At 38.3% G+C, this 47,775-nt stretch carries 39 protein-coding genes and 1 pseudogene; 31 read left to right on the forward strand and 9 right to left on the reverse strand.

What is annotated here, in order from left to right; all coding sequences use genetic code 11:
• On the reverse strand, positions 1-2,475 hold a 2,475-nt coding region (gene rne, locus H4J52_RS08925), incomplete at its 3' end, for a ribonuclease E (protein WP_182224543.1).
• 620 nt (positions 2,476-3,095) lie between these two features.
• On the opposite strand from rne, the gene rluC reads away from it, so the two are divergent.
• A complete protein-coding gene (rluC, locus tag H4J52_RS08930; RefSeq protein WP_182179723.1) occupies positions 3,096-4,043 on the forward strand; it encodes a 23S rRNA pseudouridine(955/2504/2580) synthase RluC in 948 nt (315 codons plus the stop codon).
• A 126-nt stretch (positions 4,044-4,169) separates the two neighbouring features.
• The gene (locus H4J52_RS08935; protein WP_182179725.1) at positions 4,170-4,835 is read left to right on the forward strand and encodes an HAD-IA family hydrolase; all 666 of its coding nucleotides are present in this window, start codon (positions 4,170-4,172) and stop codon (positions 4,833-4,835) included.
• A gap of 94 nt (positions 4,836-4,929) precedes the next feature.
• Here H4J52_RS08935 and H4J52_RS08940 read toward each other — a convergent pair whose 3' ends face one another.
• Positions 4,930-5,517, reverse strand: coding sequence for a nucleoside triphosphate pyrophosphatase (locus H4J52_RS08940; protein ID WP_182224544.1), 588 nt, complete (start codon positions 5,515-5,517; stop codon positions 4,930-4,932).
• 209 nt (positions 5,518-5,726) lie between these two features.
• On the opposite strand from H4J52_RS08940, the gene H4J52_RS08945 reads away from it, so the two are divergent.
• From H4J52_RS08945 to prpF, 19 genes are all read left to right on the forward strand, one after another.
• The gene (locus H4J52_RS08945) at positions 5,727-6,149 is read left to right on the forward strand and encodes a YceD family protein (RefSeq protein ID WP_259367843.1); all 423 of its coding nucleotides are present in this window, start codon (positions 5,727-5,729) and stop codon (positions 6,147-6,149) included.
• A gap of 46 nt (positions 6,150-6,195) precedes the next feature.
• Positions 6,196-6,366 (forward strand): 50S ribosomal protein L32, encoded by a 171-nt coding sequence (gene rpmF / locus H4J52_RS08950; protein WP_070376498.1) that lies wholly within the window; start codon positions 6,196-6,198, stop codon positions 6,364-6,366.
• A 40-nt stretch (positions 6,367-6,406) separates the two neighbouring features.
• On the forward strand, positions 6,407-7,408 hold the full coding sequence (plsX, locus tag H4J52_RS08955) for a phosphate acyltransferase PlsX (RefSeq protein WP_404851847.1): 1,002 nt from the start codon (positions 6,407-6,409) through the stop codon (positions 7,406-7,408).
• A gap of 122 nt (positions 7,409-7,530) precedes the next feature.
• The gene (gene fabD, locus H4J52_RS08960) at positions 7,531-8,466 is read left to right on the forward strand and encodes an ACP S-malonyltransferase (protein WP_182179732.1); all 936 of its coding nucleotides are present in this window, start codon (positions 7,531-7,533) and stop codon (positions 8,464-8,466) included.
• An 8-nt stretch (positions 8,467-8,474) separates the two neighbouring features.
• The gene (fabG, locus tag H4J52_RS08965) at positions 8,475-9,209 is read left to right on the forward strand and encodes a 3-oxoacyl-ACP reductase FabG (RefSeq protein WP_182179734.1); all 735 of its coding nucleotides are present in this window, start codon (positions 8,475-8,477) and stop codon (positions 9,207-9,209) included.
• Positions 9,210-9,369: 160 nt separating this feature from the next.
• Entirely contained in the window at positions 9,370-9,603 is a 234-nt protein-coding gene (gene acpP, locus H4J52_RS08970; protein WP_182179736.1) for an acyl carrier protein, read from the forward strand.
• A gap of 168 nt (positions 9,604-9,771) precedes the next feature.
• A complete protein-coding gene (gene fabF / locus H4J52_RS08975) occupies positions 9,772-11,010 on the forward strand; it encodes a beta-ketoacyl-ACP synthase II (protein ID WP_182224554.1) in 1,239 nt (412 codons plus the stop codon).
• Between the two features lie 93 nt (positions 11,011-11,103).
• Complete coding sequence (pabC, locus tag H4J52_RS08980) at positions 11,104-11,925, forward strand: aminodeoxychorismate lyase (protein ID WP_259367844.1); 822 nt, start codon at positions 11,104-11,106, stop codon at positions 11,923-11,925.
• A 3-nt stretch (positions 11,926-11,928) separates the two neighbouring features.
• Complete coding sequence (mltG, locus tag H4J52_RS08985) at positions 11,929-12,927, forward strand: endolytic transglycosylase MltG (protein WP_182224546.1); 999 nt, start codon at positions 11,929-11,931, stop codon at positions 12,925-12,927.
• A gap of 21 nt (positions 12,928-12,948) precedes the next feature.
• A complete protein-coding gene (tmk, locus tag H4J52_RS08990; RefSeq protein WP_182179740.1) occupies positions 12,949-13,581 on the forward strand; it encodes a dTMP kinase in 633 nt (210 codons plus the stop codon).
• Positions 13,582-13,606: 25 nt separating this feature from the next.
• The gene (locus H4J52_RS08995) at positions 13,607-14,518 is read left to right on the forward strand and encodes a DNA polymerase III subunit delta' (protein WP_182179742.1); all 912 of its coding nucleotides are present in this window, start codon (positions 13,607-13,609) and stop codon (positions 14,516-14,518) included.
• Positions 14,519-14,556: 38 nt separating this feature from the next.
• Entirely contained in the window at positions 14,557-14,883 is a 327-nt protein-coding gene (locus tag H4J52_RS09000) for a PilZ domain-containing protein (protein ID WP_182179744.1), read from the forward strand.
• A gap of 39 nt (positions 14,884-14,922) precedes the next feature.
• Positions 14,923-15,693 (forward strand): TatD family hydrolase, encoded by a 771-nt coding sequence (locus H4J52_RS09005; RefSeq protein WP_182179746.1) that lies wholly within the window; start codon positions 14,923-14,925, stop codon positions 15,691-15,693.
• A 402-nt stretch (positions 15,694-16,095) separates the two neighbouring features.
• On the forward strand, positions 16,096-17,325 hold the full coding sequence (locus tag H4J52_RS09010; protein ID WP_182224547.1) for a nucleoside recognition domain-containing protein: 1,230 nt from the start codon (positions 16,096-16,098) through the stop codon (positions 17,323-17,325).
• 187 nt (positions 17,326-17,512) lie between these two features.
• Positions 17,513-18,205: a GntR family transcriptional regulator gene (locus tag H4J52_RS09015; protein ID WP_182179750.1), complete on the forward strand. Its 693-nt coding sequence runs from the start codon at positions 17,513-17,515 to the stop codon at positions 18,203-18,205.
• A 109-nt stretch (positions 18,206-18,314) separates the two neighbouring features.
• Complete coding sequence (gene prpB, locus H4J52_RS09020; RefSeq protein ID WP_182224548.1) at positions 18,315-19,205, forward strand: methylisocitrate lyase; 891 nt, start codon at positions 18,315-18,317, stop codon at positions 19,203-19,205.
• A gap of 78 nt (positions 19,206-19,283) precedes the next feature.
• The gene (gene prpC / locus H4J52_RS09025; protein WP_182224549.1) at positions 19,284-20,423 is read left to right on the forward strand and encodes a 2-methylcitrate synthase; all 1,140 of its coding nucleotides are present in this window, start codon (positions 19,284-19,286) and stop codon (positions 20,421-20,423) included.
• A 5-nt stretch (positions 20,424-20,428) separates the two neighbouring features.
• A complete protein-coding gene (gene acnD, locus H4J52_RS09030) occupies positions 20,429-23,053 on the forward strand; it encodes a Fe/S-dependent 2-methylisocitrate dehydratase AcnD (protein ID WP_182179756.1) in 2,625 nt (874 codons plus the stop codon).
• 207 nt (positions 23,054-23,260) lie between these two features.
• Positions 23,261-24,463 (forward strand): 2-methylaconitate cis-trans isomerase PrpF, encoded by a 1,203-nt coding sequence (prpF, locus tag H4J52_RS09035; RefSeq protein ID WP_182179758.1) that lies wholly within the window; start codon positions 23,261-23,263, stop codon positions 24,461-24,463.
• 100 nt (positions 24,464-24,563) lie between these two features.
• Here prpF and sbcB read toward each other — a convergent pair whose 3' ends face one another.
• Positions 24,564-26,042, reverse strand: a complete 1,479-nt coding sequence (gene sbcB / locus H4J52_RS09040; RefSeq protein WP_182179760.1) for an exodeoxyribonuclease I — start codon at positions 26,040-26,042, stop codon at positions 24,564-24,566.
• A gap of 214 nt (positions 26,043-26,256) precedes the next feature.
• Here sbcB and H4J52_RS09045 point away from each other — a divergent pair, with 214 nt between their 5' ends.
• The 4 genes and pseudogenes from H4J52_RS09045 to H4J52_RS09060 all read left to right on the forward strand — a co-directional run bounded on the left by H4J52_RS09045 (position 26,257) and on the right by H4J52_RS09060 (position 28,861).
• Positions 26,257-26,658: an Arm DNA-binding domain-containing protein gene (locus tag H4J52_RS09045; RefSeq protein WP_339379709.1), complete on the forward strand. Its 402-nt coding sequence runs from the start codon at positions 26,257-26,259 to the stop codon at positions 26,656-26,658.
• A gap of 57 nt (positions 26,659-26,715) precedes the next feature.
• Positions 26,716-27,639: pseudogene (locus H4J52_RS09050) on the forward strand (IS3 family transposase).
• Positions 27,640-27,807: 168 nt separating this feature from the next.
• Positions 27,808-28,548: a hypothetical protein gene (locus H4J52_RS09055; protein ID WP_182179764.1), complete on the forward strand. Its 741-nt coding sequence runs from the start codon at positions 27,808-27,810 to the stop codon at positions 28,546-28,548.
• 52 nt (positions 28,549-28,600) lie between these two features.
• On the forward strand, positions 28,601-28,861 hold the full coding sequence (locus H4J52_RS09060) for a hypothetical protein (RefSeq protein ID WP_182179766.1): 261 nt from the start codon (positions 28,601-28,603) through the stop codon (positions 28,859-28,861).
• 1,274 nt (positions 28,862-30,135) lie between these two features.
• Here the strand turns inward: H4J52_RS09060 and H4J52_RS09065 are convergent.
• The 3 genes from H4J52_RS09065 to H4J52_RS09075 form a co-directional block, all read right to left on the reverse strand.
• The gene (locus tag H4J52_RS09065; RefSeq protein ID WP_182224550.1) at positions 30,136-32,427 is read right to left on the reverse strand and encodes an FdhF/YdeP family oxidoreductase; all 2,292 of its coding nucleotides are present in this window, start codon (positions 32,425-32,427) and stop codon (positions 30,136-30,138) included.
• Positions 32,428-32,439: 12 nt separating this feature from the next.
• A complete protein-coding gene (fdhD, locus tag H4J52_RS09070) occupies positions 32,440-33,231 on the reverse strand; it encodes a formate dehydrogenase accessory sulfurtransferase FdhD (RefSeq protein WP_182224551.1) in 792 nt (263 codons plus the stop codon).
• A gap of 507 nt (positions 33,232-33,738) precedes the next feature.
• On the reverse strand, positions 33,739-34,713 hold the full coding sequence (locus H4J52_RS09075) for a transposase (protein ID WP_182179771.1): 975 nt from the start codon (positions 34,711-34,713) through the stop codon (positions 33,739-33,741).
• 331 nt (positions 34,714-35,044) lie between these two features.
• On the opposite strand from H4J52_RS09075, the gene H4J52_RS09080 reads away from it, so the two are divergent.
• From H4J52_RS09080 to H4J52_RS20460, 5 genes are all read left to right on the forward strand, one after another.
• A complete protein-coding gene (locus H4J52_RS09080) occupies positions 35,045-37,960 on the forward strand; it encodes a UvrD-helicase domain-containing protein (protein WP_182224552.1) in 2,916 nt (971 codons plus the stop codon).
• Positions 37,961-38,155: 195 nt separating this feature from the next.
• Positions 38,156-38,761 carry a DUF1294 domain-containing protein gene (locus H4J52_RS09085; protein WP_182224553.1) on the forward strand — a complete coding sequence of 202 codons (606 nt, stop codon included), beginning with the start codon at positions 38,156-38,158 and terminating at the stop codon, positions 38,759-38,761.
• Positions 38,762-39,329: 568 nt separating this feature from the next.
• Positions 39,330-39,533: a hypothetical protein gene (locus tag H4J52_RS20450; RefSeq protein ID WP_404851977.1), complete on the forward strand. Its 204-nt coding sequence runs from the start codon at positions 39,330-39,332 to the stop codon at positions 39,531-39,533.
• A 36-nt stretch (positions 39,534-39,569) separates the two neighbouring features.
• A complete protein-coding gene (locus tag H4J52_RS20455) occupies positions 39,570-39,761 on the forward strand; it encodes a hypothetical protein (RefSeq protein ID WP_404851978.1) in 192 nt (63 codons plus the stop codon).
• A gap of 314 nt (positions 39,762-40,075) precedes the next feature.
• Positions 40,076-40,513: an HNH endonuclease domain-containing protein gene (locus H4J52_RS20460; RefSeq protein ID WP_404851979.1), complete on the forward strand. Its 438-nt coding sequence runs from the start codon at positions 40,076-40,078 to the stop codon at positions 40,511-40,513.
• Between the two features lie 379 nt (positions 40,514-40,892).
• Here the strand turns inward: H4J52_RS20460 and radA are convergent, their stop codons facing one another.
• On the reverse strand, positions 40,893-42,269 hold the full coding sequence (radA, locus tag H4J52_RS09095) for a DNA repair protein RadA (RefSeq protein ID WP_182179777.1): 1,377 nt from the start codon (positions 42,267-42,269) through the stop codon (positions 40,893-40,895).
• A 396-nt stretch (positions 42,270-42,665) separates the two neighbouring features.
• Between radA and H4J52_RS09100 the strand changes: the two genes are divergently transcribed.
• Positions 42,666-43,217: a regulatory protein RecX gene (locus H4J52_RS09100; RefSeq protein ID WP_259367845.1), complete on the forward strand. Its 552-nt coding sequence runs from the start codon at positions 42,666-42,668 to the stop codon at positions 43,215-43,217.
• Positions 43,218-43,496: 279 nt separating this feature from the next.
• On the opposite strand, the gene H4J52_RS09105 is transcribed toward H4J52_RS09100, so the two are convergent.
• Both H4J52_RS09105 and H4J52_RS09110 read right to left on the reverse strand, forming a co-directional pair.
• Entirely contained in the window at positions 43,497-44,696 is a 1,200-nt protein-coding gene (locus H4J52_RS09105; RefSeq protein WP_310649981.1) for an IS4 family transposase, read from the reverse strand.
• Between the two features lie 416 nt (positions 44,697-45,112).
• Positions 45,113-46,585, reverse strand: coding sequence for an RICIN domain-containing protein (locus H4J52_RS09110; RefSeq protein WP_182179779.1), 1,473 nt, complete (start codon positions 46,583-46,585; stop codon positions 45,113-45,115).
• Between the last annotated feature and the right edge of the window lie 1,190 nt (positions 46,586-47,775).

A 47,775-nucleotide genomic window follows, 5' to 3' on the forward strand; every position in this document is an offset into this window, starting at 1 on the left:
CTCAACTACCGGCGTTTCAACTACAGGCGTTTCAACCACAGGTGTCTCAACCACAGGCGTTTCAACAACAGGTGTTTCAACTACAGGCGTTTCAGGGTATCTTGATTGAACAGGGTCTTCACTTACTTCTATATTTGAAACAACTGCAGGGTTTTCAGTTGCAGCGTTATCTGAAGATTGGCGACGACGTTGTCCATTAGAACGTAAATGTCTAGGTGAACGACGGTTTCTAGGACGTTGTTCATCAGTTGATTTAGTCTCACTAAGCTCTGGCTGTGTCGTATCAGGTTGAGCAACCACTGTCTCAACTGTTAACGCTTCATCAACTTTAGCAGCTACTTGAGTATTTTCTTCTGCGGCTATTTTGCTTAACGCGGCATTATTAACAACCGTTGAGTTTTCGTCAACAATACGTATTTTCTTCGTATTAGTGCGACGCTGACGGCGTACCGTCGTTTTTTCTTCTTTAGGCTTAATATTACGCTCTACTGACGCTTTACGAGGCTGTTTATTTTGCTTGTTATCTTTATTTTCATTAATGTTGTCTTTATTGTCATTAATGTTAGTTTTTAATTCAGCGCGTTCTTCATTTTGAGCATCATTGCGCTTGTCGTTACGATTTACATTTCTAGTGTCGTTACGATTTTCATTGCGATTATTGTTACGACGTTGTCCTTGACGACTACGCTGAGGACGACGCTCATTACTACTCGTTTCTGGCTTCTTAACTGGCTCAACAACCTCAGGTGCAACTTCTTCAGTAACAAATAGTGCTTTAGCCCATTTCACTAAACCATCAAATAATCCTGCAGATTCTTTTGTAACCGCAGTTGTTGGAGCTATTGGTTTAACGATGGTTGAAGGTGCTGATTGCTTAGGGGAAGACATACCCTGTAATGCAGGCTCGTCGCGTTTAGCGGCTTGCTTGTCAAATTTTGGCATTACTGCTTCTTCAACTGAAGCTTCAGTAATGGTTCTTTCGTAACTGGCTTCTTCAACACTTTCGTCTGTTCTTACTCTAAGTACTTCATATTGCGGTGTGTCCATATGAGGATTAGGAATAATAAGAATATTAACGCTGTGATGTTTTTCAATATGAAATACTGAACGACGTTTCTCATTCAAAAGGTAAGTCGCTACGGGTACAGGAACTTGAGCTTGTACATGTTGCGTATTTTCTTTAATGGCTTCTTCTTCCATTAAACGCAAAATAGACAAAGCTAATGATTCAACACTACGTACGTGCCCTGTACCGTTACAACGAGGACAAACGCCTTGACTGGTTTCACCGATAGAAGGGCGTAAACGTTGACGTGACATTTCTAATAAGCCAAAACGAGAAATACGGCCTAATTGAATGCGAGCTCTGTCTTGTTTTACAGCGTCACGCATACGATTTTCAACTTCACGTTGATGACGCACTGGTGTCATATCAATAAAGTCAATAACGACTAAACCGCCTAAATCACGTAAACGTAATTGACGAGCAACTTCTTCAGCAGCCTCTAAGTTAGTATTGAATGCCGTTTCTTCTATGTCACTACCTTTTGTTGCACGGGCAGAGTTAACATCAATTGATGTCATTGCTTCAGTTGGGTCAATAACGATTGAACCACCTGAAGGAAGTCTTACTTCACGTTGAAAGGCTGATTCAATTTGTGTTTCAATTTGGTAATGGGTAAAGAGAGGGACATCGTTGGTGTAGAGTTTAATTTTACTTAAAAAGTCTGGACGAACCACTTCAATATGTTTTTTTACGCTTTCGAATGTTTTCGGGCGATCAATTAGCACTTCACCGATATCACGACGTAAATAATCACGAATAGCACGTAAAATAACGTTAGTTTCTTGATGAATTAAAAAAGGAGCAGGTTTTGTTTCAGCCGCTTCTGAAATAGCTTTCCAGTGATGTAATAAAACATTTAAATCCCAGTCTAGCTCTTCGTAGTCTTTACCAACACCAGCAGTGCGAACAATTAATCCCATGCCTTTTGGTAAATCTAGTTTGTTTAGAGAGGTCTTTAAGTCAGTACGCTCATCACCTTCAATGCGACGAGAGATACCACCAGCACGAGGATTGTTAGGCATTAATACTAAATAGCTGCCCGCTAAACTAATAAAAGTCGTTAATGCTGCGCCTTTTTGGCCGCGTTCTTCTTTATCAATTTGAACAATAACTTCTTGGCCTTCGCGCAAGACTTCTTTGATATTTGGACGACCCTGGAAGGTATAACCTTTAGGGAAGTATTCGCGTGCGATTTCTTTCATCGGTAGGAAACCATGACGCTCTGCGCCATAGTCAACAAATGCAGCTTCTAGAGAGGGCTCTATACGCGTAATTTTTGCTTTGTAAATATTTGATTTTTTTTGTTGATGACCAGGACTTTCGATATCTAAATCATAAAGTTGTTGACCATCGACAAGTGCTACACGTAACTCTTCCGATTGTGTAGCGTTAATTAACATACGTTTCATAGTTTTAGTGACTCGGTTTAGTCACAACACTATAAGCTTCGAACACAAAGCAATTTATCGCTATGGTAACAGCAAGTTGTCAACCTCTCGGGTGTCATATTACAGCGCCATATTACGCTGTAAGCTGTTATTTAATCTGATTGTACCCTCAGGTGACCTTCACCCAAGAAAAATTGTTTCTTCATGCGCGCAGCAAATCGTGCTGTGCTCGATATTATCAAATTGATATTTGTTGAGCAGTTTGAAGTTCGGCGATTTGGCTTACTATTCGGGTTGTTGCTCGATGGAAACTTATCTAATTTGGTTTATATCATTATAAATACAAAATAGCTTTCGTTGCGCGGGACTAAAATGTTTATGCCGTTTTTTGACTTGTTATTCAGGTCAATACTTGCAACAGGCCGTTCGGTTAATGTGTCGGCGATAATAATTTATCGAGATAACGCACATTAATGTGGCCGCATTTTGCCTCTTACGTTTCGCTAAAAGCTTCTATTTTTAACCTTATTGTCTTAAATAAACAATAACGCTAAGATTATCCCACTTAATTGAGGCAAAAGGCAATTAAATCGCTGAGTTAATTACTCAAAAATGAAAATATATATGTTAAACTGACTTTTATGAATGAAAATACAAAACCCCAAGTTCGATTTTATACAATCGATAGCGAAGACGCTGGTCAAAGAATAGATAACTTTTTATTAAAAACCTTAAAAGGCGTGCCGAAAAGCATGATTTATCGCCTGTTAAGAAAAGGTGAAATTAGGGCTAATAAAAAACGGACTAAACCAGAATACAAAATTCAAGATGAGGATCTGATTCGTGTAGCACCCATTCGTATTTCTGAAAATACCAATGAAGTTTCAACAAAATTAAATGTTGTTGCCAATTTAGAGAAGCAAATATTATTTGAAGATGACCGTTTAATTGTTATTAATAAACCTTCTGGCATGGCAGTACATGGTGGCAGTGGTTTAAGTTTTGGCTTAATTGAAGCTATGCGAGCTCTACGTCCTGACGCAAGAATGCTTGAACTTGTTCATCGACTTGATAGAGATACTTCGGGTTGCTTAGTTATTGCTAAAAAACGTTCAGCTTTACGTCACTTGCATGAGCAGTTACGCAGCAAAACCGTGCAAAAATATTATCATGCACTGGTTAAGGGACAATGGTCGACTAAATTAACGCGTGTCACCGAAGGTTTGAAAAAGAATGATTTGAAATCCGGCGAACGTGTTGTTGTTGTTGATAATATTAATGGTAAAGAAGCTGAAACACGTTTTAAAGTGCTGAAAAACTTTGAAAATGCCACACTGATTCGCGCTTTCCCCGTAACTGGGCGAACGCATCAAATTCGTGTTCATTGCCAAATTAAAGGCCATCCTATAGCGTGTGATTCAAAATATGGCTATGAAAACTTTGATGAAGACATGAGAAAACTTGGTTTAAAACGGTTGTTTTTGCACGCGGCGAGTATTGAGTTTACTCATCCTAACACGGGCGAAAAAATGAAAGTAGAAGCGCCTTTAGAACATTCATTACAAAATTTACTGACAAAGCTTAAGTAATTTTCTCCAGCGTGATGCAGAAACGATTTCAGTATCACGCTTCTCCTTCCTATATTATACCTATGTAAAGCCAAGTACTGATCAGTAAATTAAGTCGATAATAAATTAATTATTAAAAGAGAATGTATGCACCATTATAAATTGGTTATTTTTGATTGGGACGGTACTTTGATGGACTCTGTCGATCGTATTGTTTTCTCAATGCAAGCGAGTGCTATTGCACTAGCACTTGAACCTCCTTGCTATCAGCAAGCTAAACAAATTATCGGTTTAAGTTTACCGAAAGCGATTAAAACTTTATTTCCAAGTTTACATGAAGCACAGATACAACAATTTACAGAACAATATAAGCATCAGTATGTTGAAGTTAATACCACGCCAACGCCTTTGTTTAACTATGCACTTGAATTACTGGTTAATTTAAAAAAAGAAAAAAAATTATTAGCGGTTGCTACAGGTAAAGCGCGGGCAGGTTTACAACGAGTATGGCAAGCGAGTGATACCGAGCACTTCTTCCATGCCTCTCGCTGTGCCGATGAAAGCATTTCAAAACCAGACCCTGATATGATCAACAGTTTGTTAAAAGAATTACATATCCAAAAACATGAAGCCGTGATGATAGGCGATACATCCTTCGACCTTGAAATGGCGCAAAGGGCAGGGGTTGATAGCATAGGTGTGACTTATGGCGTGCATGATGATGAGGTACTGTCAAAGTTCCAGCCAAAAGCTATTGTTGACTCGTTGGCTGAATTACATCAACTCTTGTTAAATACCGCAGTAAAGCTATAAAATAAGTCGGCTTTTGCTATTACCTTTTGATATTCTTATTTATTGACCAAAGGATAATTGTTGGGGCTGTTTTATTTTACTTTTTATTATTGATCTATTGTTCTTCCAAAACATCTAAACCTTGGGCCTTGAGCAAGCTAATAAGTTTAATTAAGGGTAAGCCTATTAGGGTGTTAGGATCGTCACCCTCAAGTTTCTTAAATAAACAAATGCCTAGCCCTTCACTTTTAAAACTTCCAGCACAGTTATAGGGTTGTTCAATATTTAGATAAGCGGTAATTTCTTGTGTTGATAATTTTTTAAAATGTACAGTGAACAATTCAACTAAAGACAGTGACTTTCCTGTTGAACTGTCGAATACACATAAGCCAGTATGAAACTCTACCGCTTTACCACTGAAACTAGCGAGTTGTTTAAAGCCATTTTCAAAATTGTGAGGTTTACCTAATATCTTCCCTTCAGATAAAGCCACTTGATCTGAGCCGATGATCAGTGCATTTGGAAATTCACGAGCAACAGCTTTTGCTTTTTCTATGGCTAAACGTTCAACAAGCTCGATGGCTGTTTCATCAGCTAATGCTGTTTCATCAATATTCGGTTTTGCACACTTGAAGGCTAAATTTAATTTTTCTAAAATAATCTTTCGAAAAGGCGATGTTGAAGCTAAAATTAAGGTTTTCACAGGAATTACTCAAAATATAAACAGTTAAGTAATAATATGTGGGCTTTCTTTAGTTTTTAAACAAAATTTGTTATTTTTCTTTTGACAGAAGAGGGCAAGCACATTAACATGCGCGCCTTATGCAAAATCTTAAACTCCCGATAATGATAAACCCCCGAAAGAGCGCCCAACGTAGGTTGGTGTGTGACGGCTTCTTTGAAGTGTCGGGGATGACTAGATTGCTTGATGTGTGTACTCCATGCAATGAGCATATGCAGGTTAATGTTAAATTTGATGTAGATGATCTAGGCTTGAATGTAATCTCAGGCTCAGGAGTCTTATCAGTAGCATTAATTTGTCAGCGTTGTACTGAATCATTAATTTTTGATTTGGATATAGAGTTTACTCTTAGTCCAGCCAAGAATGATGAAGCCGCTGAAGCATTGCCGTCATATTATGACGCAATAGAATTAGATGAAAATGGTGAAGTTAACCTGCTAGAATTAGTGGAAGAAGAGTTATTACTCGCAATTCCATTAATAGCAAAGCATGAGCCTAGTCAGTGTCAGGCACCAGTTGACAGTGTATGGGGCGAATTGCCTGAAGAGCTAGAAAAACCAAACCCTTTTGATGTATTACAGAAATTTAAATAAACAATTTATTTAATTATTAACGATTAACCGATTTTAGGAGTAGCTAATGGCAGTTCAAAAGAGCAAAAAGTCTCGTTCAAGACGTGGCATGCGCCGTTCACATGACGCAGTAACAACAGAAAATTTATCAGTAGATCCAGTATCTGGTGAAACACACCGTCGCCATCATGTAACAGCTGATGGCTTTTACAAAGGTGTTCAAGTAATCAATAAGTAAGCTGATTGCTTTGAATAGTCTAACCATAGCGTTAGATGTTATGGGGGGCGATAAAGGCCCCCTTATAACAATACCTGCTGCTATTTTAGCAGTTAGAAAAATTCCTGAACTTCATCTCATTCTTTGTGGTGATGCCGATATTATCAACGCTGAATTATCAAAAAAACAGTGTCTTGAACATCCTCAATTATCAATTTTTCCAACCACTCAAGTCGTGGCTATGGACGATAAACCTATTGTTGCACTGCGCAGCAAAAAGAATTCTTCAATGCGTAAAGCACTTGATCTTGTGCATGAGAAAAAAGCGCAAGCGTGTGTAAGTGCGGGTAATACCGGTGCGCTGTTTTCAATGGCTCATTTTGTCTTAAAAACATTAACGGGTGTCGAACGGCCTGCATTAATTTCTTCTCTACCCACTCATGATGAAAATAAACATGTCTTTATGCTCGACTTAGGCGCAAATGTTTTTTGTGACTCTAATATTTTGTATCAGTTTGCGGTTATGGGCTCTGTCATGGCTGAGCAAGTCGATGGTATTAAAGCGCCACGCATCGCATTATTGAATATGGGCGAAGAAGAAATGAAAGGTAGTGACCACATAAAGCTAACCGCTGCGATGCTAGCACAAAATAATGAAATTAATTATATTGGCTTTGTTGAAGGTAATGACATTTTTACGAATAAAGCAGATGTGATTGTTTGTGATGGCTTTGTGGGTAATGTTGCCTTGAAAACCTGTGAAGGTGTTGCTCGCTTAGTCTATCAAAAAATGAATACGGTGTTGTCACGCAACCTTTTTACCCGAATTGTTGGTCGATTATTGTCCTCAACGTTAAAAAAACTCTTCAAACCCCTGAACCCCGACCAGTATAACGGCGCAAGTCTGATAGGATTACGCGGCATTGTAGTCAAGAGTCACGGCGATGCGAGTTCAAAGGCTTTTTATATGGCTATATTAGAAGCGATAAAAGAAGTTGAACGCCAAGTACCGGATCGAATTAAAGACAAGCTTGAAAATGGTTTTGCTTGTGGTCGTAAATAAGTTATGAGTATTTATCTAAGGTAAAATGTATTTAAAAAATTGTTTTTTTTCAACAAGAAAACAATTCATTAAGTATCATTGATGCATACTTAATTAAAAACCAATAAACATTAGGTAATAAAATGCAAAATAATTTAGCGTTTGTTTTTCCCGGCCAAGGTTCTCAAACCGTTGGTATGTTAGCTGATTTTGCTGACAATGAAGTTGTACAAAATACGTTTTCAGAAGCTTCAGCTGCTTTAGGTTATAACCTTTGGCAATTAATTGCTGAAGGTCCTGTTGAAAAATTAAACCAAACAAACTTCACACAACCCGCTCTATTAACAGCCAGTGTCGCATTATGGCGTTTATGGGCATCTCAGTCTGATTGTAAGCCTGCAATGTTAGCAGGTCATAGTTTAGGTGAGTATTCAGCGTTAGTTTGTGCCGGTGTTATTTCTTTAACGGAAGGTGTTAAGCTAGTAGAAAAACGTGGCGAATTCATGCAAGCCTCGGTGCCTGAAGGTGTTGGCGCTATGGCTGCTATTATTGGTCTTGATGATCAAGCGATTATCGATGCCTGTGAAAAAGCACAAGGTGATGATGTCGTTGCGGCGGTAAATTTTAATTCACCCGGGCAAGTCGTTATTGCGGGGCATAAAGATGCTGTAGAGCGCGCTGGAGTGTTATGTAAAGAAGCGGGCGCAAAACGTGTATTACCTTTACCTGTGAGCGTTCCGTCGCATTGTGCATTAATGAAAGATGCCGCGGATAAGCTTGCTGAAGAATTTAGCCAAATTACCTTTAATACGCCACTGATCCCTATGGTAAATAATGTTGACGTAGTGGCAGAAACTGATGTTGCTGCGATTAAATTAGCCTTAATTAAACAATTATATAGTCCGGTACGTTGGACAGAAACGATTGAAAAACTAGCAAGTAATGGTATTTCATTGGTTGTAGAAGCTGGCCCAGGCAAAGTATTACAAGGGTTAATTAAGCGTATCGATAAATCAATTATCAGTGTTTCAGTTAATGATCAAGTATCATTGACTAAAGCATTAGAAACAATTAAATAGGATAAAATATGTTTTCTTTAGAAGGAAAAGTCGCCTTAGTGACTGGCGCAAGTCGTGGTATAGGCAAAGCGATTGCTACGCAACTTAAAGCCTTGGGAGCAACGGTTTTAGGTACAGCAACATCAGCACACGGCGCTGAAAAAATTAGCGAATATTTAGGTGAAGGGCATGGTTTAGTGCTTAATGTCACCGACAATGATTCAATTGCAGCATTGTTCGCTTCTATTAAAGAAAACCATGGTGGCATTGATATTTTAGTCAATAATGCTGGTATTACGCGCGATAATTTATTTATGCGAATGAAAGATGATGAATGGCAAGATATTATTGATACCAATCTTTCATCCGTGTTTAAAATCAGTAAAGCGGTTATTCGCGGTATGATGAAAAAACGCAATGGTCGCATTATTAATATTGGCTCAGTAGTAGGGACGATGGGTAATGCAGGGCAAGTAAATTATGCAACAGCCAAAGCAGGACTGATTGGTTTTACAAAATCATTGGCACGCGAGGTTGCATCTCGTGGCATAACTGTTAATACTGTATCGCCGGGGTTTATCGATACAGATATGACACAAACATTAACTGATGAGCAAAAAGAAGGTATTTTTTCTCAAGTTCCTGCCAATCGCTTAGGTAAACCTGAAGAAATTGCAAACGCAGTTGCTTTTCTAGCTTCTGATGGCGCAGCATATATTACCGGTGAAACATTGCATGTAAACGGCGGTATGTATATGGTTTAATTTGTTTGCTGAGTTTTAACAAGGCAATAAATTGAACAATTTTAGAGCAGTCAACAGGTTAGACCAGACGAAAATTAAAATTAGAAGCTTGCAAGCTAGGCTGTTGACGAATAAACTACACACAATTATGAAAAATTATATTTTCTAGAAAGGAAAAAAAATGAGTACTATTGAAGAACGCGTAAGAAAAATTACTATTGAACAATTAGGTGTAAGTGAAGAAGAAGTTAAAATTAGCTCTTCTTTTGTTGACGACCTAGGTGCTGACTCTTTAGACACTGTTGAATTAGTAATGGCGTTAGAAGAAGAATTTGATACTGAAATTCCAGACGAAGAAGCTGAAAAAATCACTACTGTTCAAGCAGCTGTTGATTACGTAACTGCTAACCAATAATTACAACGTAATTATTGGCTTTCAAGTAAAGCTTTTTAAATGAGAATTTAAAGTACATATTCAGGCGGTTTTTACCGCCTGTTTTTTTATCTACGATTTCAGTTTGTTACTTTCTCTAAATGAGAATGTAATGACTTCCTATCCCTTATAAACTCTTAGCGGAGGCACATAGCCATGAGACGCGTTGTTGTTACCGGTCTTGGTATGTTAAGCCCTTTGGGCAATTGTCCTAAATCTACTTGGCAAAATTTATTGCTGGGTAAAAGTGGTATTAGTAACATTGAACATTTTGATACGTCTGCATACACGACCAAGTTTGCCGGTTTAATCAAAAACTTTAATGCAGAAGACTATATTGCACGAAAAGATGCTAAAAAAATGGATCTTTTTATTCAATACGGTGTTGCTGCAGGTGCACAGGCTTTCAAAGACTCTGGTCTTGAAGTTAATGATGTAAACACCCATAGAATTGGCGTTGCTGTTGGCGCGGGTATTGGCGGTCTAGGGCTTATTGAAGAAAACGTCGAAAAAATGTTAAATGCGGGGCCTCGCAAGTTGTCACCATTTTTTGTGCCCTCAACCATCATTAATATGATTTCTGGTCATTTATCTATGATGCATAGTTTAAGAGGCCCTAATATTTCTATAGCTACCGCTTGTACGAGTGGGGTTCATAATATTGGACATGCGGCCCGTATGATAGCCTATGGCGATGCTGACGCTATGTTAGCGGGTGGGGCTGAAAAGGCATCAACACGTACCGGTATTGGTGGCTTTGGCGCTGCACGTGCATTATCAACACGAAATGATGCACCAGAGCAAGCTTCGCGCCCATGGGACAAAGACCGTGATGGTTTTGTACTTGGCGATGGTGCCGGTGTTCTAGTGCTTGAAGAGTATGAACATGCAAAAGCTCGTGGCGCAAAAATTTACTCAGAGCTTGTTGGCTTTGGAATGAGTGCTGATGCTTATCATATGACATCACCACCAGCGAATGGTGAAGGTGGCGCGCGTGCGATGATTAACGCGATTAATGATGCTAAAGTTGATATAAGTAACATTGGTTATATTAATGCCCACGGCACATCAACACCAGCAGGTGATATTGCTGAGACAAATGCGGTAAAATCGGTGTTTGGCGACCATGCTTATAAAGTGATGATGGGTTCCACAAAGTCAATGACAGGTCATTTGTTGGGTGCTGCAGGTGCGGTTGAAACTATTTTTACTGTGCAAGCCTTGATGAATAATATGGTACCACCGACAATAAACTTAGATAACCCAAGCGAAGGCTGTGATTTAGATTACATTGCTCATACGGCACGTGATGTGAATTTAGAATATGCCTTATGTAACTCCTTTGGTTTTGGCGGTACGAACGGTTCATTAATCTTTAAAAAAGTTTAAGCGTCATAACCGATAGATATCATCAACTAAACCTTGCAGTTAATTGTTTAAGCCTGAATACTAGTCATCAGTATTCAGGCTTTTCTATTTCTAATGAAACCCAATATGTATTATCAAAGTATTAATGGCCAAGCAGAACAACACTTATCAATCAATAACCGTGGGTTAGCTTATGGCGACGGCGTGTTTACCACTGCGAAAGTGGTTAACGGCCATGTCGCGTTATTATCGGCCCATATCGAACGATTAACACGAAGTTGCGAAACACTCAATATTCCCTTGCCAGACATGGATGACGTTACTTGTGAATTAATTGCTGTAGCCCAGCGTTACGCTTTGTCGGTGGCGAAAATCATTATAACGATGGGGGATGGCGGACGAGGTTATTCTCGACAAGGTTGCTTAACAAGTAACGTTATTATCACCTTCCATGATTTCCCTAAACATTATGCCGATATGCAACAACAGGGTATTCACTTAGGTGTATCTTCATTGAAGTTAGGTGTAAACCCATTACTCTCAGGGATAAAACACCTAAATCGACTTGAGCAAGTGCTTATTCGCCAAGAAGTTGATAACCGAGAGGAGGATGATCTATTAGTACTGAATTACTTTGATGATATTATTGAAGCGAGTGCGGCAAATGTTTTTTGGCTAAAGGATAATTGTTGGTATACGCCACAATTAAATGAATCAGGTGTTGAGGGGCTAATGCGTAATCATATTTTACAGTGTTGTAATAATGATCGTAAAATAATGGTCGTCAAAGAAAAGCTTTTAGGGCTTAAATATATTGACGCAATGTTCATTTGTAACAGTGTTATGGGGATTATGCCGATTAGACAATTTCAAAATCAACCATTAGCACTAATACCATGCCATGAGATGATTAAATTTATACAGGATGTTAAGTAGAGCATGAAAAAATTTAAGATATTATTATCCGTTTCATTTATAGCGCTGCTCATATTAAGTGCTTCATTGGTTGCTTATACCTTCTATCAGATTAAACAACCACTTAATATTTCAACCACTCAATTATTAACGATTAAAGAGGGCACCTCGTTTAGTCGGTTTTCTCAGCAATTGATCAATGAAGGCTGGCTTGCAAGTCGTTTTTGGGTACGTAATTATGTTCGGCTAAAACCTGAGTATGCCAATATAAAAGCGGGTACTTATCAAGTTAATAAGGGTAGCTCTATCGAGCGTTTATTAGTGCAATTAGTTGTAGGTAAAGAGTATCAATTTAGCGTCACTTTTATTGAAGGAACAACCTTTAAACAATGGCTAATACAGCTAAGTGAAATGGATAACCTAGTGCAGACCCTGCAGCAAAGTTCGGTGGCTGATATTGTTAGCGAACTCAATATTGAGCAAACAAACCCAGAAGGGCTTTTTTACCCTGAAACATATGCTTTTACTGCAGGTACAACAGATATAGAATTATTAAAACGTGCCCAACAAAAAATGACAGTTGAACTAAATTTAGCTTGGGGAAGTCGTGCACATCCTTTGCCTTATGAAAATAAGTATCAAGCGTTGATTATGGCGTCAATTATTGAAAAGGAAAGTGGTGAAAATGCAGAACATGGCATCATTTCATCGGTGTTTATTAACCGTTTAAATAAAAAAATGCGTTTGCAAACCGACCCAACGGTTATTTATGGTTTAGGTGAACGTTATCATGGAGACATCAAATATCGTCACTTGCGCGAGAAAACACCGTATAATACTTACCGAATTAATGGCTTGCCGCCAACACCTATTGCTATGCCAGGTAAAAGTGCATTACATGCCGCGTTAAACCCATTAGCAACTGATTATTTTTATTTTGTCAGTAATGGGAACGGGCAGCATATCTTTTCTACTAACTTAAAAGATCATAATGCAGCAGTAGCAAAATATCAGTTAAAATAAAAACTTAAAAAGAAGTGAAAAATGAATAAAGGTCAATTTATTGTCATCGAAGGTATTGAAGGTGCAGGAAAATCTTCAGCTATTTCGGTGGTAAAAAAAATATTAGCTGAGCACGGGATTGATTTTATTACTACCCGAGAGCCAGGAGGAACCCCTTTAGCCGAATCGTTGCGTAACATTGTAAAATCTGCCGATCACGATGAAGTATTAACACAAGAAACTGAGTTATTACTGATGTACGCTAGCCGAAGCCAACTACTCGCCAATAGAATTCTTCCGGCGTTAGAAAAAGGTCAATGGGTTATTGGCGATCGCCATGATTTAAGCTCGAGAGCTTATCAAGGTGGTGGTCGAGAATTTAACGATGAACTTATGGATACTATCGCTCAAGTTACCTTAAAAGGTTTCAAGCCGCAGTTAACACTCTATTTAGATATATCCCCTGAGTTAGGTTTAGCAAGAGCACAAGCACGCGGTGCGTTAGATCGTATCGAGCTAGAAAAAATAGAGTTTTTTCATCGAGTGCGCAATAAATACCTTGAAATTGCTTTAGCAGATGAGACAATTAAAATTATTGATGCGAGTGCTCCTATGCCTGTCGTGCATAATAATATTCGCTTGACAGTTAACGCTTTTTTGAAAAATCATCAATAGCCATAACCGCTTTTAGGAAACACTAATGCACAGTTGGTTAGATCAGCAGCAGCTTTTATTATCAAAGCAAATAGCGCAAATAAAACTGCCTCATGCCATTTTAATTAATGGTGTTGAAGGGGCAGGTAAAAGTGATCTTTCTCAATGGCTCATTCAGGTTTTGTCATGCGCAAACCCTGTAAATAATCAACAAGTGCTATTACCCTGTAAAATATGTAAATCGTGCTTACTGCATAAAAGTCATACTTATCCTGATCATTTACTGATTGAAAGTGAAGGAAAAAGCATCGGTGTTGATCAAGTTCGACAAGCGAGTCGTTTTTTTGAAAAAAAAGCGCAAATAGGTCACTGTAAAACAACCTTAATTACCGCAGCGCATCAAATGACGGTATCAGCGGCAAATGCCTTATTGAAAACGCTCGAAGAACCCAATGCGGATAATTTTATTGTATTGCTGACCTCTGAACTTGAAACGTTATTACCAACCATTATTAGTCGCTGTTATGTTATAGATATCAGGCCGCCTGTAGGCGAGAAATTATTAGCAGAACTTAAGCAGTCAGGTACTGACCCATTTGTTAATTTGAGCCATTTAAAAGAGCTCTCTGACACTTTTGTTAAGGACCAATACCAACATTTTGAAAGTTGTTTCTTTACTTTTTTGCAAAATAAACCCATAAATCGTAGCGAAATATTGAGTTTACTGGCTGAAAATACTAACAGTGTACGCTGGTTAGAAAAAGTGATGGTTAAATTGATGCGTCAACAATATGCCTGGCTAAAAACCGAAATATTACTGAGTGAACAGGTAATATGGTCGATATATCAATTAGTGTTGTCTGCCGTTAAACAACTCAAGTTACTCATGCAAGCTAATAAGCAGTTTGTCTTTGAAAAGCTCCTCGTCGATATAACAGCGGTTATCGATGAGAAATAAGCTAAAAGTCTCGCGATATTAATTTTTGAGGAATAACTATGCACCAATTTAGCTTAGAGTTTTTATCTGACAGAGAGTTGTACCAATACTATATGCCTTTTGTAAAAAATGGTGGGTTATTTGTTCGAACCCCCGAACATTATAGTTTAGGCGATGATATTAAACTAGAAGTGACCTTACCTGACGCCTTAGAAGCATCAATTGTTATCGGTAAAGTTTGCTGGTTAACCCCTATAGGTGCCCAAAATGGTACACCAGCAGGCATAGGGGTAAGTTTTGATGAAGATAAGGATAATGTGTGTAACCAAATAGAGCAGTTGATAGGGCGCTTACTCAGCTCTTCAGAACCTACCTTATCGATGTAAATACGTTGTAGTTAACTAAAAATTATAGGAGAAAATTGTTTGTTTATAGATTCACATTGCCACTTAGATAGGCTCGATTTAACTGAATTTGATGGTAACCTAGATAATGTCCTCGCGGCAGCGGCAGCAGCTAAAGTTAGCGAAATTTTATGTGTTAGCGTTACATTAGCTGAATTTCCTAGCATGGTAGAAAAAACCGCTAAATACGATAATGTTTGGTTGTCGTGTGGTGCTCATCCATTAAATCAAGATGATTTAATTGACCAAGAAGAGCTTGCTCGTTTGTCGCAAACAGACAACGTTATCGCGATTGGTGAAACCGGTTTAGACTATTTTTATGCCCCTGAAACGAAAGCGGTGCAACTTGATTCTTTTCGCAAGCATGTTCGCGTTGCTAACCAATTAAATAAACCCTTGATTATTCATACGCGGGATGCACAACAGGATACCTTGGATATGCTTCGTGAAGAAAATGCAGAGAATGTTGGCGGAATTTTACACTGTTTTACTGAATCTTGGGACATGGCTAAACAAGCGATTGATCTTGGCTTTTATATTTCATTTTCTGGCATTGTTACCTTTAAAAACGCCAGTGAATTACGTGAAGTTGCCAAACAAGTACCCGATGACCGATTTTTAATTGAAACAGATGCGCCTTATTTAGCGCCTGTTCCGCATCGAGGTAAACAAAATCAACCCGCTTATGTTGTTGATGTTGCTAAATTTTTAGCTAGTGTTCGAGGGCAATCAATTGAAGAAATAGCGGCGCTTTCAACCGCAAACTTTAAACGCCTTTTCAAATTAGATTAACACCTATACCACACGCAAAAAAGTGCCCGAAACTATTACTAGTTCGGGCTCAAGGGAATGGCTCATATGGAAGTGAGCCTTGCGCTAATAAACTTTATTTGCAGTAATAAAATGCAGTAAAATAAAAATGAAACGTTGCGAGCAATTGATTAATATTTAAACTGTAAAATCAATTGTAGTGTAATCTTTTTTAAAAGCTAATTTAATTTCGATTAATTGTCAGTTATTAATAATTAAGTTATAAAATTATTTTTTGAATTGCTTTTTATTTTTGTGGTTGAATTTTGTATACCTGCTGTGCACTTGTTCTTCACACCTTCTCCACAAGCGCTTTTGCCTGTAATAACGACTCGTTTTATGTCATGATAATTTCATTACCTCGTGACTAATAAGATTATATTTGTGCTAAATCGTTTATGGATCAGTTTCTTTTTTATTGCTTTTGGCTCAGCGATTTATCAATGGCTATTTCTTGACAATCTTTTAATCTTTGAACAACTCGTGCAGGCAATTTTTTCAATGTCAAAAGTGACTGTCGATATTGCCATAGGCTTAATTGGTATTTTAAGTTTTTGGCTAGGGATGATGAAAATAGCTGAAAACGCGGGTTTGATGGACAAACTTGCGCGCGCTATTTCTCCGTTATTTACTCGCTTAATGCCAGAAGTGCCTAAAGGCCACCCGGCTGTTGCTTCTATGACGATGAATTTATCGGCTAACTTTTTGGGGTTAGACAACGCAGCAACACCGCTTGGTTTAAAAGCCATGCAAGATCTTCAGCAATTAAACCCAAAGAAAGATACCGCGACAAATGCGCAAATACTGTTTCTTGTTTTAAATACCTCATCGGTAACACTTTTTCCCGTTGCTGTTTTTGTTTATCGTGCTCAGCAGGGAGCTGCTAGCCCTACCGATGTTTTTGTCCCTATTATACTGGCAACGTTTGCTTCAACCTTTGCTGGTTTATTAGCAGTGGCAAGTGTTCAAAAAATTAAGCTGTATAACTCAATTGTTTTACTTTATTTGTCTGCTGCCATTGCCTTAGTAGGTGGTTTAGTGGTTTATTTTTCGATGCTCACCTCGCAGGCCCTTGCTGAACAATCGTCATTTTTGGGTAACTTTTTAATTTTTTCGACTTTAATTCTATTTATTTGGGCAGCGGTGCGTAAAAAGGTCGATGTTTACGACAGTTTTATAGAAGGTGCTAAAGAAGGCTTTGAAACAAGCATTAAACTGATCCCCTATTTACTGGCGATGCTAGTGGCTATTGGGGTGTTTCGTGCCAGTGGTGCTTTGACACTAATTGTCGACAGCTTTAGGCAGTTAGTGATGTTTCTAGGTTTTGATACCCGCTTTGTTGATGCGATGCCAACGGCGTTAATGCAACCGTTAAGTGGCTCTGGTGCGAGAGCGATGATGATTGAAACCATGAAAACCCACGGTGCCGATTCTTTTGCTGGCCGTTTAGCGTCGATTTTTCAAGGGTCAACAGAAACCACCTTTTACGTCTTGGCTGTTTATTTTGGCTCAGTGGGTATTCGATATAGTCGACATGCTATCGCCTGTGGCCTATTTGCTGACTTAGCAGGGATCACCGCAGCAATAGCGGTTTGCTACTGGTTTTTTGGTTAAACCCCTCAGCGCCTACACCTAATTTAACGATTGAATTGTCGACAATTATACTTTGGTCTACTTGACTTTTACTCTGTGTGCTTTATTATAATTTCTAAAATCAGTAAATGTCGACAATTGTATTGCTAAAACACTTTTGGTGTTAAGACAGTTATACGGTTAAGGCAATTATGGCGTTAGGACACTTATGGCATTAGACAATCCAACCTTACAAAAACCAGTGACTACTGCGGATAAAGTTTTTGATGCAATACTTCACGCTATCGTTGACGGAAAAATAGCGGCAGGCAGTAAAATTAGTGAGCCAGGTTTAGCTAAGCAGTATGAAATTAGTCGTTCAACCCTGCGTGAAGCCCTCAATCGTTTAGAAAAATGTCATTTAATTGAACGTAAAGCCAATGTTGGCTCTAGAGTTGTCGATTGCACTATTGAAGGCTTATTAGAAATATATGTTGTGCGCGAAGCACTTGAAGGTATGGCTTGTCGAGAAGCCGCAATCAACATGAGCGACGATGAAATAGCCGAAATGCAAGATATGCTTGCTCAACATGCCAACTCACAAGCCCTTATCGATGGTATCTCTTACTATCAAGAAGAGGGCGACTTAGACTTTCACTATAAAGTTATTTTAGGTAGTCACAACCAGCAACTGATTAATATTCTCTGCGGACAGCTTTATCATTTAGTGCGTATGTACCGTATTCAATTTGGTATGCACAGCCCACGCGCAACTCGTGCTTTTCAAGAGCATTCAAATATTATTCAAGCGATTTGTGACCGAGATGGTGAACTTGCTGAAATTTTGATGAGGCGTCATATTGCCGCATCAAGAAAAAATATTGAAAAGAAAATAGCGCTGCAAAACAGCACTGCAGCTTAACGACAGTACGGATAAATAAATATTAATAATGTGAATTATTATTTGATGACTATTGTTTAATAACAAATATTTAACGACTATTATTCAACGACAACTAAGAGGAAACCCGATGTCTACGCAACTTTCACCTGGCGCAAAATTCCGCCAAGCATTAGTAAACAACAAACCTTTACAAGTAGTGGGTACTATCAACGCTTATTGCGCGATGATGGCAGAGCAATTAGGTCACCAAGCGATTTACCTTTCTGGTGGCGGTGTTGCCAATGCTTCGTATGGTTTACCCGATTTAGGTATGACCTCTTTAAATGATGTTATTGCTGACGTTCAACGTATTACTTCTGCTTCAAGTTTACCTTTGTTGGTTGATATAGATACCGGTTGGGGGGGGGCGTTTAACATCGCTAAAACTATTCGCGATATGGAAAAAGCAGGTGCAGCGGCGGTTCATCTTGAAGACCAAGTGGCGCAGAAGCGTTGTGGACATCGTCCGAATAAAGAAATTGTTTCAACCCAAGAAATGGTTGACCGTATTAAAGCTGCTGTTGATGCGCGCATTAATAAAGACTTCTTTATCATGGCTCGCACTGATGCTTTTGCACAAGAAGGCTTAGCAGCTGCACTTGAAAGGGCTAAAGCTTATGTTGCAGCAGGTGCCGATGGTATTTTCGCCGAAGCGGTTAAAACAGAAGAACATTATCGCGCCTTTACTGAAGCGTTAGATGTGCCAGTACTTGCTAACATTACTGAGTTTGGCCAAACCGAATTGTGGAACAAGGAGCAATTAGGTGAGTGGGGTTGTGCAATGGTACTTTACCCATTATCAGCATTTCGTGCGATGAATAAAGCGGCTGAGTCGGTTTACAAAACCTTACTCGCTGATGGCGACCAAAAAGCTGAAATCGACAATATGCAAACGCGTATGGATTTATACGATTACTTGGGTTACCACGACTATGAGCAAAAGCTTGATGCTTTGTTCACCGAAGGCAAAAATAAGTAACAGATATTATAATAAAATAAAATAAAGTTAGTAGCGATACAAGCAGCTAACCCAATAAAAGAATATGAGGAAAATAGTATGTCAGATGTAAAAGTAGCAGATAAAAAAATTGGTGGCGCAGGCTTACGTGGTCAAAGTGCGGGTGAAACTTCGCTTTGTACTGTTGGTGAGTCAGGCTCAGGTTTAACCTATTGTGGTTATGATATTGCTGACTTAGCTGAAAACAGCACCTTCGAAGAAGTCGCATATTTACTCTTTCATGGCGAACTCCCTAATGAAAAAGAGCTCGCCACTTATAAAACTGAGTTGTTTGCCATGCGCGACTTACCGCAAGCATTAAAAGCGGTATTAAAACTGATTCCAAAAGAAACTCATCCAATGGATGTTATGCGCACCGGTTGTTCATTTTTAGGTAATTTAGAGCCAGAAAATGATTTTAGCGAGCAAAATCAAGCCGCCAATCGGTTATTAGCCGCATTTCCTGCCATCATGTGTTACTGGTATAAATTCTCCCATGACGGCGTAGAAATTGACTGTACTTCAACCGAAGACTCTTTAGGTGGACATTTCTTGCGCTTACTCAATAGTGAAAGCCCATCAGCACAGCATCAACGTGTTATGGATGTATCATTAATTTTATATGCAGAACATGAGTTTAATGCTTCAACCTTCACGGCGCGTGTATGTGCTTCAACTTTGTCTGATATGTTTTCATGTGTTACCGGCGCTATTGGCACTTTACGTGGTCCACTTCATGGTGGTGCTAACGAAGCCGCAATGGATATGATTGAATCATTTTCATCGCCAAGCGACGCTAAAGAAAAAATGGCGGGAATGCTTGAACGTAAAGAAAAAATCATGGGCTTTGGTCACGCAATTTACCGTACTTCAGACCCACGTAATGTCATTATTAAAGCATGGTCTGAAAAGTTAGCGAACGAGAATGGTGATACGTCACTTTACGATATTTCAGTAGCTTGTGAAGAATTCATGTGGGATACCAAAAAATTATTCTGTAACGCTGATTTCTTCCATGCTTCAACGTACAGCTACATGGGTATTCCCACTAAATTGTTTACCCCTATTTTTGTCTGTTCACGCGTAACAGGTTGGTCTGCTCACATTATGGAGCAACGTTCAAACAACCGTATTATTCGTCCAAGTGCTGACTACAAAGGCGCTAAGCCGAGAACGGTTCCACCTATCAGCGAAAGGTAATGACTATGAATTATGAACATCGCAAACCGTTGCCCGGTTATAAAATTGGCGGCATCAATATAGATTATTTTGATACTCGAGGGGCGGTTGAAGCAATAAGCGCCGGTAGTTACGCAAAACTACCTTATACCTCACGGGTATTAGCTGAACAATTGGTACGCCGTTGTTCACCTGAAACTTTAACAGATTCGCTTAAGCAATTAATTGAGCGTAAGCAAGATCTTGATTTTCCATGGTATCCGGCACGTGTTGTTTGTCATGATATCTTAGGTCAAACGGCTTTGGTTGATTTAGCGGGCCTGCGTGATGCGATTGCTGAGCAAGGTGGTGATCCTTCAAAAGTAAACCCGGTTGTGCCAACGCAATTAATTGTTGATCATTCTGTTGCTGTTGAACATGCTGGTTTTGAAAGTGATGCGTTTGAAAAAAATCGTGCCATTGAAGACCGCCGCAACGAAGACCGTTTCCATTTTATTGAATGGACCAAAACAGCGTTTAAAAATGTTGATGTTATTCCTGCGGGTAATGGCATTATGCACCAAATCAATTTGGAAAAAATGTCACCGGTTATTCAACTGCGTGACGGTGTTGCTTTTCCTGATACTTGTGTTGGCACCGACAGCCATACCCCGCATATCGATTGCTTGGGTGTTATAGCTATTGGTGTCGGTGGTTTAGAAGCAGAAACCGTCATGTTAGGTCGCCCGTCGATGATGCGCTTACCTGATATTATTGGCGTAAAACTGGTAGGTAAACGCCAACCGGGTATTACGGCTACTGATTTGGTTTTAGCCATTACTGAATTTTTGCGTAATCAAAAAGTGGTATCAAGTTACTTAGAATTCTTTGGTGAAGGCACCAAAGGCTTAACTATAGGCGACCGCGCTACTATTTCGAACATGACACCTGAATATGGCGCTTCAGCAGGAATGTTTTATATTGATCAACAAACCATTGATTATTTAAAACTGACCGGCCGTGAGCCAGAGCAAGTTGAACTGGTAGAAACCTATGCTAAACATACCGGTTTATGGGCTGATGACTTAGCTGACGTTGAATATGACCGCGTTATCGAGTTTGATTTATCATCAGTTGGTCGTAATATGGCTGGCCCGTCTAATCCGCACAGTCGTTTACCGACCAGCGAATTGTCGTCAAAAGGCATAGCGAAAGACCTTGATGCCTGTAAAGCACAAGAAAAAGCCGGAGAGATGCCAGATGGTGCGGTTATTATTGCCGCTATAACCAGTTGTACTAATACCTCGAACCCTCGCAACGTTGTGGCGGCAGGCTTAGTGGCTAAACGCGCTAACGAGCTTGGCTTATTGCGCAAACCTTGGGTTAAATCATCTTTTGCACCAGGTTCAAAAGTCGCAAAACTTTATTTAGAAGAAGCCGGCTTATTATCTGAAATGGAAAAAATGGGTTTTGGTATTGTCGGTTACGCTTGTACAACTTGTAACGGCATGTCGGGCGCGTTAGATCCAAAAATTCAACAAGAAATTATCGACCGTGATCTTTATTCAACGGCGGTTTTATCGGGTAATCGTAACTTTGACGGACGTATTCATCCGTATGCTAAACAAGCCTTTTTAGCTTCACCACCATTAGTAGTTGCTTATGCTATTGCCGGTACGATGCGTTTCGATATTGAAAAAGATGTACTCGGACAAGACCAACAAGGTAATGATATTACCTTAAAAGATATTTGGCCAACTGACGAAGCCATCGATGCGATAGTTGCCAGCTGTGTTAAGCCAGAGCAGTTCAAGAAAATTTATACGCCGATGTTTGATTTAGGCGCTTTTGAACCGGCTGAATCTCCGCTTTACGATTGGCGAGAAATGAGCACTTACATTCGTCGTCCACCTTATTGGGAAGGCGCCTTAGCAGGTGAACGTACCATGAAAGGTATGCGTCCGTTAGCAGTTTTAGGTGACAACATCACCACAGATCATTTATCACCCTCAAATGCTATTCAACTCGATAGTGCTGCAGGAGCTTATTTAGATAAAATGGGCTTACCCGAAGTAGACTTTAACTCTTATGCAACGCATCGCGGCGATCATTTAACCGCGCAACGGGCAACTTTTGCTAACCCTAAATTGTTCAATGAAATGTGTCGTGATGACAACGGTGACATTAAACAAGGTTCACTGGCGCGTATAGAACCAGAGGGTACTGAGTCACGTATGTGGGAAGCAATTGAAACCTACATGGAGCGTAAACAACCGTTAATTATCATTGCTGGCGCTGACTATGGTCAAGGTTCATCACGTGATTGGGCGGCTAAAGGTGTTCGTTTAGCCGGCGTTGAAGTGATCGTTGCCGAAGGTTTTGAGCGTATTCACCGCACTAACTTAGTGGGCATGGGTGTTTTACCCTTGCAATTTGTTAATAACGAAACACGTCATACCTACAATATTGATGGTACCGAAACGTTTGATGTTGCAGGTAACGGTGAAATGTCGCCGGGCGCTGAAATGAACGTATTAATGACCCGTACCAACGGCGAATTATTAACGATACCGGTAAAGTGTCGTTTAGATACCGGCGAAGAAGTGTCAGTTTACAATGCGGGTGGCGTATTACAAAAGTTTGCGAATGACTTTTTGGCGTCTAATGCATAAACGTTTATTTTTAATGATACATCGTTGGAAGTACTCACTTGGTCAACCAAGCTCCGTACTTCCACCTTGTTCTCAATAAAAAATAATTCGTTTAGTCATTAAACTCATATCTATAGCAACAACTTAGACGGTCTAAGTTGTTGCTTTTATATTTTTAGGTCGTATATTCTTGACAAAGAATAAGTAATAAACCAATGAAGGTGTTATATGTCTATTGTTCCTCAAACTCATAAACCACAAGTAAAAATCCCTGCTACTTATATGCGTGGCGGTACTTCAAAAGGCGTATTTTTTAATTTAACTGATTTACCTGAACGTTGTCAGGTTGCAGGCAATGCACGCGATAATATGCTGCTACGGGTTATTGGTAGTCCAGATCCTTACGGCAAACAAACCGACGGTATGGGCGGCGCAACCTCAAGCACCAGTAAAACAGTTATCTTAGCAAAATCAAACCAAGCTGATCACGATGTTGATTATTTATTTGGTCAAGTCGCTATCGATAAAAGGTTCGTTGATTGGAGTGGTAACTGCGGTAACTTAACCGCTGCGGTTGGCTCATTTGCGATTAATTCTGGCCTTGTTGATGCAACGCGTATTCCTGAAAACGGAATTTGTACCGTACGTATTTGGCAAAAAAACATCTCGAAAACGATTATTGCCCAAGTACCTATCACCAACGGTGAAGTACAAGAAACCGGTGATTTCGAGCTCGACGGAGTTACTTTCCCTGCAGCAGAAGTACCAGTTGAATTTATAGCGCCCGTTGACCCATCAGAGGCAATGTTTCCTACTGGAAATATTGTTGATAACCTAGAGGTGCCCGGTGTTGGTGTTTTTAAAGCAACGATGATCACCGCAGGTATTCCAACCATCTTTTTAAATGCAGATGAAATTGGTTATACCGGCGCCGAGTTACAAGAAGCTATTAATGGCGACCCTGCGGCACTAGAACGTTTTGAAACGATTCGTGCTTACGGCGCGATTAAAATGGGCTTAATTACTGAACTTTCAGAGGCTGAGGCTCGCCAGCATACGCCCAAAGTTGCTTTTGTTGCACCAGCTAAAGATTATGTTACCTCAAGTGGTAAAGCTGTTTTAGCAAGTGATATTGACTTACACGTTCGCGCATTGTCTATGGGTAAATTACACCATGCGATGATGGGCACAGCGGCAGTCGCTATTGGCGCAGCAGCCGCTATTCCTGGCACCTTAGTTGCTTTTGCTACGGGTAATGCTACAAGTGAAGGCTCAGAATCTGTGACTTTTGGTCATCCATCAGGCACGCTTAAAGTGGGCGCACAAGCCAGTGAAGTTAATGGCGCCTGGATTGTTGATAAAGCCGTAATGAGCCGAAGTGCTCGGGTATTAATGGAAGGTTGGGTACGTATTCCTGGCGATTCATTTTAGGTCAGCGCCTTTCATGCTATCAATAAAAATGGAGCGATTAGGCTCCATTTTTATTGAGTAATTACCTCATATGAAATACGACATAAATAACAAGGTAACTTTAAGACTGTAAGTATTGATAAAGCGCTTTAAGCACCTTCATTTTCCCTGTATCGCTCTCATGTTCATGCGCTAAATTTTCTAACGTGATCATAAATTCATCAGCACTTAATAAGCCTTTACCACCAAACTGAATTTTGTCTTGGCAACGTTGCTGCCACTTTTGTTGTTCAGCACTGCTTAAGGTTAATGGATAATTTCTGGCTCGATATAAAAACAATAAAGGCATTAATCGTTCATCTTGAAAAATAAACGGGTGAGTCGCTAATTGTTCAGGTGAAAGCTCACGTAGAATATCCATTTGTGCTTTATCACCGTGCGAAAAGAAATTACCTCCATACAGAGAGTGCTCAGCGTCTGGCTTTGCTTGGTCACTATAGTCTTCGGCGGCAAAAACTTCTGCTAATTTATCTCTTACTTCTAAATGCTGTTTTAACTTAGCCAAATTTGCTAAACAAAGCTCTCGAGGGATCTTCAAACGTTCGGCATTTTCAGGCAATAATGTTTTTGCTGGCGCAACAATAGGGCACTTGTTGAGATGAATAAGTTTTATGGGGATGGGTAATTCGTCATCGGCTAATTCATCGTGTCGAGTATACAATCGCGTTTTGATTTCATCGCTACTTAACTCAAATAATGGCTGTGGATCTAACGCTAAGTCTACGGCGATAATGGCATTTTTATTAACAGGATGATAAGCAAAAGGGGCGAACCAGCTGGTACAACCGTGCTCAGATGAAATTTTACTCGAGGTATGCACAATCGGCGTCATATTATAAACGTCAATTAATTCAGCAACCTGCTTTTTATTTCTCAGATTAAAAATAAAATCATAAAGCTTAGGCTGTTTTTCTTTAATCAACTTTGCCATCGCAATAGTGGCATAAACATCACTCATCGCATCATGCGCGGCTTGATGAGCAATATCATTGGCTTTAGTTAGTAACTCAAGACGAAAACTAACCACTTGTTCACCATCTCGCTCAACGGTTGGCCAGTTGATACCTTCAGGGCGAAGGGCATAACAAGCACGCACCATATCAATAATATCCCAACGAGAATTACCATTTTGCCATTCCCGGGCATAAGGGTCGTAAAAATTACGATAAAGCAGATAACGGGTAAATTCATCATCAAAACGAATACTGTTATAGCCAGCAACGCAGGTATCAGGTTGGGTAAATAACGTATGAATACGTTCAGCGAACTCAACCTCAGATAAACCCTCTTGCTGAGCTTTCTGCGGAGTAATACCCGTAACTAAACAAGCTTCCGGCTGCGGAAGATAATCTTGTGGCGGCCGACAATAAAACATTTCTGGCTTGCCAATAATGTTTAAATCATGATCGGTGCGTATACCGGCGAACTGAGACGGTTTATCAAACTTTGGCGATATGCCAAAAGTTTCATAATCGTGCCACAAAATACTTGGCTGGTTCATAGTGTCACTCTGTGTAACTTTACGTTCTTTGTTATTCATATAAATCAACCGATTAACTCTGTTTTATGTGTTGTTGTGTAACATTGGATATCATCGTATTTTCTACCGTTATAAATAAAAACATACCCATTTGTGTACCCACGGGAAATTTCTTGTGTGTACCCATGATAAAAATTATAAGGTAGTAAAAAATGGCACTAAGTGATTAAAAATTAAAATCTTTATTAAATAAAAAACAATCCAAACTTTTGATATAGCTAACCGTGACAGTTTAAGTGTGCGTATTTTGGAGTTCGGAATCATTACTTTTCAATATTGTTACCGTTACCATGATAAACCATCTCGCATTGCATTGGGACGTTATCCTGACATTTCATTGAAAAAAGCGCGTGAGAAGATACCAGAGTTACGACAATTATTAAATGATGGCTTCAACCCAGCAGTTCAAAAAAAACGTTCTAAAGCAACTCGAAACGCAACGTTAGACGAATGTATTGATTTTTTTATGAAAAAGCACGTCACAACTCTAAGAGAGGTCTCACAAGGTAATTACCAGTTAACATTAGTTCTTCATGGTAAAAATTCTTTTAAATTTCCAGTAGAAGAAGTAACCATTCCAGAATGGTTTCAGTTGTTTGTGAAGTGGCACAGTTAATTTGGCCACCTACTTAGAGGTGTTATTATGCATCACGTCAAACGTTAGGTGATACAAATGACAAAGAAAAAACGTCCCAATTTTAGTCCTGAATTTCGGTTAGAAACAGCACAATTAGTTGTAGATAATGATTATACCCATTAAGATGCAGCGAAAGCGATGGGTGCTGGTTATTCCACCGTTAGCAAATAGGTAAACAGTTAAATGAAGAGCGAAAAGGTAAACAACCTAAAGCGACTCAGATGACCGCCGATTAATTAAAAATACGTGAACTTGAAAAAAGATTGAACGCATTGAATTAGAAAAGGATATCTTAAAAAAGGCTACCGCTTTGTTGATGCCAGATTCCCTGAACAATTCTTATTAATTGAGAAACTCAATCAGAGCAACAAAATAAAATATCCAATCACTACGTTATGCGATGTATTTAAAGTACATCGCAGCAGTTATAAATATTGGGTGAACAGGGATAATAATTTAAGCTCGTCAGAGATTAAATTAAGAGCTGATGTTAAACGCTTTCATGCACTTAGTGGTGGCTCTGCGGCTGCTAGAAGCCTATCTGAACTGGTGACGAATGAAGGTTATCCATTAAGTCGTTATCGGGCAAGAAGCTTAATGAATGAGCTAGATTTAGTGAGTTGTCAGATACCTAAGCATAAATATAAGAAGGTGAATCAAGATCATGTGGCCATCCCAAATATACTCAAACGTCAATTCGCCGTTGTTGAGCCTAATACTTATTGGTGTGACGTACATTTGGACGGGTGATCGTTTGTTTTATCTTGCCGTTGTCCTTGATTTTTTTTCTAGAAAAGTTATCGGCGGGGCGATCTCAAACTTACCGGATAGTGAGTTAATGCTTACATCACAGATTATTACAATAAGACCAGGCCACATACTTACAACGGTGGAATAAGCCCAAATGAATCAGAAAGAAGATATGAGTTAAGCTACAAAACTGTGGCCAATATTACTTGACCACTTCACTCACTGTTACCGTGGATAATAGACAATATTTAAGGTGTGATTATTAGGTTTTTGTCACCAAGTTGAAGTGATACCTCCACCAAAATTACGACGCGAATTTAAAAATATGGCAGATAAGATGTCTGCATTATAGGGGTAGTCAATATAAGGATTTATAAAATGAACGAAAAACTACTGGATTTATATAATAAATATTGGCCAGATTTAGTAAGTAATGCTGTTCGATTGAGCAATGAAAGTGACAAGCGCAAACCAAGTCATCCATTACTTATAAGGGTAAATGATAAATATGAAAATGCTAAAATAAAAGTGATGATAGTTGGGCAAGAAACAGATGGATGGTGTGAATCTATGATTGGTTCAGAACGTAGCCCTGATGGTATTGCAAATATTTATTTTAACTATTTTTATGAAACAACTAAAAAAGCTGCTAAAGCTAAAAACAAAAGACCTTTTTGGAATAAATCAAATTTTAAGTACTTTAAAGACGCTTTAGAAAAAGAGCTTGGTAGTGATAATGTTGGCTTTGTATGGAATAACTTATCTAAAATTGGAAAAAATTCTCGTGGGGCAACTACAAAAAAAATTAATAAGTTAGAAGAAGAAAGTTTCAGTGTTCATATACAAGAATTAGATATCTTAAAACCTGACGTAATTATTTTTAACACTGGCAGTGATCGTGACTACCTACTAAAGCAAAGGTTTAATGTCACTTTATCCAATACTCATTATGCCGATACAAAGAAAGAAGTCGCAAAGGTTGGCTTCTCTGGGAAGCATGAAAATATTATATCATTCAGGACTTTTCACCCTAATGCTAGGGCTTATGTAAAAACAAGAAGAGCTAGAAATACCTATATAATTAAACAAGTGATTGAAAGTATCAAAATGATTGGCTAATAAATTTAATGTACAAAAGTAACACTTTAAATATTTTTATTTGGAGCAAAAAATGACAAAAATACCTGATGATTTCATCGAAATAGTAGAGATTAAGAAAATAAAAGTTTGGGCTGTAAAAAAATGTACAAAATGTAATGAATCTTTCTATTTTATGTTCCGTCAAGGAAGTGTTTTCTATGATAATAGTTGCGACTGTAGTCAAAGAGATAAAAGTCGAAAATCTAGCTGGGGTGAAGTAGCCGAAGTGTATAATAAACCCGAAAGTAAAGAGTTAGCTGAAAAGTATCAAACATTTTGGCAGCTTGATTAATAAAGGAAGAGCTATGCGATCAATAATGTCGTAATACATCTTTACTATTCATTTATGATTTACCTAATAGATGAATACCGATGACTTTTGAAGATATTTTTAAATAGTTTGCCCTTCCAAAAAGCTATAACGTTACGCTTCTTCCTTTGTTCGTTAAAGGGTTACTTGAAATACATCGAATAGAATCGTTAAGAAAAAAATAATTGTACTACAAATGAAATAAAAATTAGTGCTCTTGGTAACTATGGTATTTGGGAAGCTAAGCGTATCGTATTGGTTGGTTTTGATGATATCGAGTTACTAACTTAACCCCAAGTAATTACAATTACCGAAATCAACAGCGTATACGACCACATTATTAGTTTTGACGGTGATTTAAAACTCACAAGTGGTTCAGAAGAAGTTGAATAATATCTCCATACCTATTTTAAGAAACAAAGCGATGAAAAAAGAACTAAGAAAGTTAATGCGCCAGCAGGAAGTAGAGTGATAATTACTCAAAACGATAAGCAATTTGCAGAAGAGTTTATAAGACAGTACTTAAATGATTATGAATTATATCTATTGCAAAATAGCAAGTGTAATTGTCAGGCTATAGGGACAGATAAAACTTGATTCTGATTGAAATATGCGGTGTTATTCTATGATTCGGTAGTAAATTAACGATGTGACTCCACGTGTGAGCCCATGAGAGAATTACTTGTTCTATCCTTTTAAATTAAGGTAGGTTTCATAATCGTGCCAAAGGGTCGTAGCTTGGTTACTGGTATCGTTCTTTACTGGAGAATATTGTTTAGTCATCCGTATTTACTGGCCTTTAATCAATCTACTGTTGTTTGTTATTGTTTTTTTATTGTCATTAAATGATGTTTTAAATTTTTATACACACAGCTGCCAACATAAATTTTTTATGTGTCTGCAGAAAATATGAAGCTTACAGAAAAAGAATTAAAGAAGCTACAGGACAAACATTAAGATAACCCCCTGAGGTCTCTGATCGAGACTCTATAAGTCTTAGGGTATTTAAAAGGTAAAGTTGTTTAGCAATAGAGATATAAATTTAATAATAAGCCTATTCGCTTAACATTAGGATATTACCCTAGCATGTCATTGAGTGAGGTACGAAGTAAAGTACATCGCTTAAAGGTTTGTTATTAGGCCACATCAGTCGCGCCTCGTAGTTTTTTCAGCTATATAAATTTAACTCTGTCGTTTACTAATCAAGAAGCCTATTTTATCGTTCTTGATAGGTAACTGGTATATCTAGCTAAGACCTATTGTTGGTTATCCATTTTTTCAATAGATATTGGTATCGATTTATATGTTGGGGTACCGCATTCATCAGCAATACTTTCTAACGGCACTAAGGGATTTGTTTCTGGATAATAGGCAGCCACACAGCCTGGAGGGATAAGGTATTCAACAATTTTAAAATTAGAGAGCGAACGTTCTATGCCATCGTTTGATACCGTTGTTATTTTTACATGATCTCCATTTTTTAATACCTGTTTATCTATATCTTTTGCACTCATAAAGATGATGTCACGTTCACCATATACACCACGGTAACGATCATCCATTCCATAAATAGTGGTGTTGTATTGATCGTGTGAACGCAGTGTTTGCAGCGTTAGTACTGGCTTTTTAGTCATTAACTGTGCACGCTCATGTACTAATTGGTCTGGTAATCTAGCATCACTAAAAATGGCTTTTTTTATTGGAGTACGCCAATGACGTTGTGCTGCTGAATTTTCTAGGTGGAAACCTCTACCTGCTTTTATTCGGGAGTTATAGTCATCAAAACCGGGTATAACAGCACTTATTTCTTCACGAATTAACCCGTAATTACCGGCCAGCGTATTCCAGTCGACTATTTTATCGCCTACTGATGCCATGGCTATTGCAGCAACAATAGCTGTTTCTGAACGAAGAGTGTTCGCTGCTGGTTCATTTTGACCCGTTGAACTGTGCACCATACTCATTGAGTCTTCTACCGTAATACATTGTTCACCGCAAGATTGACGATCTATTTCTGTACGGCCCAAGCACGGGAGAATTAGCGCACGTTTACCTGTTATCACATGGCTTCGATTTAATTTAGTACTGATTTGTACGGTTAAGTCACACTTTTTTAAGGCCTTGTGAGTACGTGTGGTATCGGGTGTTGCCGCTGAAAAATTACCGCCTAAGGCAATAAATACCTTAGCCTTACCCTCAAGCATGGCATGAATAGACTCAACGGTATTAAAGCCATTATCACGAGGAACATTAAAGGAGTAACGATTCTCTAGTGCATCAAGAAAGTCCATTGACGGATTTTCATTGATCCCCATAGTACGATTACCTTGCACATTTGAATGACCGCGTACCGGACATGCGCCAGCCCCTGCTTTGCCAATATTACCCCTGAGCATTAGTACGTTCAATAACTCTCGCACTGTAGCGACAGAGTGGCGGTGTTGGGTAATACCCATCGCCCAGGTGAAAATAACCTTATTACTGCTGGCATATATTGTTGTTATTTGTTCAATATTTTCTCGAGTTAAACTACATTGTTTGAGAATTTTGTCCCATTCACTTGCCGCGACACTTTGTTGATATGCTTCAAAACCATGACAATGTTTATTGATAAAGTCGATATCGAGCACTGATTTATCATGCTCAAATTTTTCAAATAAACATTTAGCGACGCCACGTAATAACGCCATGTCTCCGCCTAAGCGAGGGGTGAAATAATATTGACTGATGGTAGTCCCCGTTAAGAAGATCATTTCTTTTGGGCTTTGTGGGTCTGAAAACTTTTGCAATCCACGTTCTTTTAAATTGTTCACGGAGACAATTTTAGCTCCGCGTTTACTTGCCTCACGCAAGGTTCCCAACATACGAGGATGATTAGTGCCTGGATTTTGGCCGAAGACAAAAATGGCGTCAGCTTTAGAAAAGTCGTCCATAGTCACCGTACCTTTACCTGTACCTAGACTATTTGTCATGCCTATGCCAGAGGCTTCATGACACATATTAGAGCAGTCAGGAAAGTTATTTGTGCCTAATACTCGACCAAATAACTGATATAAGTAAGCCACTTCATTACTCGCTCGACCAGAGGTATACAATAATGCTTCATTGGGGGAGGAAAGTTGCTGCAGGCTAGTGCCAATTACTTTAAAAGCTTCTTGCCAATCAATTGGCTGGTAGTGATCACTTATTCCATCGTAATACATAGGTTGGGTTAAACGGCCACTTTTCTCTAGTGAATGATCATCCCATTGTTGTAATTCTGTTATTGAATACTGTTTGAAAAAATTGCTATCAACACGTTTACTGGTGGCTTCCCATGCAATGGCTTTAACGCCATTTTCACAGAAGTCTACTTTCCCGGCAGTGGTAGAATCACCCCATGCACAACCAGGACAATCAAAGCCACCTGGCTGATTTGCTCTGAGTAATGCTTTAACGCTTTTCGCGGCATTTTCACTTTGAATTAAGTGTTTAGCTGAGCTTCTTAGTGCTCCCCAACCACCAGCAGGTGGAGAATAGGCAGGATTGTTTTTTGATGACTTAGACATATAAATCCTTTATTAGGCGTAACGTTTTAGTTGTCCATGTTGGAAGCAAAATAAGGCTATTTGTGATGTGCGAGCTGAATTAACAGCTAAGTCAGTCGGCTGTGCTAGCGTGACTAACGTTGTTAGTAATAAGCGAGCTGCCTTGGCAATTAAATCATGACTGCAGCGGCTTGTTATTAAAGCAAAACCATCATGAGTCAGTCGTTTTTTATGCGACAAACAACCTAGCAATTTATCTAACGCTGAATGGCGCCCCACATCTTCTCGAAAGGCGATCATTTTAGCAGATAAATCAAAAAATGCAGCGCAATGATTTCCTTGGATACTCCCCGATTTTTTTAAAATACTAGGTAAGGCATCTCTTGCTTGAATAATAATTTTCTCAGAGGGTAATTGAAACGATTTCACCTCTTTTTGATGAGGCTGATTTAATGACATAGCAGCTTCAATAGAGTCAAGGCCACAGAGGCCACAGCCACTTGGCCCAGCCATTGTTCTACGTCGTTGCTTTAATCGATGCTGAACTCGTGCTAAAACCAGAATATCAACTTGCCATCCAGAGACATGTGAATGAACAATGATATTTAAAACTTCGTTAACCGAATGAATTAAACCTTCGCTTAAACTAAAGCCAAGTGCAAAGTCTTTCAAATGCTCAGGAGATGCCATCATTACCGCTTGGCTAATGCCATTAATACTAATTGCAATAGCTGCCTCTTTAAGCTGTGCTTGGTGCAACTCTTTCTGAGGAAGTTCAGCAATTTGTTTAGTGCAGCTAAGATGCTTTATAATAAAATTCTCCAAAGTGTTTTTATCTTAAAAGAGTGGCGTTTTGCCATACTATCGACAAAACCATTCTATTATACAATAGGACCAGTAAGGTTTTTAATTACCTCCATCATATTTTCTCGAACGCTCAGAGTTTTCAACCATTACACTTAAATCTATAGTATTAATTTCTCTCCAGACATCATTATCAATTTCAATACCATATTCAACCGTAAATTCTTTGTTTTTTTTCAATCTATTAAAAACTAATGAGGTGACTTTTACTCTTTTGTAAAGAAGAGGTTAAATCTAGCCAAGGGCTAGTAATCACCAGAAGAATTAATAAGACACTCATGTTAAAAAGCTAAACATATGACAAATATACTTCAACATTTATGGAGTCCTCACCTATAAGAGATATTTTGACAATATATTCGTGTGTTAAAGGAAAATGTAGTCAATTTGCTTCCAAAATGACAATTTTTTGGCAAGGTTATTCACCCAAAGTCATGGGTTCATAATCTACACCTATTTTTAATGTCTTCAAGCAAAGAGTTTATTACAATGGCTTAAGTTATGTCGTCGCTTTAATTGCTGATGGTCGCAGTAATCACTCAACACATCTTCGTGGCCGATAGCACCATGAAATTGTGTTCTAAATTCGGTGGTGATGATTAACCAGTTGTCCGCTGAAATATTTAATCGCTTGAGTATCTCTGGTTGTTTTTGTTCGATGAAACCCCTTTTATCCCCGCTAATACAGCGGCCAGTTAACGCAATTAATTGAAGGTAGTCGGCGAGTTCAAAAGGTAGACCCTTTGGCGTGTTTTTTCTAGGGTTACCAATAAAGGGAAATAGGGTCTTTGGCTGCAGGCCATTTCTTGCCTTTTTACAACGAAGTTTTATGCTGGTGTGGGCAGAGCTCTCTGGTGTCTTTGCGATATTGGCTCGAATAGGGTTTAAATCAACATAGGCCATACAAGACGCTAGCGCAGCTTCATCCAATAACGCTTGGGATTTAAAGCGTCCTTCCCAAAATCTACCGGTGCAGTTATCTTCTTGGTTAGCCGCTCTTGCAATACTTTCATTGATATACCCCATAAACCAACTGATTTTCATCAGGCGTTTTCGATAGACCTCCGCGGTTGCATTAACCTCATCAAGTAAGGGTTGAGCTAAGCGCTCACCGTTGCAATATTGTTTGGTCAGTAACGTACCTTTGTGTATGCGGTGCCAGCGCACAAGTACGTCAGTCATTGTCCACTGCTTCGCTTTTTCTTCATCAATAAATAACACCACATGATAGTGATTACTCATCACCGCATAGGCACAAACCTCAATCGCAAAAACTTGCGTTAGAAAATGGAGTTTGTCTTCCACCCAATCTCGCCGGTGCTCAAAGCTTTGACCTGAAAAGGTATCTTCACCACATAAGAAAGCGCGTCGAACACAACGCGCCACACAATGGTAATAAGGAGTGTCTACTAAACTGATTTGTTGTTTCCTTGGTGTGGGCATAACTCACCTAAGATAAAATAGCTTGGTTACTTTAGCTTAGTACAAAGGTAAAACTTGTTCAATTTAAGATGAGTGTCTTGTTAATTGTTTCTTGTTAATTGTTATATCTAATATGAGCAGCCTCAGTAGCCAAAAAAATTATATGGTTAATGCAGAGGGGATAAATAACAAACAGATCAGCGGTAGATTATTATTTTATAAAATTTAAACGCGAGTATTTGTTGAGCGTATATGAAATTTGGTCTGCTGAACACAGAATTACCTTTAGACTAGTGGTAGAATTACAGCTTAGGGTAAGTCGAATTTTTCTATATCTAGGTTTGTGCTGTAAATGAAATGTATATCTTCAAGTGTTTTTGGGCGCTTTATTGGTAAAAATACGAAAATTAATATTACTGAGATCGGCTTATCTATTGATGTTGAAAAGACCTTAAGCCAAATTAAATGGCAAGAACTCATAACACCGCCAATGTTTCATATCAGCTTTTTTGGGTACATAATGACATTGGAAACGGCAGATAAAAGTTATGCTTTTAGTATGCTTGCTTTCAATGCTAAACGCGAACAGAAGAGTCAGTGTGATAAACTTTGGGCGTTAGCCAATATTAAGCCAGTTGAGGCCTTATTAACGTCCATCAAAAAAATTATTACCACTCGCTATTTACGTCAGTCAACTATTGATGTTACTCAGTCATTAGTCAATAAAGAACTCAAACGTTGGTTTCCTTGGATTAACACCAGCAAAGCACTGCCCTTGGTTGATAAGCAGCTGCAGCAGCTGTCGAATTACCATCACTGGCAAGAGCAGGCTATAGACGATTGTCGTGAACGTTATATCAAGCAACAGCTTCAAGCCCACCAAGCCTTTTTTGATCGTGTCGAGTCTAATCCTTTAACGTTATGTCAACGGCGGGCCTGTATTATCGACAATAATAATAACTTGTTGTTAGCTGGCGCAGGAACAGGTAAAACCAGTGTGATGGTTGGCCGAGCCGGTTATTTACTTAACAGCCAACAAGCGCAGCATAGTGACATTTTATTATTAGCTTATGGCCAAAAAGCGGCTGATGAAATGGATACAAGAATAAAAGAAAAATTATCGACTAATAAAATTAGTGCAACGACCTTTCATCGTTTAGGCCTTAATATTATTGCTCAAGTTGAGGGAAAAAAGCCTAGTTTATCGGTATTCGCCGAAGATGAAAAAGCAAAAGCTAAGTGGATCCAAAGATGTTTTGAAACCTTGATTAATGAGCAGGCCCAATATCGTCAACTTATTATAGAGTATTTCAGTAAATACTATTACGTTGAACGTAATGATTCTGACTTTAAAAGCCTAGGTGAGTATTACCAATATTTAAATGATAATGATATTCGTAGTTTAAAAGGAGAGAAGGTTAAAAGTTTTGGTGAGCTCTATATTGCCAATTGGTTATTTAACCACGGTATAGAATACCAGTATGAAGCGAGCTACGTTCATGATGTAAAAACAATCGAGCGCAGACAATACCAACCAGACTTTTTTCTACCTGAGCTTAATGTTTATATTGAATATTACGGGGTAGATGAGAACGGGAATACAGCGCCTTACATCAATAAAAGTGAATATCACACCTCTATTGAGTGGAAACGAGACACCCATAAAAAATTTAACACTCTTTGTCTTGAATTTACCTATGCTCAGCATAAAAAAGGGCAGTTAATTAGCGCTTTAGAATCATTTTTTAATGCTCATCAAGTTAAATTTGACTTACTCCCTGATGAAGCGATACTCGAAAATTTAAAAGAAAGTGGGCGGATAACAACACTTGCCCAAATGTTTTGTCAGCTAGTAGGACTTTATAAAGCCGCGTGTTTAGACCATTCGTTAGAAAATAATGTGATCATAAATTCTTCTGATCAAAAGCAGACTACAAAAGCTTTAACGTTGCTTAAACCGATTTTAACCGCTTATGATGAACACTTAACATCTCGCGCTGAAATTGATTTTGAAGATATGATTAATAAAGCATTAGCGTATGTGCAGGGGGGTAAATTTAATTCGCCATGGCGTTACATCATGGTCGATGAATTTCAAGATGTATCGGAGCCAAGAGCACGGTTAGTTAAAGCCTTACGTGACAATAATAAAGCCTGTTCAGTTTTTGCTGTTGGTGATGATTGGCAGGCGATATATCGCTTTAGTGGCGCTGACATTACCTTGACCACAGGGTTTGCTCATTACTTTGGCGTTACCACTCAATCAGCTTTAGACCAAACCTTTCGATTTAATAACCAAATAGGCAAGGTGGCAACAGACTTTATTAGCCAAAATCCAGCACAAATTAAGAAAAAAATAAAATCATTAAAACAAGTTAAAGCACCTGCAGTTTCATTACTTAAACGAGAGAATGGCGCACTCAACTCTTCAAAAAAAGGTATTGTTGATGAAATGGCTAATGGTGCAATCGATGATGTTTTAGCGGCTATTTCAGCTAAAGCGTGTAAAACCGTGAGTGTTTACTTATTAGCGCGTTTTTGGTTTCAATTACCAGATAAAGTCGATCTTAATCGGTTAAATAATCAATATCCGCTATTAACTATTGAATCTCAATCTTTTCATGCTTCTAAAGGAAAGGAAGCTGATTATGTCATTATTCTTGGACTCAAAAAAGGTGCTCATGGTTTCCCTTCAGAAAAAATAACACCAGCCTTACTTGACGCCTTACTCGCGAAAAAAGAAGCCTTTGCTTATGCCGAGGAACGACGATTATTTTATGTTGCCCTAACGAGGGCTAAAGATAGGGTTTATGTTATTGCCGATATGACTGAAGCAAGCTGTTTTGTTAAAGAGCTTGCCAGCGGTCATAACATCGAACTTGATGAATTTGACAGCACAGCCAGTCAATTATTTATAGATGAGATCAACTGCTTGGTTTGTGAAACAGGCATCTTAAAGAAACGAACAGGGCGCTTTGGCGATTTTTATTCATGTACACACTTTCCTCGCTGCGAGCATAAAGAGGAACCCTGTGCTAGCTGCCAAAGTCCAATGACGCGAAAACGTCACCCAGGTTTTAAGTTTTGTTTGAATGATGCCTGTAAAGGTGTCATACCGACGTGTAAAGAATGTCATGCTGAAATGGTGTTGCGCTCAAGTAAACGTGGTGAGTTTTGGGGATGTAGAAACTATAAAGGTAATGAACCAATGAGCTGTAAAAATGGTCTCGATACCGCCAAAATAAAATGGCCAGAATTGGTGAGTTAAATAATGCGAAATAGTTATGAACACCTGTAGTTTGAAAATATTTCAGTATAAATTGATCAATGAGTTTCTTAGCTGTTAACGAATAAGATAATAAGGTTTCATAAGTAAAAGCAATAAGTTATATTTTAGGTGCTACTATAATTAGTTGCCAGTTGCCAGTTGCCAGTTGTCAGTTGCCAGTACAAGGACGAATAAATGCGTTTAAAAGGAAAAGTTGTTCAATGGAATGCAGATAAAGCCTTTGGCTTTATTACACCAAACGGAGGTGGAGACAATATTTTTATTCATAAAACAGCCTTATCAAATAGAAGTCGTACTCCACAAATTAACGATGTCATTACCTTTTCAGTTGCCAAAGATAAAACCGGACGCTATTGTGTTAGCGAGGCTACTTTTTCGGGTGAAAAATTAAAGAAAAATTCAGCTAAAAAAGCCAATAAATTTTCTATTTATTTAGCGATCATATTTCTAATAACGATAATAGCTGTTTATTTTTTTGGGCTATTCCCTAAATATTTATTATTGGGTTATTTAGGTATGATTGTCATTACTTTTTTTGCGTACGCTTTGGATAAATCAGCAGCAAAACGAGGGGGATGGCGCACTCAAGAAAGTACCTTGCACCTTTTTTCACTCTTTGGTGGGTGGGCAGGTGCGGCAATAGCGCAACAACTGCTAAGACATAAATCATCAAAAAAAGCATTTCAAAATGTTTTTTGGATAACCCTTACTATTAACATTGGTGCTTTAATTTGGCTTTATTCATCTTCAGGTGCGAAATATCTAGCATTACTTAGCTAAGTTATAGTTGACCAAATACAATTAATTACCTTACAGGTGATTAGAGACAATTAACTATAAATGTAGCATGATAAAAATGTTGTATGATGAGTGTTTTTTCTTTTGAGGATCTAATGCCGTATTCTTACATGATGACAACTAATTAAAAAGTAACAAGGATGAAGTTGCACAGCAGGGCGCATTAGGATGATGTAATTGGCACTACAATTTTATAATGACAATGCTAATAAATTAGCCCAACAATACCTTTCAAAATCTTTCGAAGAGGTCTTTCAAAGCTGATCCCAATTATTGTGGGGTACTATAAAAATCCTTATGCGCGTATTCTCGATATTGGTGCTGGGTTAGGTCGATATGCTAAGTACATCACCGAATGTGCGATAAAAACTCATAATGATGAGAACAACTTCAAGTGTTTGCGGTTGAGCCTGCAAATATACTGGCAGAGCTTGGAGCACGTCATACATCGTGTCTCAATGTAAAGTGGATTACTAACTCATTATCCGCATTAAGCATTATTACTAAATAAGAAGTCAGTTTTGATTTAATACTACTTAGCGCAGTATGGATGCATATTCCAATAAGTGATTGTGCTCGCTCAATTCGTAAACTGGCTAATCTATTAAAGCCAGATGGAAAGCTGGTTATATCACTTCGACACGGACAAACAGACGAAGAACGCCAAACGCGTAAAATACATAACGGTTGTGCGGATGAATTAAGGTACGGGCGCATTTCCATTTATTCGCCACGTAGCTGTAAACGAGGGTAAATCAGCTACCCATGAGCTTGCCTTGTTAATAGTGTATTGCGTATTGCAGACGGTCACTCTGGCGCTGTGCTCAGGCAAGAGGGCGATCGCGTTATATTGCCTGTTGGCTTAATTGCTCTTTATTGGTGTCATCAATATAAAGACTTAATTGATACACATAAGATATTTCAAACACCCAATAAAAGTCCCAACATGGGCTTTATGAAAGCTAATGGGGGCACAAGTTAACGCATCGAACCGCTTCTGATTATTGTATTGGTAATTTATTTACCGGTGATGATGCCATAGCACTGCACAAAACAATTACATCCGCTGTTAGCAACATTAAAACAATACCGTGTCGCTTTATTACTCAGCCCAATAGTCACAAATCTGTTTTCGAGGTTGCCAGTAAAACAGTCAAGCCTAAAGAGAGTATATTTCTTGATTTACAAACACTAGCACCGTGGGGCGAATTCTCATTGCCAGAAGCAACGTGGTTAGCCTTTTATCGTTATGCTTGTTAGATTGAGCCTGTACTCGTTAGTGAGTGGGTAAAAACCATGGCAAGTTATGCGGGCAATAGTCATTATAAATCGCTTGAAAACCAATACCATTTGCACCAAGCCCTAAACTGGTTAGAGCCTAAGTCGACAACAACTGAAGTAGGTAATCGTTTTGAGCCGCTAAAAGAGGTCTTGCCAGCACAAGAGCAGACCCGATGTGTTTGGTCGCAAAAGTCATTAAAGCAACAATATGATATTGACCATAGTATGCCTTTTGCTCGTTGGCCTAATAACGACTTATGGAATTTGCTGCCAACTGACAGCCGTATTAACAACCAAAAAAGTGATCGACTCCCGACAGAGCAAAAACTTAAACAGGCAAAAGCAAGCATTCAACACTGGTGGCAAATTGCTTGGCTTGATGACTCCACGGCTTTAACCAAACAACCAGCCTTGTTAAAAAGAGCAGAGCCTGTAATGTTATTAAAAAGTTAATAAAGCCAATGTTTCTTTGCTGAGGCGAGCATAGCATTGCCTGGACTAAGTTCAGATAACTCATCGGTAGATGATTTGTTTGAAGCTCTAGTTATGCAACGCGGTCGATTGAAAGAAATGCAGCAGTTGACTGAGTGGTAGTATTTAACGCTATTTTACCCCTAATTTTTTATCTTCAATAATAAAACAGGCCAAGAGAGTGATACGCCTTTATAAGTAGCGTGATGAAATACTGAGATTTTTCATACTCCAACCATTGTCATCATCTTTTTTTATATAAGATACAGCATCTACTATTCATCACAAAAACAGAGATCAGCAAACTTAATTATTAGTTAACTAGGTTGATGATCTTTATTTTTACGTACAAAGACTAGTGTTAGAAAATTTCTAGCACGTCTTTAACATGAGATACGGGTATCAAGGTAACGCCTTTAGTTTCTAAACGTTTATTGTAATTACGTTTAGGTAATATAATAACTTTAAAGTCGTTACGAATAGCTTCTTTAACACGCTCTTCACCTGAAGGCACGGGTCTTATACTGCCGTCTAAACCTATTTCTCCAAAGGCGATAGTATTGACCGAAAATTTATGTTCTCTTGATGAAGATATCATTGCGAGGATCAAAGGCAGATCCGAGCCAACATCTTTGGTTAAATTAACACCTGAGACCACGTTTACGTAAATATCATTACCACCAATATTGACTCCCATACGACTTCTCAATATGGCTAACAGCATTTGCATGCGTTTATAATCAAAGCCGACACCACCTCTAATAGGGTTCTCAGCCTGAGACTCAGTAACAAGTGATTGTATATTGATTAATAAAGTTCTGCCGGTATCATTTGATGCATAGGCCATATTTCCACTCGATTCAGCACCATCTTTATCCAAAAAGATGGCCGACGGGTTTACAACATCTTGCATACCTTTGGCTGTCATGGCGAAAGTGGCTATTTCTGTGGTGTCACCAAATCGGTTTTTAGAGGTTCTAAGTGTTCGGTATTTACTGTCAGCTTCAGGCTCTATTTTACACATGCAATCGCCAATGTGCTCAAGTACTCTAGGCCCAGCCATATCTCCAGATTTAGAAACATGACAAACTAATATAACGGTAACACCATGCTCTTTCGCTAGCCGGTTTAGCATAGCCGCTGATTCTTTGACTTGAGTAACACCGCCAGGAGAATTGGGCAGTGAACTAATAAATGCCGTCTGGATAGAATCAACAACCAGGAACTTATAACCGTCGGTGACCATGACATTACAGATAAGCTCAACGTCACCGGAGTTCATTATGTCAATTTTAGAAATGTCGGCTTGTAATCTTAAGCCTCGGTCTCTTACTTGACCTTTAGATTCTTCACCTGAGGTGTATAAAGATTTACCGATTTGGCTTAAATGAGCACATGTTTTTAACAACAATGTACTTTTACCTGCACCTGGGTCGCCTGCTACAAGAATAACAGACCCTTCAACAATACCACCGCCCAACACTCGATTGAATTCAGAACTACCGGTATCAAATCGAGTTAAGTCCATATCAGAGACTTCACTCAATTTATCTATTTTTGCATCTTCTTTAGAGTAACCTCGGTGAGCGTTTTTACTCGGTGTGCGCTGTGTTATAACCTTGGACTCTTTAAATTCTGTAATGCTGTTCCAAGCCGAACAACTTGAACATTGACCTAACCATCGAGGATGATTTTCACCACACTCAGTGCAAACATAAGTTGTTTTATCTTTTGCCATAATATTCTTAATAATGTATTTGTGAGGGTTATTATTTCGCGCTAGTTATATTGTTTAACGAGAAAGTCAGTAGAGTCAACACGATCAATCGATTGACAAGTTATGAGTTTATTCCAATTCCTGATGCGCATTTAACCACAAGCTCAGGTGAAGAAGCAAAAATATAGTCTTTGTCAATATAAGTGATTTATATATCGCTTTCAATTTAGCGCGCTTGGTTGCCCATTACATAAAGTAGAATGACATTTATATGCTGTTGGTTTTAATTGATTACATTTTGCTTAAAGGTATTATTATGTACTAGAAACTTAGGTGAACACTAAGAGCATTGAAAGCGTGGTAGTATATTACTGCGATTTTAATGTAAAAACATCAGTTCTAGGGTGTTTCAGTTGAATGTTGAACGATATACGTTCATTAATAAAAAGTAACGGTATGTATAACAATAAAAGTAAAAAAAGTACGAAGCCTCAAGAGATTTCTTATAAACGCGTTCAATCATATATGATGTGGATGATCGAGAGATATGGCGATTATTCAGCAAAATTTTTACTGCAAAAAGCAAATTTGTTATTTAAAGAGGATACACAGTTTAATCAAACCGCCCTAGATTATTTAATTGAACATGAAATTATAGACGATGCCCGTTATGCAAAAAGGCTCACGATGAGTCTTGCCGAGAGTAAGATAGGTCCAAATAAAATAAAAGAGAAGCTTTACGCAAAAGGTTTTCAATCAGCAACGATTAATGACTGCGTAAACGAACTTGAAACCACAGAAGATGATTATTTTGATAAAGCATTAGCGCTAAAAATAAGAAAGTTTGGCGAAGAACCTATCTCAGATATAAAGTTAAAGCAAAAAGCTCTACGTCATTTAACAGCCACCAAAGGGTTTTCATATTCAATTGCTAATAAAGCCATTACTTATACGCCTGACGAAGAATAAGTTAGTTTAAGCGCGAACTAAATGGGTGTTCTTGTGAAAAATGACATCATCGCTCTAAAATGTGATCGACTCGTTATTGAGTTGCCGCATGCAGTGGAGTAAAGAAGTGACTGCGCATAATGATTGATATTACTAATCACCAAATGAGATTGACCATTGATGATCACTATTGCCACTAAGCTTAGATAGACATGGTTTTTACTATATACTCACGCTGGGCGGTTTTTAGGTTCTATGAAAGGTCGCCATTGTGCGTAGCAATGTCATTAACTTAAGGATTTAACACATACGTTTATAATTCATTGGGTACTTATTTGTTTTGTTTCTACGGTCTTGTCGAAAAAACTTCCGGTCAGGTCGAATAGCACTTAAATTCTTTGATATTTTACTTAATATCAGTTCGTATAACTCAAGCTCAGCTAGCTTCATAATGAGTCTGACAACGTTATCCTTTAGCTGATTTATCGCAGAAGCTGCAAGGTTTTTAGTTAATAGCTTAGCGTGTAAGTCTTGTAAAACACCTTCAATAGAAACACTAGAATAATTCTCAATATTAAGACGACTTTTCAATACTTTAAAATCTTCTTCAACTCCCCAGCGTTGGTGATATAAATTAGCGAAAAGAGTAGTAGGATAAGCTTGTATATCTGTTAATGATGAAACCAAAATCTCTGGCTCGCCTGATGGCAGGTCAACTCGCACTAACCTTAACTGTAGTGATTCTGTCGATATCTTATCTTTTCTACATCTACGAAGAGATTTTTCAACACAAGGGAAATCAACGACATCACTATATTTCTCACTTTCTAAGAAAGCTTTAACAACATTAGATCTTTTAACAATGCGCATGCAAAAATCAACATTCTTTAGCATATGGTACTTATAAAACCAAACGGCAGGAGAACCTCTGTCATAAACGACTAAGTCACCTGTTTGGGTTTTATTTAAATGCTTTAGCGCCATTTCACGCTCTCCTGTTGAATGGCTTTCTACCTGTAAATCTAGGGTAATATTATTTTTAACATCATAAAGTTGTGAAAGACGAACATGAGGCATAGCGGCATGTGGGCGAGCTTTACCAAAATACTCAAGTAGTTTGTTAGAGATAGGTAATTGTGTGACTGAGCCATCAACAGCTAGCAGTCTATGGCCTTGCCATTCATCAATGGTTGCCGCTTCATAGAACGTTTGAACCAAATCATCATTTAACTCAATAAATGCCTGATGAGATAGTTTCATTTTGGCTTTACAAAAAGCTGCGGTGCTAACAGACTTTGTTGATAAGTAGCTATCGTCGATAACATTGAAAAACCGAACAAGTTCAGCTTGAATTGAACCATTAAGCGCATTCAACATAAAACTCATTAAACGAGGAAAAGTAAGCGTGCGATTTCGAGTGAAATCTGTAGGTTTTTTACGGTGATTTTCTAAAAATTCAGTTGAATGAATTTTATTGGTTGGTTTTTGTACTATTTGAATTAAATACTGAACAGCTCATTAGGGATTTATCTCTATTTTTAATTCATAGGCAGGTTAGCAATTAGCTAACTTATTGTAAATGCATAAATTAACCTTAAGTTAATGACATCGATGTGCGTAGTGTTGACGTTAGTGGTTGGCTATTATTTAAGTCAACTGATAGCCATAAGCGGAAGTAGAGCAATCATCAACACAGTTCAGGTTATGTTACATAGACGACCTTTTTATTAATAAAGAATCGACCTTAAAATAGTCAGCAAAGATACGAAAGAAGACCTTAGCCTTGGCTTATCTAGCGACAAGTGATCCGACAAAGGAGTCATAAGATTATTTAGCAAGTTATGCTTTCAAAAGAGGTATAAGCAATAAAAAACCGTCGATAATAGTTTTTATCGACGGTTTTATAGTGTTAACTTTTAATAATACTTCGTTTCAACTTTCCAAGACTGGTCTGAGTAATAATCACAAGTCCAAAGCTGCATATTTCTATTTGATTCCCCCTTGTAACCTGCAATGTCTAAACACATACCTTTTTGTTTATTGATGAGACTACCATTATTTTTCATTTTCCATTTTTGATCTGGTAAATCTTGACAATACCAAAACTGCACATTAGCTTTTTTACTGCCAGAATAACCACTTGCGTCTAAGCAAAGAGGAGTCGAAGTCGGGTAAACAGGGCGTATCTCAAACCATAGTTCATTCCCGTACATATCATATTCAGGGATGACACTATTAAAGCCTATAGTTAAAGGCGTTAAAGCTTCTCCGTCCCGCCATAATTCAAACGATTGATCAGGCCCACCATCACAGTAGAAAGCTTGAACATTTTGACCTTTCCACGCAGTAAAAGTAGAGCTTTCACCGTCAATGCATATTTTCCTAGGATCTGATGGACCATTAGGTTTTGCCTTATTAACAAATTTAACCCTGGTCCCTATAGTACGTGTTGAATCTATTGCTTCATACACTAAACTTTTATAAGTTTTTGTTTGCTCAATAAAACCATACTCATAAAAAACTTGAGCATATATCTTTCCATCCTTCTCCATTAAACCTTCGTACTCTACTTTTAAGTAGTCAGGGTAAGTTTGTTCTGTACTCCCGGTGTTAATCACATTCTTAGCTTCAAGTGCATGTGTTTGTATATATTTTCCTTCCATCGTATATTCTAAAATAATGTTCCGATGGTCGTGGTCATAATTTTCATAAAGACCGAGTTGAATATAGACCTTGCCGTTAGCAATCTCAGCTCCTTGAACGGATGTATTAAGACTATGCTCTGGAGAGATACGAAATGCCCGAATTGGATTCAAAGTCGTACCATTAGCAGGGAGATTACTGGTATTTAAATTATATATAAATACATGAGTATAATTTTTAGTATTAACTTTATAGTCACTTGTTACTTTTGCAAATGAAACTGTCATAGCGTATTCACCATCAGTTGCACCAGCCCATGTTCCCCATGAAGAGAAACTATTGCCGTTAGTATCAATGTTAACGTTCCCAGAAGAGGTTTTTGGGTGTGACAATGGTAGGGTTTTATTTGCTTCCAAAAAGGTTGAACAAAGTCCATAAATACAATCAGGTAAAACCGTTATACTATCTCCAAAGATAAAATAATTATTATCGGCATAGTCAATACTTTGGTGGGCTCGTATAAGTGTGCCAGTATCAGTAGCAGTATTACTATTTAATCGCCAAAGTTGATTTTCTTGTTTATTGTAGTTCTCACGGAAGCTTTCCACTTGGCTCGAATATGTATTCCAGACGATCTCTTGTGTTTGAACCTCTTTTGAAGGTACCTCCCATTTATGCAAAACATCCCATGTAGATGCTTCTACTACGATAGGAAGTAATAATACTGAGAGTAAAATTTTTTTCATTCTTTATCCTTGTATAATGAACTGATGTTTATTTTTGGAATGGAATATACTGAGTTTTACAATATAGTCAATACATAAACACCTGCTTGCTAACAATGTAATTACATTATAATTACATTTCTTGTGGAGAATGATGTGAGTATAAGGTTAGATTGGTTGTATTAATGTTCATAAATATTGTTTGGTGCAAACAATATACTTAGATGTATATTTCCTGCAGTGATAAACTATTGGAATCAGTAAATCAATTTTAGCCTATTATATTTTATATTAGTTGACTTCCGATAATTTAGATTATCAGAACGAAATCCGATTTGGAATATAAGAGGTAATATATTCACAAGATCAATATGATAATGACCGCTATAGGTTGTGAATAGCTTTTAGTAGCTCAAAACCTAATGTCAGTTTTTGGCTAGCTGTTGTCGTAAGATTCAATAATACCTAATGACTTCTTTGTCGGAAGAAGCAGTCACTTTTGTTTAAAACATCAATGACCGCTTTGGTGGCTTAGTCGCCTTTCAAGATAAGGTAGTTCAACGTATTCTAAACTTCCAAACAGCTATCGATGCTAATGTCAGCTCGTATCTTTGTTAACATAGGGCTAGTGATTATTAGAGACTTCTTCAGCTAGCCAAAAGCGGTCATTAAGCTTTTGAGAAACTATGATCATATTCGGGGTAAGTTTAACTAAAACTTACTACTTGTTTGTGGGGCTGGTTTAAGCTCATTACTGCCGTTGGAACTTTATTTCAAAATGGCAACTTGGAGCCTAAAGCGGTCTGAAATCGTGACTAATATCTCCCTCAATTTAAGTCGGCTAGGATACGATAGCGGACGTTAACATCAATGGATTTTCGAACTGTTTATAGTGTTCGTTAGACGTTGAACTACCTTCATCTTGATAGTCAACAAAGCGGTCATAGCTGTATTGTTTTATTGATTAAGAATTACTTATTTGTACGGAAAATATATTATTTTTTTCATTTTATGTGAAATTTTTATTGTTCATTATGACGAACAATAAAAAAGACTTAGCCCTTTCCCTTATTGATAGTAAAAGTCCCTATGAACTTTGAAATTCATCAACTTAGGCGTCTAAAAGATCAAAAATCAAACTGAACAATAGCTTTAAATAGCTAAGATAAAGTGACTAAAGTGACTAAAGTGACTAATATAAAGGGACTAAT

Source organism: Colwellia sp. MB02u-14 (assembly GCF_014076915.1).
Lineage (GTDB): Bacteria > Pseudomonadota > Gammaproteobacteria > Enterobacterales > Alteromonadaceae > Colwellia_A.

Excerpts from the sequence above, each read along its gene's own strand:
- acnD (WP_182179756.1), top strand. The coding sequence starts at position 20,429 with ATGAATTATGAACATCGCAAACCGTTGCCCGGTTATAAAATTGGCGGC.
- H4J52_RS09065 (WP_182224550.1), bottom strand. The coding sequence starts at position 32,427 with ATGTCTAAGTCATCAAAAAACAATCCTGCCTATTCTCCACCTGCTGGT.
- H4J52_RS09080 (WP_182224552.1), top strand. The coding sequence starts at position 35,045 with ATGAAATGTATATCTTCAAGTGTTTTTGGGCGCTTTATTGGTAAAAAT.
- H4J52_RS08945 (WP_259367843.1), top strand. The coding sequence starts at position 5,727 with ATGACTAGATTGCTTGATGTGTGTACTCCATGCAATGAGCATATGCAG.
- H4J52_RS09100 (WP_259367845.1), top strand. The coding sequence starts at position 42,666 with ATGTTGAACGATATACGTTCATTAATAAAAAGTAACGGTATGTATAAC.
- fabG (WP_182179734.1), top strand. The coding sequence starts at position 8,475 with ATGTTTTCTTTAGAAGGAAAAGTCGCCTTAGTGACTGGCGCAAGTCGT.
- H4J52_RS20460 (WP_404851979.1), top strand. The coding sequence starts at position 40,076 with ATGGCAAGTTATGCGGGCAATAGTCATTATAAATCGCTTGAAAACCAA.
- sbcB (WP_182179760.1), bottom strand. The coding sequence starts at position 26,042 with ATGAATAACAAAGAACGTAAAGTTACACAGAGTGACACTATGAACCAG.
- prpB (WP_182224548.1), top strand. The coding sequence starts at position 18,315 with ATGTCTACGCAACTTTCACCTGGCGCAAAATTCCGCCAAGCATTAGTA.
- H4J52_RS09015 (WP_182179750.1), top strand. The coding sequence starts at position 17,513 with ATGGCATTAGACAATCCAACCTTACAAAAACCAGTGACTACTGCGGAT.
- H4J52_RS09000 (WP_182179744.1), top strand. The coding sequence starts at position 14,557 with ATGCACCAATTTAGCTTAGAGTTTTTATCTGACAGAGAGTTGTACCAA.
- H4J52_RS09085 (WP_182224553.1), top strand. The coding sequence starts at position 38,156 with ATGCGTTTAAAAGGAAAAGTTGTTCAATGGAATGCAGATAAAGCCTTT.
- mltG (WP_182224546.1), top strand. The coding sequence starts at position 11,929 with ATGAAAAAATTTAAGATATTATTATCCGTTTCATTTATAGCGCTGCTC.
- plsX (WP_404851847.1), top strand. The coding sequence starts at position 6,407 with ATGGGGGGCGATAAAGGCCCCCTTATAACAATACCTGCTGCTATTTTA.
- prpF (WP_182179758.1), top strand. The coding sequence starts at position 23,261 with ATGTCTATTGTTCCTCAAACTCATAAACCACAAGTAAAAATCCCTGCT.
- H4J52_RS09055 (WP_182179764.1), top strand. The coding sequence starts at position 27,808 with ATGAACGAAAAACTACTGGATTTATATAATAAATATTGGCCAGATTTA.
- fabD (WP_182179732.1), top strand. The coding sequence starts at position 7,531 with ATGCAAAATAATTTAGCGTTTGTTTTTCCCGGCCAAGGTTCTCAAACC.
- tmk (WP_182179740.1), top strand. The coding sequence starts at position 12,949 with ATGAATAAAGGTCAATTTATTGTCATCGAAGGTATTGAAGGTGCAGGA.
- pabC (WP_259367844.1), top strand. The coding sequence starts at position 11,104 with ATGAAACCCAATATGTATTATCAAAGTATTAATGGCCAAGCAGAACAA.
- radA (WP_182179777.1), bottom strand. The coding sequence starts at position 42,269 with ATGGCAAAAGATAAAACAACTTATGTTTGCACTGAGTGTGGTGAAAAT.
- H4J52_RS08935 (WP_182179725.1), top strand. The coding sequence starts at position 4,170 with ATGCACCATTATAAATTGGTTATTTTTGATTGGGACGGTACTTTGATG.
- acpP (WP_182179736.1), top strand. The coding sequence starts at position 9,370 with ATGAGTACTATTGAAGAACGCGTAAGAAAAATTACTATTGAACAATTA.
- H4J52_RS20450 (WP_404851977.1), top strand. The coding sequence starts at position 39,330 with ATGCATATTCCAATAAGTGATTGTGCTCGCTCAATTCGTAAACTGGCT.
- prpC (WP_182224549.1), top strand. The coding sequence starts at position 19,284 with ATGTCAGATGTAAAAGTAGCAGATAAAAAAATTGGTGGCGCAGGCTTA.
- H4J52_RS08995 (WP_182179742.1), top strand. The coding sequence starts at position 13,607 with ATGCACAGTTGGTTAGATCAGCAGCAGCTTTTATTATCAAAGCAAATA.
- H4J52_RS09075 (WP_182179771.1), bottom strand. The coding sequence starts at position 34,713 with ATGCCCACACCAAGGAAACAACAAATCAGTTTAGTAGACACTCCTTAT.
- rluC (WP_182179723.1), top strand. The coding sequence starts at position 3,096 with ATGAATGAAAATACAAAACCCCAAGTTCGATTTTATACAATCGATAGC.
- rpmF (WP_070376498.1), top strand. The coding sequence starts at position 6,196 with ATGGCAGTTCAAAAGAGCAAAAAGTCTCGTTCAAGACGTGGCATGCGC.
- H4J52_RS09060 (WP_182179766.1), top strand. The coding sequence starts at position 28,601 with ATGACAAAAATACCTGATGATTTCATCGAAATAGTAGAGATTAAGAAA.
- H4J52_RS09110 (WP_182179779.1), bottom strand. The coding sequence starts at position 46,585 with ATGAAAAAAATTTTACTCTCAGTATTATTACTTCCTATCGTAGTAGAA.